This window comes from Mesorhizobium sp. IMUNJ 23232 (assembly GCF_044326205.1).
Classification (GTDB): Bacteria; Pseudomonadota; Alphaproteobacteria; order Rhizobiales; family Rhizobiaceae; genus Kumtagia.
The window spans coordinates 1-55,356 of the sequence record NZ_JBIRCY010000038.1 but is presented as its reverse complement, the minus strand read 5'-3'; the positions used below and the strand labels follow the sequence as shown (position 1 = coordinate 55,356).

60 protein-coding genes and 1 pseudogene are annotated in these 55,356 nt (G+C 60.6%); 22 read left to right on the top strand and 39 right to left on the bottom strand.

Going from position 1 to position 55,356, the window contains the following annotated elements; translation table 11 throughout:
* Positions 1–44 precede the first annotated feature (44 nt).
* From ACH196_RS24515 to ACH196_RS24485, 7 genes are all read left to right on the top strand, one after another.
* Positions 45–758, top strand: coding sequence for an SOS response-associated peptidase (locus ACH196_RS24515; RefSeq protein ID WP_349009517.1), 714 nt, complete (start codon positions 45–47; stop codon positions 756–758).
* 28 nt (positions 759–786) lie between these two features.
* On the top strand, positions 787–1,095 hold the full coding sequence (locus ACH196_RS24510) for a hypothetical protein (protein ID WP_349009516.1): 309 nt from the start codon (positions 787–789) through the stop codon (positions 1,093–1,095).
* Positions 1,092–1,370 carry a hypothetical protein gene (locus ACH196_RS24505; RefSeq protein WP_396649552.1) on the top strand — a complete coding sequence of 93 codons (279 nt, stop codon included), beginning with the start codon at positions 1,092–1,094 and terminating at the stop codon, positions 1,368–1,370. The genes ACH196_RS24510 and ACH196_RS24505 overlap by 4 nt, the downstream gene beginning before the upstream one ends.
* A 205-nt stretch (positions 1,371–1,575) precedes the next feature.
* Positions 1,576–2,061 (top strand): Hsp20 family protein, encoded by a 486-nt coding sequence (locus ACH196_RS24500; RefSeq protein ID WP_349009514.1) that lies wholly within the window; start codon positions 1,576–1,578, stop codon positions 2,059–2,061.
* A 75-nt stretch (positions 2,062–2,136) separates the two neighbouring features.
* Entirely contained in the window at positions 2,137–2,607 is a 471-nt protein-coding gene (locus tag ACH196_RS24495) for a hypothetical protein (RefSeq protein ID WP_396649551.1), read from the top strand.
* 72 nt (positions 2,608–2,679) lie between these two features.
* Positions 2,680–2,976, top strand: coding sequence for a DUF982 domain-containing protein (locus tag ACH196_RS24490; RefSeq protein WP_349009512.1), 297 nt, complete (start codon positions 2,680–2,682; stop codon positions 2,974–2,976).
* A 1,186-nt stretch (positions 2,977–4,162) separates the two neighbouring features.
* Positions 4,163–4,327, top strand: a complete 165-nt coding sequence (locus ACH196_RS24485) for a hypothetical protein (protein WP_396649550.1) — start codon at positions 4,163–4,165, stop codon at positions 4,325–4,327.
* 228 nt (positions 4,328–4,555) lie between these two features.
* Here ACH196_RS24485 and ACH196_RS24480 read toward each other — a convergent pair whose 3' ends face one another.
* Positions 4,556–5,353, bottom strand: coding sequence for a MipA/OmpV family protein (locus ACH196_RS24480; protein WP_349009510.1), 798 nt, complete (start codon positions 5,351–5,353; stop codon positions 4,556–4,558).
* Positions 5,354–5,932: 579 nt separating this feature from the next.
* Between ACH196_RS24480 and ACH196_RS24475 the strand changes: the two genes are divergently transcribed.
* A complete protein-coding gene (locus ACH196_RS24475) occupies positions 5,933–6,946 on the top strand; it encodes a YihY/virulence factor BrkB family protein (RefSeq protein ID WP_396649549.1) in 1,014 nt (337 codons plus the stop codon).
* On the opposite strand, the gene ACH196_RS24470 is transcribed toward ACH196_RS24475, so the two are convergent.
* The 5 genes and pseudogenes from ACH196_RS24470 to ACH196_RS24450 all read right to left on the bottom strand — a co-directional run bounded on the left by ACH196_RS24470 (position 6,912) and on the right by ACH196_RS24450 (position 9,576).
* A complete protein-coding gene (locus ACH196_RS24470) occupies positions 6,912–7,667 on the bottom strand; it encodes a DUF421 domain-containing protein (protein ID WP_396649548.1) in 756 nt (251 codons plus the stop codon). The genes ACH196_RS24475 and ACH196_RS24470 overlap by 35 nt on opposite strands.
* A 138-nt stretch (positions 7,668–7,805) precedes the next feature.
* Entirely contained in the window at positions 7,806–8,105 is a 300-nt protein-coding gene (locus tag ACH196_RS24465; RefSeq protein ID WP_396649571.1) for a phage terminase small subunit P27 family, read from the bottom strand.
* Between the two features lie 26 nt (positions 8,106–8,131).
* Positions 8,132–8,314, bottom strand: a pseudogene (locus ACH196_RS24460) (recombinase family protein); the annotation flags it as partial.
* 185 nt (positions 8,315–8,499) lie between these two features.
* Positions 8,500–8,880 carry a hypothetical protein gene (locus tag ACH196_RS24455; protein WP_396649547.1) on the bottom strand — a complete coding sequence of 127 codons (381 nt, stop codon included), beginning with the start codon at positions 8,878–8,880 and terminating at the stop codon, positions 8,500–8,502.
* A gap of 120 nt (positions 8,881–9,000) precedes the next feature.
* On the bottom strand, positions 9,001–9,576 hold the full coding sequence (locus ACH196_RS24450; RefSeq protein ID WP_396649546.1) for a hypothetical protein: 576 nt from the start codon (positions 9,574–9,576) through the stop codon (positions 9,001–9,003).
* A gap of 524 nt (positions 9,577–10,100) precedes the next feature.
* On the opposite strand from ACH196_RS24450, the gene ACH196_RS24445 reads away from it, so the two are divergent.
* A complete protein-coding gene (locus ACH196_RS24445) occupies positions 10,101–11,342 on the top strand; it encodes a glucoamylase family protein (protein WP_396649545.1) in 1,242 nt (413 codons plus the stop codon).
* On the opposite strand, the gene ACH196_RS24440 is transcribed toward ACH196_RS24445, so the two are convergent.
* The gene (locus ACH196_RS24440; RefSeq protein WP_396649544.1) at positions 11,332–12,183 is read right to left on the bottom strand and encodes a transglutaminase N-terminal domain-containing protein; all 852 of its coding nucleotides are present in this window, start codon (positions 12,181–12,183) and stop codon (positions 11,332–11,334) included. The genes ACH196_RS24445 and ACH196_RS24440 overlap by 11 nt on opposite strands.
* 281 nt (positions 12,184–12,464) lie before the next feature.
* On the opposite strand from ACH196_RS24440, the gene ACH196_RS24435 reads away from it, so the two are divergent.
* The 3 genes from ACH196_RS24435 (at position 12,465) to ACH196_RS24425 (ending at position 15,513) form a co-directional block, all read left to right on the top strand.
* Complete coding sequence (locus ACH196_RS24435; protein ID WP_396649543.1) at positions 12,465–13,352, top strand: transglutaminase N-terminal domain-containing protein; 888 nt, start codon at positions 12,465–12,467, stop codon at positions 13,350–13,352.
* A gap of 67 nt (positions 13,353–13,419) precedes the next feature.
* Positions 13,420–14,226, top strand: a complete 807-nt coding sequence (locus ACH196_RS24430; RefSeq protein WP_396649542.1) for a transglutaminase family protein — start codon at positions 13,420–13,422, stop codon at positions 14,224–14,226.
* A 216-nt stretch (positions 14,227–14,442) separates the two neighbouring features.
* Complete coding sequence (locus ACH196_RS24425; RefSeq protein ID WP_396649570.1) at positions 14,443–15,513, top strand: AI-2E family transporter; 1,071 nt, start codon at positions 14,443–14,445, stop codon at positions 15,511–15,513.
* A 98-nt stretch (positions 15,514–15,611) separates the two neighbouring features.
* On the opposite strand, the gene ACH196_RS24420 is transcribed toward ACH196_RS24425, so the two are convergent.
* The 4 genes from ACH196_RS24420 to ACH196_RS24405 all read right to left on the bottom strand — a co-directional run bounded on the left by ACH196_RS24420 (position 15,612) and on the right by ACH196_RS24405 (position 17,732).
* Positions 15,612–16,118 carry an Hsp20/alpha crystallin family protein gene (locus tag ACH196_RS24420; RefSeq protein WP_396649541.1) on the bottom strand — a complete coding sequence of 169 codons (507 nt, stop codon included), beginning with the start codon at positions 16,116–16,118 and terminating at the stop codon, positions 15,612–15,614.
* Positions 16,119–16,213: 95 nt separating this feature from the next.
* Positions 16,214–16,684, bottom strand: coding sequence for an Hsp20 family protein (locus ACH196_RS24415; protein WP_396649540.1), 471 nt, complete (start codon positions 16,682–16,684; stop codon positions 16,214–16,216).
* 403 nt (positions 16,685–17,087) lie between these two features.
* A complete protein-coding gene (locus ACH196_RS24410; RefSeq protein WP_396649539.1) occupies positions 17,088–17,366 on the bottom strand; it encodes an usg protein in 279 nt (92 codons plus the stop codon).
* A 21-nt stretch (positions 17,367–17,387) separates the two neighbouring features.
* On the bottom strand, positions 17,388–17,732 hold the full coding sequence (locus ACH196_RS24405) for a hypothetical protein (RefSeq protein ID WP_396649538.1): 345 nt from the start codon (positions 17,730–17,732) through the stop codon (positions 17,388–17,390).
* A gap of 333 nt (positions 17,733–18,065) precedes the next feature.
* Here ACH196_RS24405 and ACH196_RS24400 point away from each other — a divergent pair, with 333 nt between their 5' ends.
* The 5 genes from ACH196_RS24400 to htpG all read left to right on the top strand — a co-directional run bounded on the left by ACH196_RS24400 (position 18,066) and on the right by htpG (position 23,141).
* A complete protein-coding gene (locus ACH196_RS24400; protein WP_396649537.1) occupies positions 18,066–18,380 on the top strand; it encodes a co-chaperone GroES in 315 nt (104 codons plus the stop codon).
* A gap of 55 nt (positions 18,381–18,435) precedes the next feature.
* Positions 18,436–20,067 carry a chaperonin GroEL gene (gene groL, locus ACH196_RS24395; protein ID WP_396649536.1) on the top strand — a complete coding sequence of 544 codons (1,632 nt, stop codon included), beginning with the start codon at positions 18,436–18,438 and terminating at the stop codon, positions 20,065–20,067.
* Positions 20,068–20,135: 68 nt separating this feature from the next.
* Entirely contained in the window at positions 20,136–20,363 is a 228-nt protein-coding gene (locus tag ACH196_RS24390; RefSeq protein WP_396649535.1) for a hypothetical protein, read from the top strand.
* Positions 20,364–20,833: 470 nt separating this feature from the next.
* On the top strand, positions 20,834–21,139 hold the full coding sequence (locus ACH196_RS24385) for a DUF982 domain-containing protein (protein WP_396649534.1): 306 nt from the start codon (positions 20,834–20,836) through the stop codon (positions 21,137–21,139).
* 109 nt (positions 21,140–21,248) lie between these two features.
* A complete protein-coding gene (gene htpG / locus ACH196_RS24380; protein WP_396649533.1) occupies positions 21,249–23,141 on the top strand; it encodes a molecular chaperone HtpG in 1,893 nt (630 codons plus the stop codon).
* 116 nt (positions 23,142–23,257) lie between these two features.
* On the opposite strand, the gene ACH196_RS24375 is transcribed toward htpG, so the two are convergent.
* The 8 genes from ACH196_RS24375 to ACH196_RS24340 all read right to left on the bottom strand — a co-directional run bounded on the left by ACH196_RS24375 (position 23,258) and on the right by ACH196_RS24340 (position 29,575).
* Positions 23,258–23,725 (bottom strand): hypothetical protein, encoded by a 468-nt coding sequence (locus ACH196_RS24375; protein WP_396649532.1) that lies wholly within the window; start codon positions 23,723–23,725, stop codon positions 23,258–23,260.
* Positions 23,726–23,892: 167 nt separating this feature from the next.
* Positions 23,893–24,819, bottom strand: coding sequence for a DUF72 domain-containing protein (locus tag ACH196_RS24370; protein ID WP_396649531.1), 927 nt, complete (start codon positions 24,817–24,819; stop codon positions 23,893–23,895).
* 56 nt (positions 24,820–24,875) lie between these two features.
* Complete coding sequence (locus tag ACH196_RS24365; protein ID WP_396649530.1) at positions 24,876–25,880, bottom strand: ATP-dependent DNA ligase; 1,005 nt, start codon at positions 25,878–25,880, stop codon at positions 24,876–24,878.
* Complete coding sequence (locus ACH196_RS24360; protein ID WP_396649529.1) at positions 25,877–26,500, bottom strand: cupin domain-containing protein; 624 nt, start codon at positions 26,498–26,500, stop codon at positions 25,877–25,879. Before ACH196_RS24360 ends, ACH196_RS24365 begins: the two co-directional genes overlap by 4 nt.
* A gap of 147 nt (positions 26,501–26,647) precedes the next feature.
* Positions 26,648–27,031 (bottom strand): GFA family protein, encoded by a 384-nt coding sequence (locus ACH196_RS24355; protein ID WP_396649528.1) that lies wholly within the window; start codon positions 27,029–27,031, stop codon positions 26,648–26,650.
* Between the two features lie 46 nt (positions 27,032–27,077).
* Positions 27,078–27,374: a PRC-barrel domain-containing protein gene (locus tag ACH196_RS24350; RefSeq protein WP_292772840.1), complete on the bottom strand. Its 297-nt coding sequence runs from the start codon at positions 27,372–27,374 to the stop codon at positions 27,078–27,080.
* 135 nt (positions 27,375–27,509) lie between these two features.
* The gene (locus ACH196_RS24345; protein WP_396649527.1) at positions 27,510–29,042 is read right to left on the bottom strand and encodes an FAD-dependent oxidoreductase; all 1,533 of its coding nucleotides are present in this window, start codon (positions 29,040–29,042) and stop codon (positions 27,510–27,512) included.
* Positions 29,043–29,068: 26 nt separating this feature from the next.
* Positions 29,069–29,575 carry a ferritin-like domain-containing protein gene (locus ACH196_RS24340; RefSeq protein ID WP_396649526.1) on the bottom strand — a complete coding sequence of 169 codons (507 nt, stop codon included), beginning with the start codon at positions 29,573–29,575 and terminating at the stop codon, positions 29,069–29,071.
* Positions 29,576–29,743: 168 nt separating this feature from the next.
* On the opposite strand from ACH196_RS24340, the gene ACH196_RS24335 reads away from it, so the two are divergent.
* A complete protein-coding gene (locus ACH196_RS24335) occupies positions 29,744–30,637 on the top strand; it encodes an SDR family oxidoreductase (RefSeq protein WP_396649525.1) in 894 nt (297 codons plus the stop codon).
* 22 nt (positions 30,638–30,659) lie between these two features.
* Complete coding sequence (locus ACH196_RS24330; protein ID WP_396649524.1) at positions 30,660–31,526, top strand: alpha/beta fold hydrolase; 867 nt, start codon at positions 30,660–30,662, stop codon at positions 31,524–31,526.
* Between the two features lie 40 nt (positions 31,527–31,566).
* Here the strand turns inward: ACH196_RS24330 and ACH196_RS24325 are convergent, their stop codons facing one another.
* The 11 genes from ACH196_RS24325 to ACH196_RS24275 form a co-directional block, all read right to left on the bottom strand.
* Positions 31,567–32,433, bottom strand: coding sequence for a transglutaminase family protein (locus tag ACH196_RS24325; protein WP_396649569.1), 867 nt, complete (start codon positions 32,431–32,433; stop codon positions 31,567–31,569).
* 40 nt (positions 32,434–32,473) lie between these two features.
* A complete protein-coding gene (locus ACH196_RS24320; protein WP_396649523.1) occupies positions 32,474–32,794 on the bottom strand; it encodes a SemiSWEET family sugar transporter in 321 nt (106 codons plus the stop codon).
* Between the two features lie 16 nt (positions 32,795–32,810).
* Entirely contained in the window at positions 32,811–33,359 is a 549-nt protein-coding gene (locus ACH196_RS24315) for a hypothetical protein (RefSeq protein WP_396649522.1), read from the bottom strand.
* 151 nt (positions 33,360–33,510) lie between these two features.
* Positions 33,511–34,746, bottom strand: a complete 1,236-nt coding sequence (locus ACH196_RS24310) for a glycosyltransferase (protein WP_396649521.1) — start codon at positions 34,744–34,746, stop codon at positions 33,511–33,513.
* The gene (locus tag ACH196_RS24305; protein WP_396649520.1) at positions 34,736–37,000 is read right to left on the bottom strand and encodes a glycosyltransferase family 4 protein; all 2,265 of its coding nucleotides are present in this window, start codon (positions 36,998–37,000) and stop codon (positions 34,736–34,738) included. Before ACH196_RS24305 ends, ACH196_RS24310 begins: the two co-directional genes overlap by 11 nt.
* Positions 36,997–38,091 carry a zinc-binding dehydrogenase gene (locus tag ACH196_RS24300; protein WP_396649519.1) on the bottom strand — a complete coding sequence of 365 codons (1,095 nt, stop codon included), beginning with the start codon at positions 38,089–38,091 and terminating at the stop codon, positions 36,997–36,999. Before ACH196_RS24300 ends, ACH196_RS24305 begins: the two co-directional genes overlap by 4 nt.
* Positions 38,084–39,088, bottom strand: a complete 1,005-nt coding sequence (locus ACH196_RS24295) for a Gfo/Idh/MocA family protein (protein ID WP_396649518.1) — start codon at positions 39,086–39,088, stop codon at positions 38,084–38,086. The genes ACH196_RS24300 and ACH196_RS24295 overlap by 8 nt, the downstream gene beginning before the upstream one ends.
* Positions 39,085–40,170, bottom strand: coding sequence for a glycosyltransferase (locus tag ACH196_RS24290; RefSeq protein WP_396649517.1), 1,086 nt, complete (start codon positions 40,168–40,170; stop codon positions 39,085–39,087). Before ACH196_RS24290 ends, ACH196_RS24295 begins: the two co-directional genes overlap by 4 nt.
* Positions 40,167–42,395 carry a UDP-galactopyranose mutase gene (gene glf, locus ACH196_RS24285; RefSeq protein ID WP_396649568.1) on the bottom strand — a complete coding sequence of 743 codons (2,229 nt, stop codon included), beginning with the start codon at positions 42,393–42,395 and terminating at the stop codon, positions 40,167–40,169. The genes ACH196_RS24290 and glf overlap by 4 nt, the downstream gene beginning before the upstream one ends.
* Before the next feature lie 262 nt (positions 42,396–42,657).
* On the bottom strand, positions 42,658–43,272 hold the full coding sequence (locus ACH196_RS24280; RefSeq protein ID WP_396649516.1) for a general stress protein: 615 nt from the start codon (positions 43,270–43,272) through the stop codon (positions 42,658–42,660).
* Positions 43,273–43,296: 24 nt separating this feature from the next.
* Complete coding sequence (locus ACH196_RS24275) at positions 43,297–44,052, bottom strand: DUF4142 domain-containing protein (RefSeq protein WP_396649515.1); 756 nt, start codon at positions 44,050–44,052, stop codon at positions 43,297–43,299.
* Between the two features lie 201 nt (positions 44,053–44,253).
* On the opposite strand from ACH196_RS24275, the gene ACH196_RS24270 reads away from it, so the two are divergent.
* Genes ACH196_RS24270 through ACH196_RS24260 form a run of 3 tightly spaced genes read left to right on the top strand, consistent with a single transcriptional unit; the run spans position 44,254 to position 47,544 of the window.
* Complete coding sequence (locus ACH196_RS24270) at positions 44,254–46,365, top strand: catalase (RefSeq protein WP_396649514.1); 2,112 nt, start codon at positions 44,254–44,256, stop codon at positions 46,363–46,365.
* Positions 46,366–46,395: 30 nt separating this feature from the next.
* Positions 46,396–46,902, top strand: a complete 507-nt coding sequence (locus ACH196_RS24265) for a DUF6894 family protein (RefSeq protein WP_396649513.1) — start codon at positions 46,396–46,398, stop codon at positions 46,900–46,902.
* A gap of 3 nt (positions 46,903–46,905) precedes the next feature.
* The gene (locus ACH196_RS24260; protein ID WP_396649512.1) at positions 46,906–47,544 is read left to right on the top strand and encodes a DUF6766 family protein; all 639 of its coding nucleotides are present in this window, start codon (positions 46,906–46,908) and stop codon (positions 47,542–47,544) included.
* Positions 47,545–47,557: 13 nt separating this feature from the next.
* Here ACH196_RS24260 and ACH196_RS24255 read toward each other — a convergent pair whose 3' ends face one another.
* From ACH196_RS24255 to nadE, 9 genes are all read right to left on the bottom strand, one after another.
* Positions 47,558–47,764 (bottom strand): KTSC domain-containing protein, encoded by a 207-nt coding sequence (locus ACH196_RS24255; protein ID WP_349009727.1) that lies wholly within the window; start codon positions 47,762–47,764, stop codon positions 47,558–47,560.
* A 14-nt stretch (positions 47,765–47,778) separates the two neighbouring features.
* A complete protein-coding gene (locus ACH196_RS24250; protein WP_396649511.1) occupies positions 47,779–48,084 on the bottom strand; it encodes a hypothetical protein in 306 nt (101 codons plus the stop codon).
* A gap of 111 nt (positions 48,085–48,195) precedes the next feature.
* Positions 48,196–49,356, bottom strand: coding sequence for an alpha/beta hydrolase family esterase (locus tag ACH196_RS24245; protein ID WP_396649510.1), 1,161 nt, complete (start codon positions 49,354–49,356; stop codon positions 48,196–48,198).
* A 147-nt stretch (positions 49,357–49,503) separates the two neighbouring features.
* Complete coding sequence (locus tag ACH196_RS24240; protein WP_396649509.1) at positions 49,504–50,418, bottom strand: hypothetical protein; 915 nt, start codon at positions 50,416–50,418, stop codon at positions 49,504–49,506.
* A gap of 159 nt (positions 50,419–50,577) precedes the next feature.
* Positions 50,578–51,075, bottom strand: coding sequence for a ferritin-like domain-containing protein (locus ACH196_RS24235; RefSeq protein WP_396649508.1), 498 nt, complete (start codon positions 51,073–51,075; stop codon positions 50,578–50,580).
* 162 nt (positions 51,076–51,237) lie between these two features.
* Positions 51,238–52,128 carry an NAD(P)/FAD-dependent oxidoreductase gene (locus ACH196_RS24230; RefSeq protein ID WP_349009732.1) on the bottom strand — a complete coding sequence of 297 codons (891 nt, stop codon included), beginning with the start codon at positions 52,126–52,128 and terminating at the stop codon, positions 51,238–51,240.
* 98 nt (positions 52,129–52,226) lie between these two features.
* The gene (locus ACH196_RS24225; protein ID WP_396649507.1) at positions 52,227–53,024 is read right to left on the bottom strand and encodes an SDR family NAD(P)-dependent oxidoreductase; all 798 of its coding nucleotides are present in this window, start codon (positions 53,022–53,024) and stop codon (positions 52,227–52,229) included.
* Between the two features lie 12 nt (positions 53,025–53,036).
* Positions 53,037–54,212 carry a zinc-dependent alcohol dehydrogenase gene (locus ACH196_RS24220; RefSeq protein ID WP_396649506.1) on the bottom strand — a complete coding sequence of 392 codons (1,176 nt, stop codon included), beginning with the start codon at positions 54,210–54,212 and terminating at the stop codon, positions 53,037–53,039.
* A gap of 180 nt (positions 54,213–54,392) precedes the next feature.
* Positions 54,393–55,226 carry an ammonia-dependent NAD(+) synthetase gene (gene nadE, locus ACH196_RS24215; RefSeq protein ID WP_396649505.1) on the bottom strand — a complete coding sequence of 278 codons (834 nt, stop codon included), beginning with the start codon at positions 55,224–55,226 and terminating at the stop codon, positions 54,393–54,395.
* Between the last annotated feature and the right edge of the window lie 130 nt (positions 55,227–55,356).

Here is a 55,356-nt window from a genome sequence, read left to right as displayed (position 1 = left end):
GTGCGCGGCAACTATGCGACGACGATAGGCTGGAAATCCTTGCGATGTGCGGTCGATTTACGCGCTTTCTACCATGGTCGGAAGTTCACCGGCTTTACCGTCTCACTCTCGACGCCGAGAAGCAGCGGAATGACGAACCGCGCTACAACATCGCGCCGACACAGAACGTCTTCTTTGTCACGGCCGGCGAGGAAGGCAATCACAGCCTCAAAGAGGGCCGTTGGTGGCTCGTTCCATGGTGGGCGAAGGAGATGCCCAAGGCGGCAATGTTCAATGCCAGGATCGAGACCGTCGCGACCTCTGGCGCCTTCAAGGATGCCTTCAAGTCGAAGCGGTGCCTGATTCCGGCAGACGGCTTCTATGAATGGACGAAGAGCCCGGCCGATGGCGGCAAAGACCCATGGTTCATTTCGATGCCGGGCACGAAGCCGTTCAGCTTTGCAGCCCTGTGGGCGCGAAATGACAAGCTGGACGTCACGAGTTGCACGATCATTACCGAACCAGCGGCTAAGCCAATGTCGGAGTTGCATGACCGCCAGCCTGTGATCCTCGACCCGGCCTACTATGACGCCTGGCTTGACCCTGCGACGCCGGTGAGCGATCTGACAGACATCCTCTCTCACGACATCGACGGGAAGCTACAGTTCCACCGTGTCAGCCGGGACGTGAACGCGTCCACGAAGGAGAGGCAGCGAAACGATAGCCCGCACATGATCCAGAGGATCGAATTCATGTCTGAACCGCTTAATCCCCTATGACAGGCCCCGATCGAGGAGGAGCCTCAGCGTGAACATCGAAGAGATGCCGGGCGAAAACCATTTCCAGAACAGCTTCCTGGAATACCTTTGGGCGCTCGTCGACCAAGGCAAGTTCAATGACGACCGGCCGGAAGATGCCGTTGTCGCGAAGCTGAGAGACACGCCGCTCGACGACCTATCCTATGATGAATACCTCCTATTCGAGGAGCGCGTGAGGCCGTTGGTCGAGGAGTGGCATTACCGCTGGCAGACGTTCGAAGATGAATACCTCACGCGGCGTTCGCCCGACTATTATGACGTGAAAGACGATAGCCAAGGCGACCTATTCGGCGATTGATCGACATCCAGGGATCAGGCCACCTTCGTCTTATGGTAGCGAAGCCTCCCAAGCGCCCGCACTCATATCCTGATCGCAACATCGATTGTCAGGAGGCGCTGGAGATTGAACTGCAAGCGTTCTTCGAGCGAGCCCAATACGGCGGCTGGAATTTCCACGACATCGCCCGTGCGACGCGCACACTACTTTGGGCGCAGCGGCGGGCGATGGAAGAGAACGCCAAGTTGGAAGCCGACTTGGCGATCATGCGGGCGATGGCGCGGGTGGCGAGATAGACCTGCCCCCTATTGGTAAGCCGAATTGTTGGAGCCTATTTTTCGCGGCGTTTCTAGACGCAAAATTTATTTCGTGCTTCCTCTTGAAGCTCTTTTTGGCGGTTTCTAACTCATTTTCGTCGAGGCTACGGCTCGGCAAAAATGGCGTCGCAGGAGACGCTGCGACGCTTCTTGTAACCCATGTTGCTTTACGGAGGATATGGCTATGAGAAGCCCTGAATACGCCCCCCTTTTCCGTTCGACGGTCGGCTTCGACCGTCTTTTCGACATGCTTGAAAACAGCACGCGGACCGATTGGCCGCCCTACGATATCGAAAAGAAGAGCGAAAACGAGTACCGCATCATCATGGCGGTCGCCGGCTTCAGCCCAGATGAAGTTGAGCTGACTCAGCACGGCCCCGAACTGACGGTGACCGGTCAGAAAAAGCCGGACGAGAGTGACCGGGAGGTTCTGCACCGTGGCTTGGCTATCGGCAACTTCAAACAGGCGTTCAAGCTCGCTGATCATGTGAAGGTTGCGACAGCCTCCCTGGACAACGGCCTGCTCACGATCGACCTCGCACGCGAAATCCCCGAGGAACTGAAGCCACGCCGCATCGCGATCACGTCGGCTGCGGGCGCCGCCTCGGTTGTCACTGGCAAGACCGAGCAGATCAGTCAGGACACCAGGCAACCGCGCAAAGCGGCCTGACCCGGCCGGCCATAACTCACCTTAACGCTGCGGTCCGCCTCCCGGTGGAATCCGGGAGGCTACAGATTGCGGAGAATGGAGATGACCGACTTACACAGTTTTCCCGACACCTATCGCCAACACGAACAGCCGGCGCTCGCTTCGGACGTGTTCGGCCAGCCGGACGACGTTCTGAATAGCCGCCACCTAACTCGCGAGGAGAAACGTACAGTGCTGGCATCCTGGGCGTCCGATATGCACGCCGTTCCCCACGTGCCTTCGCTTCGCCAGCTCCCAGACGGTTCAATCATTAAAGTCGATGACATCCTTCGTGCCCTCAAGGCGCTGGATGAACGCGTCGACCTGGGATCCGCGGGCGGGAGTGGCGTCCCGCTATGGCAGCGGTCGTTCAAGCGTCGCCGGACCTGGGACTTGAGGAAGTTCTCCCGGTACGGCCGCCGGCCCGATGATGATGACGATCCACCGCCTTGTCCGGCTATCGCTGCCACCCGACCGAAAAGCGGCGGAGGCGCTGCGTTCGCCGTCCCGGAGCCAGTTTTGGCTTAAGCACTTGATCGTGCCAGCGTGGTCGTTGGGTACGGCCACGCTCTCACCGAAGGATTCCCAACGGAGGAAGTAATGCTCGAAATCAACCGATACTTCGATCGACCGGTCTACCTGGCGGATGGCCCAGGCGTCGTGCGTGAAATACGAGATGCTGCCGACGCAATTGAGTTCCTGGAGGAATGGCCACCCGAGCTGAGGGATACGGCCTCCGAAGTAGCTCTGCGCGTGTGCCGCCGCGCACACGACGGCCTCGTGCCCATCTCTGCCGCCCGAACCGCGATAGAGGGCTTCGCCAAGATGTCAGGCATCCTTGAGGATGGTGCAGCCATTCAAAAGTCCCCGGACCCGGTCACGATAACAATGGCGTGAACGACTGCAACTGCTTGCACGCTGCGTCATTCTCAGCGGTCTAAGAGGTATTCGCGATGCTCTTAAGCCCAGCAGGAAATCGGCCCGATCCAGACTTTGGGCGAAATGCAAGAATTGCGCTCGCTTACATTATGTGGGGTGCGTTGATCGCAGGGGTGATCGCTATATTGGCAACCTTGGCGCACTAGCGATGGCCGGGCACGCGCTCCTCGTACCTCAGTCGCAATGACGCGGCGTGCGGCATTCCGGCTTGCGTTCGTGGGGGCTGCCGTAGCCGCGACAGCCCATATCTTGGCCAATGGCCTCGCATATCGCGAGTACACCCTACTGGGCACGAGTCTTCTCGATGGCGGGTGGGTGACGGCAGGAGGCCTCCTGCTGATGCTCTATGGCCTCTACAAGTTCTTCGCCGGCGGGATTTCTGATTGAGCCGCCGCCCGTGGCGCTGGCCTCGCCTATGCTATCTGGCAGAGCTTCCGCGCGTTTTTCTGGCCCCGGACGCAATTCGTCAGCACTCGCCAGAATTTGCACTCCCGTCCTGGACGATGGAACACGTCGGTTGGTTTACGGCAGGTGCCAAAATGGCAGCAATGGCGATCAGAGTGAAGCAAGATGCGGAAAGCAATGTGCATCCGATTGCGGCCTGCCATTCGCCATTCCGTCCCCCGGCCAATGCTGCGCGTCCAAACACATATGCAACGTAGCCGAGTCCAATCACTACAACAGCCACCGGAACGAATATCATAGCCCTTCGCCTTGCTGTGGAGGTTCGCCTTTCGACCCATTGGCCGGTGCGCTCCGTTCGACTTTCAACTTCGGAGAAGAAGAGACGTTCCTACACAAATAGCTGCATTAGTAAGAGCCAGGCCACCCCGTGTCATCCCGGCGCTTCGTCAAGTCCGGGAAGGGGACCGGAAGTGATACAAGGTTCCCAAAATGGAAAGCCCGCCGCGCTGGGGTTTTACGCGACGGGCTCTTTGCTGTTTGCGGTGCCGCCGTCGCGGAAAGTGGCTTGAAGGACCGCGACTGCTTCTAACTACGGAAACGGCGCTGGGTTCCTCTGCGGCCCCGGATTGCGCGTTACGCGTGCTGCTGAGATTCTGCGGCTATGGTAGACAAACCGCCGAAGCGTCCGAATTCTTACCCAGACACGCATATTGATTGCCAGGAGGCTCTGGAAGAGGAGATGAAGGCGCTGATTGAGCGAGTGCAGCGGGCGGGCTGGAACTTCGACGATATCGAGCGGGCTACGCGGACGCTTCTGTGGGCGCAGCGGCGGGCGCTGGAGGAGAACGCCAAGTTGGAAGCCGACTTGGCTATTATGCGGGCGATGGCGCGGGCGGCGAGTTAGACGTGCACTCTGTGGGCAAGATTAGGTTCAATAAACGCAATAGCGAACCTAAAAAATGGCGCTAGCTGAGGCTGTAACCGGCCTTCCGATGATTCACCTTCCAGCTTTCGCGACTCCCTTTGTCAGGAGATAACAAGAGCCGTTGACGACTGCCAGCATCGTCCCCTCGTGGGCATAGTGGCCAATCAACAAGCGCCGGCGCGACCAGGCCAATATTTGAGCCGGCGGTTAGAACAGGTCCAGGGTCAATTTCTTTGAGATTCCCAGCCCGAACATAAACTGGTTCTCATCGCCGAATTTCACGATTGGAGAGTCGGCTGCGTCGCCGACCAGTTTGCTATACGAGGCCTCCGCATTGAGGAACCATGTTGGCCGGAACTCATACTTGGCGGTCCCCCTAAGACCGAAACTCTTGAAACCGCCATCCGGCTCGAATGCAGCGACCCGGAAGCCGGTATTGGCTGACTCAACCGTCGAAACGCCGAAGTAGCCATCCATATAGTCGCTCGAAGCAGCGGTTGCGAAGGGACCAATCTTCAATTCCAACTCATTAGTCGGACGCGCAACGGCGTTGACGCCAAACTCCCCGACCACGCCCTCCGCCCCACCAAAGGCATAACGGGCTTCACCCCATACTTCCGCGTTTGCCCACTCATAGCTGGCCCTTAGCCCAGCCTCAAAAGTTGCGTCGACATCGTCCAGACCGGACAGGTCTGAATCACCATCGAAGTCACGATCCGACGTGTAATTGAAGGAGGGGCCGAACGATAAGCCCCCGCGTTCGGGAGTTAGGCTTCCGATGGTAAAAAGGCCTGGAATGCTCAGGTACCCCACTCCGATGATTGGAAACGCGGAGACCTCGTAGTCGGATGACCCCTCATATTCAGGCTGCACCCTGCCACCAAACCCAAGCTCAATAATAAGATCGATATCGTTCTGTGCGCCGGAATCGTCGGCATAGTCAGCCGACCAAACTTGGGTTGCGAGCAAAGTCGCGAATGCGGCGATGGGGAGACGAAGGGTCATTGGATACCTCGGACGCTGCAAAGGCGTTTGTTAGCAGTGTGTCATTGGGAGAGCGGCCGCAACCTTTGGAGGGTTGGAAAGGCGAGGCGACCAGGACATGGGCCAGTCGCTGTGTCCTTATTATCACCGAACCCCTCGTCAGCGTCTGTCACCACATTCGAGCGCCTGGCCCGCTGACGACCGTTATTGGTGCGGGCAAGGAGAGATATCTCGGCTAAAGGCAATCCCGCACGATGAATGGGACGTCGAATGCCGCACCGAGAAGACGGTCATCAAAATCCTATTCCGGATGAGTTCGCACACAAGATATCGCCGCGCCGGCAACTGGCCAGTCAAATGTGCTTCCCTTCCGATCGCTATGAGCCGAGGCTCAGGTATGACGGAAAGAGCCTGGAGTGGCCGGGCGCCACCCTCTGACCCCCGCGCGCAGCGGCATTCCCCTCGGACCGTCGCCTTCTGACCTACTTGCCGTGGTCGTGCTCGGGGCCAAAGACGTCGAGGAACAATCTGACCGCCAGGCAACTTTCTTGGAGATCGCGATTTTGCGGTTCCGGAACGTGGTTGAGGGAAGCGCCGCATATGAAACTCGTTCTCGGTCGCGTCTGGACTCTCGTGAGAACCGCAGTCGTTGGCTTCATCAACGACAATGCGCTAACCCATGCTGCGGCCATGGCGTTCTATGCAGCCACATCGCTTGCGCCCATTCTGCTCATCGTAATTGCCGTTGCCGGCCTTGCGGTAGGGCGAGATGCTGCCCAACTAGCGGTAACTGCGCAGTTGACCGGTCTCCTGGGTCCGCAGGTTGCCGACTTGCTCAAGTCGATCATCGAGGGGGCTTCCAACAGCACCAGCGGAGTAATTGCCGCCTCAGTTGCGCTTATCACTCTTATCGCGAGCGCATCTGGCGTATTTGGGGAAATGCAGTCTTCGCTTAATCAGATTTGGAAGGTCGAGCCCACTTCCACAAGCCTGTCCGGGCTAGTGAGAGCCAGAGCCGCAAGCCTGGGACTGGTCGCGTCGCTGGGATTTCTGCTGCTGGTATCGCTCGCTGCGAGCGCTGCAATTTCGGGGCTCGGGGGCTTCATCAATTCGCGCCTGCCGTTCGGCGAAGTCATCCTTTCGTTCGTCAACACCATCGTGTCACTGTCACTCGTGGCATTGCTCTTTGCTGGGATCTACAAAGTTCTGCCTGATCGTTCGCTGGCATGGAGAGACGTCCGTTTCGGCGCGGTGACGACGGCCGTTCTCTTCACCATTGGGAAGTCCTTGATCGGATGGTATCTCGGAACGAGCGCAGTGGCCTCGTCCTACGGTGCGGCAGGCAGCTTGATTGTTTTGCTCTTGTGGGTGTTCTACTCATCCTCGATTTTTCTTCTCGGCGCAGAACTCACTCGCGCCTACGCCACGAGCTTCGGGACCAGGCCAGACCTGAAGCACATCACGACTTCGATCGCCGACGATCCAATTCCTCCCCAGCCGCCGGTCAGTGCAAACAGTAGCCCCTTTCTCACCGTTACGCTGATCGCATTTGTCTCGGCGCTGACGACGGCAATAGCCATTACGAAGCGTTTCGATCGGACCGGTCCCCAATAGCCGGACTGTTCGTTGGATGCGCCAAGTGCCAGGTCGTTCCGCCGCAGACTGGACAACCAGGTAAGACGTTGTCGCGAACCGTCGCGCTCACGTTAGCGCATCGCTCGCACGCAAACATTTCCCCGGTTGGTGCAACTGTCCCAGCTTTGACTTTTCGTGGTTCTCGCACGTCCCAGGGCGGATCGATCGACAGCCCTGGTCGGTGTTCGTGTGGCGCGAATTTAAAGGCCGACAGCGAGCCATTTGTTTCCAGATAGGCGGCTCGGACCTGCCCAAGATGCTCGACATCTTTCAAACGCAGTTGCTCAAACAGCTCGTCGTGCGCAAAATTTGAGATCTCAAGGGCTTCGCAGTTGATGATACCGTCGCGAATGATCTCGATGCTTTTGCCCTCGATCACGTCCTCCAGCCGGGGATTGCGTGCGAGGATGTAGCTGAGAGCCTTGTCGAGGAGTATCACCACAGTGATCACCACCATGCAGTGGACGAGGGGCACGTCTGGATAAAACATGGCGTCGCCGACCGCGGAGCCGAGCGCGATGACCAGCAGAAATTCGACGAGCGATAACTGAGCGATCGACCTGCTGCCAATCCAACGGATTAAAACGAGCGTGTAGCCGTAGATGATGATCGTGCGGACGGCGATCTCCGCAAGAAAAAGCGGGGGCTCGTTTCCAAACAACATTCGCGGGAGATCGAACGCCGCAACCGGATCATCCATACGTTCACCTTTCGAGCCCCGGTGCCTGGCGCCACGTGTTTTTGGCCGAGCCTAGACTTAGCTTATCCGGGATAGCGATGGATAGCGCTCCGAGGTCTACGAAACGACGTACCGCAGCCATTCCAGCCCAATCAGCGCTCAAGACCGCGGCTTCAAATACGCATCGGCGGGCCGGGTCCCGAACTCCCAAGGCTTCTGCTCGTGTGAGCGCAGCTTGGTGACGCGGCTGCGCGAGACAGGCGAGAGGCCGAGTTCGGCTGCATATTTGTGCATGATCTCCAGTTGCTTGGTGGCGATCGCCGGCCAAGGCGACTGCTGGATGTAGCCGGAGGGCAGCGTGATCAACAGCGGCGTCTCGGCAAGCTTGCGCTCGGCTTCCACCCAACGGCCATAGGCCTGGCAGTAGGCCGCAAGAACCGCGCGATCGTTGTCTCCGATGATGCCGCGCAGATGCAGGCTCGCGGCAAACCCTTGAGCAGGGCAGGGGTCTGAGCCCGGGTGTTGCTGGCGCGCTTGCGCGGGCTCTCCTGCAGGATGGAATGGACCTTGTCCCACAATGCCCGGCTGATGATTGCCTCATGTTCACCGGGATAGCTGCTGCCCTTGTGCACGGCCTCGCCGATGTACACCCGGTTGAGCAGCTTGTATGGGAATCGGCGCCGAACTTTGACCCCCGTATGCAGGCCGCATAGAGCTTTGATTTGCCTGTCTGAATCAAAAAAACGGTCGGGTTCATAATCGGCGCCGATGGTGACCCCAAAGGTAGGGCGAATTCATTAGCAAAGTCATGCACTTGTGGCCTTTCAGACTGGGGTCAAAGTTCGGTGCTGATTCACAGCCCGATCTCCTTGACAACGGCCCGTGCGGGGAAGCGGCCCGGCCGTTCAAGCAGCTCCCGAAAATACGGGTGGAGTTTGGCCGGAGTAGTGCCCGCTGGGACCCTGAGAAGATCAAACGGCTCGTTCGGTTCGTCACCTTGGGAACCAAGCTCTTCAAGGTTTTCATTTTGTATCGCATGTGCGAAGGCGTTTCGCAGACCAATAGTTGCGTATTCTTCGCTGCGCAGGCTGACTTTGAGTTTGACCGAGCGAAAGCGCCCAACGCGATCACGTGCCAGCAATTGCCAGCCATAGTCGTCATCCGTAGTGTCGCGAAAGACAAAGCCAAGAAGCTTCTCGTCCAGATCTGCCCACCACGAAAGTTCCTCTGCCATAACGCGCGCTAGGGATCTGCGCGTGCCAAGGGTATAGAGATCGAAGCGCCTTCGCGAGACGGGCTTGCTGAGAAGATGGTCCCTATCGCGTCGCGCTTTTTTGTGTTTCGCAGCGCCCATTTACCCGACTCGAAAGGGCGCCTTGGACATGAGGCGGCTAGCTGTTGCAATGGCAAAATGCGCATCTCGGGCAAGAACATCTTCGGCAAATCCTCCCTCGCCGACGGAACGCCTCACCAGGTTGTTGGGGTCGTTTACATTCCGGAAGTGAGAGAGAGGGTTGCGGAGGTCCGCCAGTCGTTTGAGATCAGCAACCTCTTCCGATGAGAGAAAACCCATAGCTAAGCACCGCCTGAGTGTCTCATGAAACCCCACCTTCGCGGGAAGGTCTTCTCCTGCCACGTGCAGAAGCCCAGCCAGATTGTTTTCTGCAAGCGACTGACAAAGTAAAATGGTCGCGGCAAAATTGCCGTAAACGAATGAGGACCGAGCTTCAGTCAGCGCCGTATGAGCTACGGTTCCTCCAAAGAGAAGTGTTCCGCCGCTCCCCAAGCAGCGCCCGTGGTCGATCAAGTAGTGATACCGGGCGAGTCGACCCGGTAGATCATCATGCAGCTCCGCCAATAGTAGCTGGAGAAGTGCAACATCTGATGCAGCTGAGAAGAGATCGGATACGTCATCGTTCGAGTCAATCACGGGTCAGCTCCGTGGCACAAATTGCCATGTTTGTGCAATATTTGATAAAGGCAGCCTACCGTTCCGTAGGGAAGCCGAACGAGCTACCTCAGCGCCGCACAAAGTGGATCGAATGTCGGACATCGCCATTGTCATCGCACTGCAAGTTTCGCATTGGAAGTGCGCCATCGGAAATGCTAGTAGCGCTTTATCCGTCGTTCTCGGTTTGTGCGTTTTTAGTCGCATAAGGTTGCAGTATGGGACCGGGACCGGGTCACCTCCGTTCACGAAATAGCGCCTAGATTGGTGTTGCGAGCGCCCGCCCCTTGATTCGCCGCTTGGGGATGGAGGAGAAGGCAATAACGACCGGTCTGGATGTTACCGGCGGTTTACAAGGCGCAACACGTTAGATGCAAAATCGCTATTTCCGTGACGTTTCCCTTGGGTGGCGAGCCCTACGCTCGGACGAGTTCACTGCTCCTCCCAGAAATCCGCGTACAAATGCCTTTGCCTGGTCTTTCTCCTCAGCCGATGTCGAGCTCGACTTGGTCCAGAGGCAGACGTTTCGATTCTTCTGGGAGGGCGCGCATCCGCTGAGCCACCTTGCACGTGACCGCCAGAAAACGACCGGCGATCCCGACAACGATCTCGTCGCTATTGGTGGTTCCGGGTTCGGCATCATGGCCATCGTGGTCGCCGTCGAGCGCGGATGGGTCTCGCGCGACGAGGCGGTCGCCCGGCTCGGCACTATGCTGTCGTGCCTGGAACAGACACCGCGATACCACGGCATGTTTCCGCATTTCATAAACGGGCGCACGGCGGAGACTATTCCCTTCAGCCGCAAGGATGAAGGCGGCGATGTGGTCGAGACGGCGTTACTGTTCCAAGGGCTTCTCTGCGCCCGTCAGTATTTTGACCGCGCTGCCCCTCAGGAGCGGAATCTCCGTCATCGTATCGACCGGCTTTGGCGTGAAGCCGAATGGGACTGGTACAGGCGCGACGGCGGCAACTATCTTTACTGGCACTGGAGTCCGAGGCACGGGTGGGCGATGAACCGAAAAGTCGCCGGCTGGAACGAGGGCCTGCTGGCGTACGTGCTCGCCGCCGGTGCGCCCGATCATGCGATCGACCCCGAGGTCTATCACCAGGGGTTCGCGTCGGGGCCGGGTTTCCGCAATGGGCGGAGCTACCATGGCATCGAGTTGCCGCTCGGCATGGATCATGGCGGCCCGCTGTTCATAGCGCATTATTCCTTCTGCGGCCTCGACCCGCGCGGGCTGACGGATCGCCATGCCGACTACTGGGAGCAGAATGTTCGCCACACCCGCATCAATTACGAGCATTGCGTTGCCAATCCACACGGCCACGCGGGATACGGGCCGGATTGCTGGGGCCTGACATCCAGTCACGGTCCGAAAGGCTATGTCGCCCATGCGCCGGGTAAGGATATCGGCGTGATCACCCCGAGTGCAGCCCTCTCAAGCTTTCCCTATGCAGCCGAAGAGGCGGTGCGCGCCTTGCGGTATTTCCTGGCCAAGCCAAAGCATCGCATCTGGGGCCGGTTCGGTTTCGTTGATGCCTTCTGCGAAAGTCGTGACTGGTACGCGCGGACCTATCTGGCGATCAACCAAGGCCCAATCGTCATTATGATAGAGAATTTCCGGACCGGCCTGCTCTGGAACCTCTTCATGAATGCGCCGGAAGTGCAGGTCGGTCTGCGCAAGCTGGGTTTTACCAGCCCGCATCTGTCGCAAGGCCGAGACGCAATGGCTATGCTTACGGAGTGACGCTGACCTCAACCTCCATGGCGACGAAGTCCTCTGGTGCACCGACATAGCCACCGACGATCGGCATGATCTGACGGTTGCTGCGGGCGACCGCGACCGGGATCAGGCTGGCTCCACCTAGCCGGCGATGCGTCGGGTCGAAGGCAATCCATCCAGCGCCGGGAAGATAGACCTCCGCCCAGGCATGTGTCGAACCGGGATCATCGATGCGGGCTTCAGCATCGAACAGATAACCCGAGACGGCGCGGGCGCCGAAGCCGAGATGGCGTACCGCCTCGATGAACAGGGCAGCGATATCGCGGCAGGAGCCGCTCGCCAGCGCCAGCGTTTCCAGCGGCGTCTGCGTGCCTTCCTCGTCGCGGACGCGATACGCCACGGAGCCGAGGACGCCCGCGTTGAGGTCCTTCAGCAGCGAAAGCGTGTCGGTCGAGGCGCCGCTGACGAAGGCACGTGCCCATGCCCCCAGCCTTCCTGTCGAATCTTCATGTTCCGGAATGTGCAACGCGCCGAGATCGGCCAGGTCATCGCGGGAATATTGAAACGGGAAGGAATGCGCCTCGGGCGCGATTCGGAATACTGGCCACGCCTCGGCCAATTGTTCGACGGTCAGATTGCTGGTGATGACCAGTTCGGAAGTCGGCTCCGCGAACGTGCCGGTGGCAATCAGATTGCCGAAGACGTCCTGCGTCCAGTCGAGTTGCGCATCAGGAGAGCAGCCAAGCGAACTCGCCAGCACGACGACGTCATGGCTGCTGCGAGGACGGAGCATCATGCGATGGGGCTGGAGCACGACAGGGCGCGCGTAGCGGTAGGTCGTCCTGTGGCGAATGGTCAGCTTCATGCGCCCCGCCGAAAAGCTTTCTGCGGCGCCGTCATCCTCGATAGAACTCTCATGCGAATGCTCCGAGGTTTGCTCACGGCGTACACGAGGGACAACGCAGTCCTAACAAGATTGTTGCTGCGCTGCACAAAAAGATCGGCAAGAGCCCGCATAGGAGTTAGGGTGTGACGTGGTTGGGCACTGATGCTTATTCATGCGACCGATCGGAGCGACCGCCGTCCTTCGTCTGTGACTTAAAATTAAGCGTGTGAAATTCCTGACCTGTGGAGTCCTCGGTTCCGATGCCGTTGTTTTCCGTGAACCATTTGACGGTCTATCGCTACCGACGACCGGTCCGCTTCGGCGAGCACCAGCTGATGTTCCGGCCGCGCGACAGTTACGATCAGCGGCTCCTCGATGTGTCGCTCAACGTCGATCCTGAGCCGCAGGCCGTTCGCTGGACACATGACGTCTTCGGCAACTGCGTGGCGCATGTAAGCATGTCCGAAATGGCGCAGGAGCTACGTTTCGAGACCAGCATTCGACTGGATCATACACCCCAGGCCGTTCCCGATTTTCGCATCGACGAGAAAGCATTGCTGTACCCCTTCCGCTATTCCCCAGACGAACTGCCGGACCTGGAAAGCACGATCCGACGACAGTTCGACGACGATGGCGGTGACGTGGATAAGTGGGCCCGCCAATTCACCAGTGGGAGCAATGCCATCGAAACCGGCGCGCTGCTGATGACGCTATGCTACGCGATCCACGAAGGCTTTACTTACCAGCGCCGCTCCCAACACGGCACGCAACCACCGCTCGTGACGCTGCGATCGAGACATGGCTCGTGTAGGGATTTTGCCTTGCTGATGATGGAGGGTGTCCGCGCGCTCGGCTTCGCCGCCCGTTTCGTCACCGGTTACATTTACGTGTCAAGCCGCGATGGAAAGCCCAATCTGGGTGGGGGCTCGACCCACGCCTGGTGCCAAGTTTATCTGCCTGGCGCCGGATGGGTCGAGTTCGATCCGACGAACGGCATCGTTGGCAACCGCGACTTGATAAGAGTGGCGGTTGCGCGCGATCCTGGACAGGCCGTTCCGCTATCCGGGAGCTATTATGGAAAGGCCTCGGACGATCTCGGAATGACAGTCCAGGTCAATGTAACAACCGAACGACATGTCGATGCCTGAACGATCACATCGTAAAGCAACTGGGCGAATTTCCAGGCGTTGATGGAGTCAGCAAACAAGGGGCATCATGAAGATCCGAGCCGGTTTCACGCTTGCCTACCAATGCCCCCAACCGACGCAGATGCTGCTCGTGCTCGACGTGCATCCTTCCCGCCGGCCGGACCTCCTCACCGATGCGACCATCCAGTTTGATCCTCGGGTCGAAGCGCGCGGCTACATTGATGGCTTCGGCAACGGCTGCACCCGCATCACGGCACCGGCAGGGACAATCCAGATCTCGTCAGAGTTTCTTATCCATGACAGCGGCCGGCCGGATGTCGTAGCGTGGGACGCTGTCCAGCACGACATCAAGGACCTGCCCGACGACGTGCTCGTCTTCCTGCTTGGCAGCCGCTATTGCGACACCGACCGGCTCGGCTATTTCGCCTGGGCCAACTTCTCAAACACTCCACCCGGCTGGGCGCGGGTACAGGCCATCTGCGATTTCGTCCACAGCCACATCGCCTTTAACTACCAGAACGCCGACGCATTGCGCACCGCCTATGGCGGCTTCACCGACAGGACAGGAGTGTGCCGCGACTTTGCCCATCTTGCGATCACGCTGTGCCGCTGCATGAACATTCCGGCGCGCTATTGCACAGGCTATTTGGGCGACATCGGCGTTCCGCCCGTCCCCGATCCGATGGATTTCAGTGCCTGGTTCCAAGCCTATCTCGGTGGCAACTGGTACACTTTTGATGCGCGCCATAACAAGCCGAGGATCGGGCGGATCCTGATGGCGACCGGTCGCGATGCCACGGACGTGGCGCTTTCGACCAGCTTTGGTCAATCGCAACTGGTAAGGTTCGAGGTTGTCACCGACGAAGTGACTTAAGCCGCGGTCGCCTTGAGCAAGCGGATCGCCGTGACGCCCGCTCTTGCCTTGGGCGAAGCCCTCTGGTCGTTGCGGCTCTAGCCTGACGCCCAGTCAGCCAGCGGTGACCGAAATAGTGGCGTGCCAACCAGCCAACCCATATGGTTTGTTGGGTTCAAGGCAGCATTTCCCGGAGGGATTTTGAGGCTGCCGAGACCTGATGGGGCTGCAAGACGCATAATGGTATTTGACCGACCAGTTGAGCAGATCTTAGGAATTGGCGCACTCGTGCTTCTAGGCGTCGGGTGCATTGTTGTTCTCTGGCCATTCCTCTCTGCCCTGATTTGGGCCGCTGTGCTCTGCTTCTCTACCTGGCCAATTTACCTCTGGTTCGAGGGACTTTTGGGAGGAAGGAGGACGCCTGCCGCGCTTCTCATGACACTCCTTGTAGCAGCCGTCGTCGTGGCTCCCTTTGCTATCTTGGTGGCAACACTGGCCGATAGTGTGGCGACTGTAGCCCAGGCGGTGAACCGCCTTCTTGAGCAAGGACCGCCCGCGCCGCCTGCCTGGGTAGCCGAACTCCCCTTAATAGGAGAGCGTCTCGCCCTCTATTGGCAGGGTCTCGCTTACAATGCACCGGCGTTCCTCGTCGAACTGACGAAGCTGATACGTCCCGCGACCGACATCGCCGTAGCCAGCGGTGCTGTTCTGGGCGTCGGACTCCTCGAACTGGTCCTAAGCGTGTTCATCGCGTTCTTCTTTTATCGGTACGGGCGCCAGATAGCGGCTTCTGCGCGCGGCAGTTCCGAGCGGATCGGTGGCACTCGCGCACGCCATCTGCTTTTGGTTGCTGGATCAACAGTCACCGGGGTCGTCTACGGTGTAATCGGGACGGCTATTGCGCAAGGACTGTTGGCCGGGCTCGGGTTTTGGATAGCAGGTGTGCCTCAGGCCCTGCTGCTCGGCTTCATCACCTTTCTTCTGTCCTTCGTGCCCGCCGCCCCTCCGCTGGTCTGGGGGTCTGTCGCGCTGTGGTTGTTCTTTCAGGGAGAGGTTGGCTGGAGCATCTTTGTCGCGGGATGGGGGCTGCTGCTGGTGAGCAGCATAGACAACCTGTTGAGGCCCTATCTCCTAACGCAAGCGAACAGCTTGCCCGTGTTACTCAGTTTCTTCGGCTTCCTCGGCGGCATTTTGGCCTTCGGCTTCATCGGGGTGTTCCTCGGCCCGGTGCTGTTAGCTGTGGGATACAGCCTGTTTCTCGAATGGCAGGCGACCGACAAGAACGAGAGGCAGCCTCCTGTTGATTGATCTACCCGCGGAAGACGTCGCGTGCCGCGCACAGCGCGGTGCCAAAAACATGTGGGAGGCGGCCGTTCTGGTCGCCTCCGCCTCCTGGATTGTTATCGTCAGCCCTTGATTGCGATCCGCTTGGCCTGCGATTGTGCCTTGGCGGTTTTGGGCAAGATCACGGTCAGCACGCCATTGCGGAAGTGTGCATCAACCTCGTCCTGCTCGACCTCGTAACCGAGCGGGATGCGGCGCTCGAACCGGCCGTAAACTCGCTCGGAGAACTGGCGGTCCTTGTCCTCAGTCTCCGAACGCTTCTCACCCTTGAGCGTCAGCACACCGTCATCGAGCAGGACCTCGACGTCCTTCTCCTCCAAGCCGGGCACCTCCGCCGTGATGCGGATTTCCTTCTCAGTGTCGGAAATCTCGACGCTTGGCCAATTGGCGCCACGCGAGGCAAAGCCCCCGAACGACGGCAGCCGCGTATCGAAGCCGCGGAAGACGTCGTCGAACAACCGGTTCATCTCGCGATGCAGTGCCATGAAGGGATCCCGGTCGTTGTCGCGATAAACGGCCGGTGTCTGGTTGGAATCCCGTCCCCACGGGATGAGATCACGAATGGTCATGTGTCTTCTCCTTGTGCTTGCAATGTGCAGAACGACCCTGGGCGCCGGCAATGCTACCGGCGCCGGGAATCGTCGCGTCTCTGGTGAGCAGCGCCTTACGCAGCCTGCTTGTTCGCCTCGACCTGCGCGACCGTCGGCGTGGCATCGCCGGCTGCTATGGCGATGCGCCGCGGCTTCATCTCCTCAGGCACCTGACGCACCAGGTCGATGATCAAAAGGCCGTTTGCCAGCGAAGCCCCGCCGACCCTCATGTGATCGGCAAGTTCGAAGCGGCGGGCGAAACGCAGCGCCGCAAGCCCGCGGTGCAGGTACTCGGCCCCTTCCTCTTCGTTCCGCTCGCCGGTGACGACCAGAAGGTTCGGCTCCAGTGTGATGTCGAGATCGCCCTCGGCAAAGCCCGCCACCGCGATGGTGATGCGATAGGATTTCTCACCGGTGCGAGCGATGTCGTAGGGCGGCCAGTTATCGACGGCCTGAAGCCGGCTCGCGTTTTCGAGCAGGTTGAAGACCCGGTCGAAGCCGATGCTCGACCGGTAGAGCGGCGAGAAGTCGAATGCGGTTCTCATAGCTATATCCTCCAATGAGCAACATAGACATGAGGAGCGCCAAGAAGCCGGCGCTCCCTGACTGTACCGGCCCCGTCTGGCGACCGGCAAATTGGATTTGAGAACTGTTTTTTGTTGCGTCAAGACCCCGAAGAGATGCTGAAAGCGAACGGGAAACTGTCAGGGCGAAACATCGCTCGGAGGCAGCGTGGCCACTGCGATGCTTTGGGCGGACGACCCGTTCTCGGGCCCGTCGACGAGACCGCAATCGCGGAGAGATTTGCGACCGGGCTTCTGTTCAGGAACTGTGAGAGGCCTCGGCTTGGCACGAATACGAGTGTTGATGGGTGAAGGCCGGCCGGTACCGGGAACCGTTGCTGCGCTGGTCGAACTGCCCGATCCGGACGAGCATCAATAGCGCCTATCAGTGTATCGCTATGAGGCCCTCGATCGCCTTCCACTCGGACGGTTTGATCAGACGATTGTGCGCGACGCGCACCGAATGTAGTGCCCCCTCCAGTTCACGCTCCCAATAGCTGAGGAAACCCTTCAACTCGGGAAACTCCGGCGCGAGGTCGTAGTCCTGCCAGACATAGAGCTGCAACAGGCTCGGGTGATCCGGAAGATGATAGTGGATCTCGGCTGTCGTGAGGCCGTAGCCTTCCATCTGCAGGCGGAACTCCCTGCTGACCCTCGTCACCATATGATTCTCCTTTGGCGAACCTCAGGCATCCAGCCTGTCGAAGCTGTGAGAGAACTCGCAGGACGCGGATTGGCGCGCCGATGCATCGCTGTCGAGCTGCCGCAGCGCATCCATGATCTGATCGAAGGAGATTGGCTGCTCAGCACCTGGCGGCTGCCGCAGCGCCGGCATCGATTCCACGGCGCAGGCGTCCGAAGCCCACGATGACAGAATGGCGCGTTTTTCCTGTAGTTCGAGCGTGGCCTCGCTGAGCACGTCGTCGGGGTGCTTGAAGTGCCTGGCCGGCGCAAGCAGGCGGTCAAGCGAAAGGTCCGACGTTTCGGGGGCGAGAGAGGGAATGATCGGCGAGAATTTCTGTCGGTTCATCGATGTCCTCCGTCTGCAAAAAACTCCTCGATTGCGTTCAGTTTCCGGCTGCACAGGGGCGGCACCGGGCTCGGATAATTTTGTTGGATCGCCGCGAAATTTCAAGCAGGAAGATTCCAGCTCGAACGAAATAGCTGCGTGATAACAGTCCGTTGGCACTTGAAAGTTGCGAGTGCTAAAATTTTTGTGCCGACCTCTTGAAACCGGAAAATTCCAAAACTAGCTCGATATTCGCGCGATGCCTGAGAGGGGTCGGCGCGCCCCGCACCGAACCGATATTGCCGGCCGGGTGCGGAGGAACCTCAAAATCTGTTTGTCCATGAGGAGAACGACATGACGTTCCGTCCATTGCATGACCGTATCCTGGTCCGCCGCATCGAGGCCGACGAAAAGACGGCCGGCGGCATCATCATCCCCGACACTGCCAAGGAAAAGCCGCAGGAAGGCGAGGTCATCGCCGTCGGCCCAGGCGCCCGCAACGAGGCCCGCCAGCTTCAGCCGCTCGACGTCAAGGCGGGCGATCGCATCCTGTTCGGCAAATGGTCCGGCACCGAGATCAAGCTCGACGGCGAGGACCTCATCATCATGAAGGAAAGCGACGTGATGGGCGTGATCGAACAGACCGCCACGCTGAAGAAGGCCGCCTGACGGCTTCTCGAACGTCAATCAGTCAACGAAGCTGCCTAATTGAAGGAGTGATCCAATGGCTGCAAAGGAAGTAAAGTTCCATACCGAAGCCCGCGAGAAGATGCTTCGCGGCGTCGATATCCTCGCCAATGCGGTGAAGGTGACGCTCGGTCCGAAGGGCCGCAATGTCGTCATCGACAAGTCGTTCGGCGCGCCACGCATCACCAAGGATGGTGTGACGGTCGCCAAGGAAATCGAGCTCGAGGACAAGTTCGAGAACATGGGGGCGCAGATGGTGCGCGAAGTGGCGTCGAAGACCAATGATCTTGCCGGCGACGGCACCACGACCGCGACCGTGCTGGCCCAGGCTATCGTCAAGGAAGGCGCCAAGGCGGTGGCCTCCGGCATGAACCCGATGGACCTGAAGCGCGGCATCGACAAGGCGGTGGATGCTGTCGTCGCGGAACTGAAGAGCAATGCCCGCAAGGTGACCAAGAACGACGAGATCGCCCAGGTCGGCACCATCTCGGCCAATGGCGATGCCGAGATCGGCCGCTTCCTTGCCGAGGCGATGGAAAAGGTCGGCAACGAAGGTGTCATCACCGTCGAGGAAGCCAAGACCGCCGAGACCGAACTTGAGGTGGTCGAGGGCATGCAGTTCGACCGCGGCTATCTCAGCCCGTACTTCATCACCAACCAGGACAAGATGCGCGTCGAGCTCGAAGAGCCCTATGTGCTGATCCACGAGAAGAAGCTCTCCAACCTGCAGGCGATGCTGCCGGTGCTGGAAGCGGTGGTTCAGTCGGGCAAGCCGCTGCTGATCATCGCCGAGGATGTCGAGGGCGAGGCGCTGGCGACGCTGGTCGTCAACAGGCTCCGTGGCGGACTCAAGGTGGCAGCCGTCAAGGCGCCGGGTTTCGGCGACCGTCGCAAGGCCATGCTGGAGGACATCGCGATCCTCACCGGCGGCACGGCGATCTCGGAAGATCTCGGCATCAAGCTGGAAAACGTGACGCTGCAGATGCTCGGCCGCGCCAAGAAGGTGGTGATCGAGAAGGAAAACACTACCATCGTTGACGGTGTCGGCCGCAAGGAGGAGATCCAGGGCCGCGTCGCCCAGATCAAGGCGCAGATCGAGGAGACGACCTCCGATTATGATCGCGAGAAACTGCAGGAGCGATTGGCGAAGCTGGCCGGTGGCGTTGCCGTCATCCGTGTCGGCGGCTCGACCGAGGTCGAGGTCAAGGAACGCAAGGATCGTGTCGACGACGCGCTGCACGCTACCCGCGCTGCGGTCGAGGAAGGTGTGCTGCCGGGAGGTGGTGTGGCGTTGCTGAGGGCCGCCAAGGCTCTTGATGCGGTGCAGGTCGATAATCCCGACCAGAAGACCGGTGTCGAGATCGTGCGCCGCGCCATCGAAACCCCGGTTCGCCAGATCGCCGAGAATGCCGGCGCCGAGGGCTCGATCATTGTGGGCAAGCTGCGCGAGAAGAGCGAGTTTGGCTGGGGCTGGAATGCCCAGACCAACGAGTTCGGCGATCTCTACAGCCAGGGTGTCATCGACCCGGCCAAGGTCGTGCGCACCGCCCTCCAGGACGCGGCATCGGTCGCCGGTCTGCTCGTCACAACCGAGGCGATGGTGGCCGAGAAGCCGAAGAAGGAAGCGCCGGTTCCTGCAATGCCGGGCGGTGGCGGAATGGACTTCTGAGATCTCGATGAAGCTGCCCGCTCCCTGATCGGGAGCGGGCGTCTGTCAGACCGACTTCGGAGGATGCCATGAATATGATGACAGGTATTGGAAGCGTTCCGTCTCCGACACATCCGGCCAAAGAGTTTCTGGCCCACGAAACGGAGTGCAGGAGCGCGCTGAAGCCGCTGCTGGACGGACTGATCGACATGGCCGAATCCGCCGGTTGGAGCCGCCGGACGGCTGCTTCCACGCTGATGTTCCTCGCCGCGCAGCACGTGTCGGCATCGGCGACATCCGTGAGCAGCGGATCGTGAAGCGCAGGCCTCGCTTCCGGGCGAGGTCTTTCCGGCATTGACGATGGTGGAAGCTCGCGCGAGCTCCACCGAACCGCAACGAAGGTCCGACATGATTCCAGGACGATTGCGTGAATGTCTGAAGACTCTGAGATGGAGCGCGGCAGACCTCGCCGAACAACTCGGCTGTCTCGAAAGCGAGGTGACTACCTGGCTTGACGGACGGGCCGTCGCGCCGATTGCGATAGCAGCCTGGCTCGAGGCACTGGTCAAGGCCCACAGGGCTCTGCCGCCACCCAGCCTAAGCAACCCGAAATCCACCCCGGTCAACGCACCGATCAAGCTGACGGATGTCGATATCGCCACACCTACAATCACGTATCCGGGGCCGGACGGCATCATCGTGCAGTCTGCCTACCGACGCCGCGCCACGCACGCGACTGCCGCACGTCCCGCGCCGCCGTCAGGACAACGGAAGGGAGTTTCGAGCCATGCAACACATCCGCTTTGAGGAACCCGTCACGGTCCTGGTCGGCATGGGATTGCCCGCAAGGATCGAGACTGTGTTGGAAGCATACGCCCTGCTGCAGGACTGGCCTGGTGCGAGCCGCAACAGCAGCCATGCCGTTGCGCTCAATGCCTGCAAGGCTGGCATTGCCGGCGAGATCGATGAGGAGACAGTGCGATCGACGTTCGTCGCCTTTGCCCGCCGCAACGACATACTCGTTCCGGACATGGACGCGCTAATGCCCGCAGTATCGACAGCATCGTCTCCCAGCGCAAATACCAGGACTTAAGCGATAGGGGTTAGGCCGCCGGCGTGGGCAAATCGGTCGGCCCATTTGCAAATCAGATGCTTTTTGCGATTGCTGGCCTTCTTGCAGATCGCGGCACAGGAATTTCGAGATGACGACAGAGACCACGGAAACGGAAACGAGAACCTTCGAGGCGGACGTCTCGCGGCTGCTCCACATGATGGTGCATTCTGTCTATTCCGACCGGGACGTCTTCCTGCGGGAGTTAATCTCCAATGCCGCCGACGCCTGCGAAAAGCTGCGCTACGAGGCGATCGGCCGTCCCGAACTGCTGGGCGACGACCCGAAGCAGCGCATTACGATCGCCGCCGATCCCGATAAGAAGCAGCTTGTCGTTGAGGACAACGGCATCGGCATGAGTCGCGATGAAATGGCGGAGGCGCTGGGCACCATTGCCCGATCGGGCACGCGTGCATTCGTGGAGCGCCTCGAAGCCGGCAAAGCAAACGAAGAGACGCAACTGATCGGCCAGTTCGGCGTCGGTTTTTACTCCGCCTTCATGGTGGCCGACAGGGTCGATGCAATCAGCCGTCAGGCGGGCAGGGGGGAAGCCTGGCGCTGGTCCTCCGATGGTAAGGGTTCCTATGATATCGGTTCGGTTGCACTTGGTGAAGCACCCAAGCGCGGCACCCGCGTCGTGCTCTATCTCATGGAGGACGCCGCCTCCTACACCGAAAGCTATCAGCTCGAACGGCTGGTGAAGTCGCAGTCTGGTCACGTGCCTGTACCCATATCTCTCATCGAGAAGCCCGGCTCAGAGGCGCGTGACATCGCGGACGGCACCGCTTTGTGGGTAAAACCGAAGAGCGAGATCAAGCCGGAGGAATACACGGATTTCTACCGCAGCGTCGCCGGCCAGTATGACGAACCGGCCGCGACGATCCATTTCCGCGCTGAAGGCCGGCAGGAATACAGCGTTCTGGCTTTCGTTCCCGGCTCACGTCCGTTCGATCTCTTCGATCAGGACCGCAAGGGGCGTATGAAGCTTTACGTGCGGCGCGTTTTCATCACCGACGATGCCGACCTCCTGCCGCGTTATTTGCGCTTCGTCCGCGGGCTGGTCGACTCGGCCGACCTGCCCCTCAACGTCTCGCGCGAGATGATCCAGGAAAGCCCATTGCTGGCCGCGATCCGGAAGGGCGTGACCAACCGTATCCTCGCCGACCTCGCCAAGCTGGCCGAAAACGATGCCGCAGCCTACGCGAAGATCTGGGAGAATTTTGGGGTCGTCCTGAAGGAAGGACTCTACGAGGACTACGAGCGGCGCGAAGAGTTACTCAAGCTGGCGCGCTTCTGGTCGACCGGCTTCGGCGAGGAACTGCGCAGCCTCGCCGATTACGTGGCGGCGATGAAGGAGGGTCAGAAGGCGATCTTTTTCATGACCGGCGAAGATCGCGCCCGGCTGGAAGCTTCGCCCCAGCTTGAAGGTTTCAAGGCACGCGGCATTGAAGTCCTGCTGTTGACGGATCCGGTCGACAGCTTCTGGGTGACGATCGCGCCGGAGTTTGAGGGAAAGCCGTTCAAATCGGTAACGCAGGGCGCGGCTGACCTTTCGGAGATCCCGCTTCTCGACAAGGCGGCAAAGTCCGACACCGAAACGTCATCGGAAATCGCCACGTTTCTGGCCTTCGTCAAGACAGTGCTCGGCGACTCTGTATCCGACGTTAAGCCCTCCGACCGCCTGACGGAAAGCGCGGTCTGCCTGGTCGCGCCGGAGCATGGTCCCGATCGGCAATTCGAGCGACTGCTCAATGCGGCAGGCCGTCTCGACAAGGCTGCGAAACCTGTTCTGGAAATCAATCCACGGCATGAGCGCATCGCAGAACTTGCAAAGCTTGGAAAGGATGAACGGGCCTTCAAGGAGGACATCGCACATCTTCTCTACGACGAGGCCCGTGTCCTCGACGGCGACAAGCCGGCGGATGCCAAAGCATTCTCGGAACGACTTTCTCGTCTCGTTGCCCGAGGGATGCATAGAAGTTGATCGAGGCAGGTTGGCTAAGCAGCGAGTCGCGATGGATCGCTGCGCGCTAACACGAGAGCGCGCTGCGCGTCGCTATTCCTCCCTGTCCCATACAAATAGCCATTGAAGACGGGCCGCTAAGGATCGCGCAACAACCCATCCTTATCGAAGGCGTCCCATCCGTTCAGACCGTTTCCTGTTTCATTGTGCCCCCTCTTCGTCCCCACAGGAACGACTTGCGGGGCCCCGCTTGAACGCGTCCGCGCCGCCTTGCCCGCGCCCCGCCGTCTGTTCTCGGCGACCTCTAGCGCGTCCTCCTCTCGCCACAGGGTCGGGAGGTCGCGATCAAGCGCATCTTCGACTTCGCGAGGATCGAAAATGTGGAAGGTAACCTTCCTGGCCCGGCCTCGCATCTTGACTGTCCGCGTCCCGATACTCTTGAGCCGGCCATCCCTCAGCCATCTCCGTCGCTCCCGAGAAGAAATGGAAAGGATGTCCTCCGCCTCGCGGGGAAGGACGGGTAGCGCCTCGACCCGCTCAAGCACCTGATCGATTTTCGCCGAGGCCGCCTCGAACTGATCGCGCTCATGCTCCTCCATTTGCATCGCTACGTTCCCGGCCTCGACCACAACGCATTTTCGCGCTGCCAAAGGCAACCGGGTCCGAATCTCGCGCTCGACGCGCTTGGTTCGAACCGAGGAGCCCAGTGTGGCTGACGCCGGCAGCGGCCAGCTCGCAGTTAGGAAATGAGACGTTGTCCTAGTCCGCATGCTCATCGGAAACGAACCAGCGATTTTGGGCGGTTGAACCCCGCTTCCTCCAGCAAGCCGCGCATCATCAGCGCATTCCTTGGGGCAAATCCTTCATAGTCATTGTTGAAATAGACCCAGGCTCTGCGCGCACCACTAGCGCGAATCTTATCGGCCCACTCAGCCAGTTCGCTGTCGGAATAGTCATGGCGGTACCAGCGCTGCGGACCGTGCAGCCGCACGTAGACATCATCGGCGGTGCGGACCAGCGCGTCCGAAAGTCGAGGCCCGCTGCAAGAGCAGAATATCGTGCCCGTCCCGCGGAAGGCGGCATAAACGGTGTCGTTCCACCAACTGGCATGGCGAAACTCCACCACGTTGCGTCGACTATGGTCAAGCTGACTCAGAATGGCGCCTAGCCGGGCCTCGGTGAAGTGATAGCTGGGCGGCAGTTGGAAGAGGAAGCAGCCCATCCGCTCACCGAGAATGTCGGCGATCAGTCCAAAGTCGTTCACAAGGGCCTGGGTGTCTTCGAACTTCTGGACGTGGGTAATCAGTTCACAAACCTTGACCGTGTATATGAATGTTTGCGATCCAGCTTGGCGCAGCCAACCTTTCACATTCGCGACGGTCGGCCACGAATAGAACGATGCGTTGATTTCAACGGTGTCGAAGCGCGCGGCGTAGTGGCCGAACCATTCGCTTGTTGGAAGCTCTTCTGGGTAAAACGGTCCGCGCCATTTCCAATAGAACCAGCCGGAACAGCCGACAAAGGCCGATGCCGCCAAAGCGGTAGACTGGCCTTCCGGAGACGTCGCCGCCAGCCGGGCCAGGTGCATCTTTTCAGCCCGTCCGATGTTAGCCGCGCGCTGCTTCTCTCGTCGCAGTCTCCGCCTTTCCCGGCGTTCCTCGGGTCCGATTTTTCGCTTTATGACGGCAGTTTCGTTCATGGCAGACCTCCAACCCTCAACGGCGGAAGCGGCCATATGGCTCCGGGCCAGCACCTCTACCTCAATTGATCAAACGTGCATTGGCGAGGAGTCTTATCCGGTCGCCATCGCAACAGTTTCGTGCCGTGCCGGAACCGGTTGTTCGTCACATGGTCAAAGCGCACTTCAACGACCAGTTCAGGTCGAAGCGGTTCCCAGGCAGCACTTCGTTCCGTGCTCCAGCGGCTCGGTCCTCCGGGTGCATTGCCGGTGAAACCGGGAGATTCTCGAAGTCCTTCCAGACGGCGCGTCAATTCCGGACGGGCGGCGTTGGAGATCGTGGAGGTGAAGCCGACATGGTCGAGCCTGCCCTCCGGGTCATAGAGGCCAAGCAGCAATGACCCAACCTGCTGCCTGTCAGCAAGATAGCGGAATCCGCCGACCACGCAGTCGGCGGTCCGCATCGGCTTGATCTTTACCATGGCACGCTCACCGGGCAGGTAGGGATCGTCCAGACGCTTCGCGACGATGCCATCTGTCCTGCCGCCCGCGCTCTTCAGCCATTTCTTTGCCTGCTTGGCGTCCACCGTGGCGGGAGAGAGCTCGATACCTGCGGCGTCCGATGATTTGACGAACGCCTCCAGGGCGGAACGTCGCGCGGCGAGCGGCCGGTCGAGCAGAGTTTTCCCGTCGGTGTCGGCCAGCATGTCGAACAACATCAGCTTGGCGGGCGTTTCCGCTGACAGCCTGCGGATGCGGCTTTCAGCAGGGTGCAAGCGCATTTGCAAAGCATCGAAGGAGTATTCGCCGGAACGCTCCATCAGGATCTCGCCATCGACGACGAACTGCCGCAACGACATCCTGAGCAGGCGCTCGACAAGCTCGGGAAAATACCGCGCCAGCGGCTTTCCGGACTTGGCGCGAATGTCCACTGCATCTTCGGCTTTGAAGGCCAGGCAACGAAAGCCATCCCACTTCGGCTCATATTGCCAGACGCCTGTTTCAACGGGGATGGTAGTCGCGAGTTTCGCCTCCATGGGCGCCGTGTCGACTGACAGAAGGAATTTGGCCGCAGCACTCATCGCATGGTCCGCGCACGGCGTGAGCCGGTCCACAGTTCGAGTAATGGTCCCCCACCGCCATAGACCGGATCCTTTCGGGGCTTGGCAACGCTGGGAATGTCCTGAGCCGCGCCGGTATGATCCTCGCCGCTGGTGCATTCGTCGTAGCTCCCATCCGGTGGATAGGCGCCGACGACCAGAAAATCCTCGCTTGCGCCAAGACACTGATGCCCGGTACCGGCAGGCAGCACAGCAACGTCCCCAGCCTTTATTGTCAGTGTATGACCGCGCTTGCCGCCGAATTGTACCTTGGCCGATCCGCTAGCGATGCCGAGCACCTCATGGATGCGCGAGTGGTAGTGAACGTAGTCGTAAATCCCGTTCCGCCAGGAACTCGTCCAATCATTGCGCTGGAAGAGATCTTCGAAGATGGCGGCAGGATCAAACTCTGGCGGCAAAGCGGCGGCGCTTCGATAGACGATCAGCGGCCAGTATGGGTGATTGGGAACAATGCCATCGTCCTTGAAATAAAATGTATGGGCTTTGCGCGGGCGGCGGAGGCGTTCCAGATCGTTCTGCGACGGCCTCTGCCAGCCGGTCACCTTCTCGACGAGTTTCTTTCCATTTTCGAGAATAGGCATGTGTACTTTCCCACGCCTCGCATCGCAGATGCAAACGCGGCCTCTGCACAGCAGTTCCGTGATGAAGGGCCGCACCGCGGCGCTCGGTCAAGTTACGGGAATGATTGAGCGAGTTCCGGGTCTACGGAGCTACATCATGTTATTGGGTCAATTTCGATCATGCTCGAACTGCTCGGCCCACGGAAGCGGATGCATCCAGACCTCACGCCGGCCGACCCAAAGCTCGTAATCCGGGATGATTGCGGTCGGCGCGTCGTCGAGAGATCCAAGCATGATCTCTGCCTCGTCATCGCGAAGCCACGCGATACGAGCACCGCAGGCGGGGCAAAAACTGCGCTCGGCAAAGACTTTCATCTCGCCGGAACATTCAAACGCTGAAGCTGGCCACACCCCGAAAGGGGTAAAATGGCTGCCGCTGGCCTTGCGGCAATCCAGGCAATGGCAGATGCCGGAACGAAGCGGCTCACCGCTCAGAGTGTAGCGTACTGCCCCACATAAACACCCACCGGTCCGTTTGACCTCTCCGGACATCACAAGCACCTCGGTCCGAGAGAGGTGTGAAAGACGAAACCCGGTGTCAATCTCTGTGCTCCGGCATGTCCTTCAACTGGTCTTTTGTCCAGGAAGTCACGGCGTGAATGTCGCCGTCCTCGTCGCGCATGAAATCGAGTTCGCTGGCTGGCACAGCGACGGGCTTGGCGCCTATTCCGAGAAAGCCGCCGACATCGATGACGACCTGCGCCGTTCCGCCAGCGCCGTGAACGTGAGACACGGAGCCGAGATTCTCGTCGTCTGGCCCGTAGATCGTGGCCCCTTCAAGGTTGGCTGGATTCAATTCCGCTTCGCTCAGACGAACATGATTGCTGTGATCCATGGCAGGGCTCTCCGTTTGAGTTCGGAGATAAATTCACAGGCTGGCGAACCGTTCCGACTCTGGAAGGTGCGGAGATCGACGAGGTTGCCTGCCAACATTAAGGAGGGTGCTCGGCCCGTTCCGTGTCTTTGCCGATCAAGCTGCCATCAAAGGAGAGACTGCCGGCCCGTTCAAGACCGTGCCATCGGGAGCAAAATGCGAGCCATGGCATGAGCAGTCCCAGCATTGCTCGGTAGAATTCCAGGCGACTTCGCATCCAGAGTGCGTGCAGGTGGCGGAGTGCTGATGGAGTTTTCCGTCGAGATCGCGACAAGCGGCGATTTTTCGCAGGCCGTCGCGAAAGATCGCGCCTTGCCCAAGCCGGAGCTCGCCCACGGACTTCAGCTCGCCCGGCATCAAATATCCGGCGAGATTTGTGACCACGGACAGATTTTCTCGAACGTAGTTGGCCACGCCCGAGGGCGTCTTGCGCGACGGCTTATAGACCGCCGCCCAGGGGTTGTCCTTACCCGTAATCAGATCCTTCAGAATCAGACCAGCGAGGGCGCCATGCGTCATGCCCTGGCCGGAGTCACCGGTGACAACATAGACGGACTGGCTGCCGGCATTGAGACCGATGAAGGCGCAGTAATCGATCGTGTCCAGGACCTGCCCGGACCAGCGCGTGACCTCCTTGCCCAAGCTCGGCACGAGCGCGCGTATCCAGGCTTCAATCGCCTCGAAACGGATGTCGCCGTCGTCGGCCTCGCCGGATTTGTGGTCGGCGCCACCAGCGATCAGATAGTCGACCGATCCCGGCCCAAGGTTCATTCGGACGTAGTGATAGGGATCGCCGGTGTCCCAGAACAGCGCGTCGGGCAGGGTGCCGCGCGGCAGAGTGAAGGCCATCGCATAGGTGCGATAAGGCGACATTTTGGTGTGGAGTTGGAAACGATCGTTGATCTGGGAATTCGTCGCCACGACCGCCGACGCTGCTTCGATCACGCCGCCACTCTCGGTGGAAACGCGCACGCCGCCCTCAGGCAATTCCTCGACGGAGAGCACGGGGCTGTTGGCGAAGATGCGGCCGCCTTTGTCAAGGATGGCTGAGGCTAGACCGCGAAGATATCGCAGTGGATGGAAGGTGGCCTGGTTGGGATAACGCAGGACGGGCGCATTCTCGAATCCTTTGAGCGGCACTCCGGTCACGAGTTCGGCAGCCGCCCCGACCTTGCGTGCCGCATCGAATTCCTGCTGGCGCTGATCGCGGGCTTCCTTTGGCTCGACGCCCATCGCGGGGAACAGGAAGGCGTCCAGACGGCGGAACTTGCAGTCAATGCCAAGCTGAGCGACGTTCTCCTCGATGCGCGCGACGGCCGCCTCCTGGCTTTCCTGGAAGAGCCGCGCGGTTTCTTCGCCGCGCAGATTGATGAGCGTACTCAGGCCGTCATCGCAAATTGGCGCCAGGTGTGCTGTCGTTCGCGAAGTCATGCCGCCGGCAATCGGCCCGCGGTCGATGACGATCACTTTCTGTCCGATGCTGGCGAGTTCGTAGGCGACCGACAGCCCGGCGATACCGGAGCCGATGATCACGGTATCGCAGCTCTTCTTTCCCGAGAATTTCGGCGCGCGGGGATAGACCTCGACGTTCATCCAGAGCGATCGGGTCTGTTCACCGCGCGCGTTCATGCCGAGGACCTCTGGACGGCGGCCAGTCAACTCGACGCCTTTTCGTTGACTTTCCGGTCGGCGATCGCGGTCAGCTTCTTGTCGGCCGCCTTTTCCTCGTTGAGCGTCGTGGTCAAGAGCGTGGCGACAGCCTCGTTGCCACTCTCCTCCGCCCAAGCGATCAACGTTCCGTAGCGTGTGATCTCGTAGTGTTCGACGGCCTGCGCAGCGGCGATCAGAGCTGCGTCGAGCACCTTTTTCTCGGCCACCTCGCCGGCGATATCGTTCGCTTCCTTGATAATGCCGTCGATCGCTGGGCAGGTTGTTCCCTCTGGCTTTTCGCCGATAAGCTCGAAGGCTTGTTCAAGCCGCTGAACATGTTTTTCCGTTTCGGCTAGGTGCGCCTTGAAGGCAGCCGTCAGGTCGCGGTTCGTCGCCTTTTCGACCATGTCGGGCAGCGCCTTCAGGATCTGCTTTTCGGCATAGTAGATGTCCTGCAGTACGTGCAGGAACAGATCGTCCATCGTCTTGATGTCTTTCGTAAACAGACCCACGGCGCGCTCCTGGATTTGGATTTGGACAGGGTTTGTTGAGAACGCGCGGCGCGAGCGCCCGTTCCGGCCACTAACCGCGGGCGCGTCGCAGGAACGATTGCCTTCGTCCGTCGTTGCGACGTGTCGGACAAATGTCCGGCCAATCTCCCAAATTAATGGAATATCGTCATGACCGATTGCCCGCCGCTTCAGGATCCTCGCAAGCAATATCCGGCGCCGCCGTTTCCCGAGCAACCACAACCCATGCCGGGCCTTGCCCGAAAAATGGACCCCGTCCCCGACCATGGCGAGGAGAGCTATCGTGGTTCCGGCCGGCTGCAGGGGCGCAAGGCGCTGGTGACCGGTGGGGATTCGGGAAAAGGGCGCGCGGCGGCGATCGCTTTTGCCCGCGAAGGCGCGGATGTCGCGATATCCTACCTGCCGGAGGAAGAGGCGGACGCCAAGGAAGTCATCGCTGTCATCGAGAAGGAAGGGCGTACATCCATCGCACTGCCGGGCGACATCAAGGATGAGGCGTGGTGCCGGGAGCTGGTGGAAAAGACCGTCACCGGCCTGGGCGGTCTCGATATCCTGGTCATCAATGCCGGCCGACAGCAGTACCGGGAGAAGATCGAGGATCTGTCGACCGACGACTTCGACAAGACGATGAAGACCAATCTCTACGCGCTCCATTGGATCGCCCAGGCGGCTGTCCCTCATATGCCGGCCGGCGGTTCGGTGATCACCACAGCTTCCATCCAGGCCTATCAGCCTTCACCGATCCTGCTTGACTATGCTACGACGAAGGCCGGCATCGTCGCTTACACCAAGGCGCTCGCGAAGCAGCTTATCGAGCGGGGTATCCGCGCCAACGTCGTCGCGCCCGGCCCGGTCTGGACGGCGCTACAGCCGAGCGGCGGGCAGCCGGACGAAAAGGTCAAAAAGTTCGGACAGGACAGCGACTTCGGCCGGCCAGGCCAACCGGTGGAACTGGCGCCGGTTTTTGTGCTGCTCGCTTCGGCGGAGGCGAGCTTCATCAATGGGGAGGTCTACGGTGTGACCGGCGGCAAAGGAGTCGCCTGAGGGGTTCCGCGAGCACACCGGCATGTTCGAAGGCTTCAAGCTGGAATTCATCGATGTGGGCGAGGCGGTACTGCGCGTCCGTCATGGCGGCTCCGGCCCTCCGGTTCTCCTCCTCCACGGTCATCCGCGCACGCATACGACCTGGCACCGCGTTGCACCGCTTCTGGGCGCTGATCACACCGTCGTCTGTCCGGATCTGCGCGGCTTTGGACAGTCATCGAAGCCGGCTGACACACCGGATCACGCGAGCTCGTCAAAGCGCGCAAAGGGCGCCGATTGTGTCGCCTTGATGCAGAAGCTCGGATTCGAGCGTTTCGCGATCGTGGGACATGACCGCGGCAGCTATACGGCCTTCCGCGCGGCGATGGATCATCCCAAGGCGATTACCCATCTCGCGGCACTGGACGGTGTGCCGATCATCGAAGCGCTGGAGCGGTGCGACGTCGGCTTCGCCTCGGCTTGGTGGCACTGGTTCTTTTTTGCGCAAGCCGAGAAGCCGGAACGCGCCATATTAGCAAATCCCGAGCTTTGGTATCCAGGCACACCGGAGCAGATGGGAGAGGAGGCCTACGCCGACTTCCTCGCCGCCACCCGCGATCCTGAAACGATCCATGGAATGCTGGAAGATTATCGTGCAGGCCTCGGCATCGACCGGCAGCACGACGAAGCGGATCGGCGCGCCGGGCGGAAAGTGCAGTGCCCGACGCTGGCGCTTTGGTCGCTGCGTGATGATCTCGAACAGCTGTACGGCGATGTTCTCGGCGTCTGGCGACCATGGACCACACGGCTAGAAGGACGCGGACTGGACTGCGGTCACCACATGGCGGAGGAAGCGCCGGATGAACTGGCAACCGAACTGCGCCGGTTTCTAAACGAGGCCGGAGAATAGTCGGCTTCCCAACCCCTCTCACTGACGAAGGTAATTTCGTTCAATTTGCGCCAGCGTTCGGCGCGGGCTCCTCGGTCGAGATTGCGTCGGTCGTTCGACCCGGTAATTCGGGAGATCCATCGGCATGGTCGATGGTGATCTTGACCGGACCGGCCTCGATCTCGCCAAAGGGTGAGGCGAAGGCAATCTCCGCGGCGTCCCGGCCAACGCCGATCCGGACCAGCCCGTCGAGATTGGCTTGCCGCGTTCCATCGAAGAGCCACCAGCGGCCGTCAAGATATGCCTCGAATACCGCATGGAAGTCGCGCGGCTCCAGCCCGTAGGCATAGCAGCTCACGAAGCGCGCCGGAATATTGAGCGCGCGGCAGAATGCGATGCCGAGATGTGCGAAGTCGCGACAAACTCCTGCCCTGAGTAGGAGGCTTTCGTCGGCAGTGGTTTGTTCGTTCGACGAGCCACGACGGTAGTCGATATTGTCGTAGAGCCAGTTGCAGATCGCGGTGACGCGGCTGTGACCCTTTGGCAAATCGCCAAACTCGCGACAAGCAAATGCAGATAGCCTGTCCGAGGGGACGAACCGCGACGGCAGAAGAAAAGGCATGATGTCGAGCGGGATCGCGTCGAGCGGAGTTTCACCGATCGTCGCCGGGTCGGCGCGAAAAACATCGAGGGTGACATCGGCCTCGTAGACGATCTTCAACGGGCCGGGCTGCGCCGAAACGCTCACATAGCGATTCTGTATGTCGGGAACCGTGTAAGTCCGACGCGGAAGGTCTGGTGTGACAGTCAGCCGCTCAACCAGATCGTGATGCCTGAGCAGCCTCGCCACTTCAAGGTTGAAGATGAAGACGGTGGGCGCTTTCACCTCATAAGAGAGATCACACCCCAGGCGATAGCGTACGGTCACGACAGATCCCCAGTCATTGAGATCGGCACTGCCGACCACATCACCGCTCACGATCACCAGTGCGTTTCGTGGTGGGATCGATAGCGTCGGCGACGGCTGCCTTCTTGCCCCGTGGTAGCACGGTCATCAGCAGGATGAACGCGGAAAGGATGAGACAGACAGCGTTGGTGATGATGATGGGCCACTCGTCTTTCATCAACCCGAATGTCAGCCAGAGCGCGAAACCAGAAACTGTGAGCGCGTACATTGGTGCCGAGATGCTGCCAGTGTCACGTGTCTTGATGATTTTCCACGCCTGCGGGGTGAAGCTGGTCATCGAACAGAAGGCTGCGAGGTATCCGATGATGGTGACCGTTTCCATGAATGCCGAGCCCGCGTTAGGAGCGAGCGGGCATATCCGCCCGTTTGAGATCCGATACCCGGACGACGCCGTGCTGACCGATGAAGGTCAGCGTCGAATCCGTGCTCTGCGCTTGCGACACGCCGGAGATCCGATGGTCGCCGGTCTCGTAGGCCGTAATCTGGCCACGATCGTCGATGACGAGGCGACGCATCTCGGGAAACACTGCATAGCGCATATCATTTTGCGATCCGACGGAAGAAGGAACACCAAGCTCTTGGGGCCACCATGAACCGGCGTTGCGAGTGCAGTCAGAATGATAACTGACAGTGCGACCATCACCCCGGTCCTCAGGGTGGTCGCGCAGGTATCTCGACAACTCACCGGCAATGGCATTGAGCTTTGCTTTAAGGCTGTCGTTGAACATGTCGCCGATCATGGTCATGCCGGCAGACCATTGCGACATCCCGCCGAAGTCGGCATGGCTGAACTGAGCCATGGTTCCGCCACCGCGGCGCAAGGCATTGAAGACCGCCCTCACTGCGTCCTCGGAAACGCCGTGCTCACGCGCAAGCCTCGCAGTCACTTCAGCTTCTCCCCGTGCACTCGCCATAAATGCTTCCTCATAGTTTTGTTACGACAGACTACCCGCAGACAGGAACTGCCATCTCGCCAAGGGGTAGCACTGTCGAGAATTTTGCTTCAGTATGATTGGTATCCTGGGAAACTGCAGTTCCTTAGTGTTCGCGTTGGCAATTTGGGCCAACCATGACGCCAGTTCGGTCTGCTGCAAGGGCGGCCTTGTGCTTTTGCGCGTCTTCCACCACCGTCGCGAAACGTTTGGCTGAGTGTGGCCAGGACCAGTTGCGCAGAACTGTCTCGCGCGGACGGAAATCGTCGAGGTTTGCCAGCATCGCCTGCAGAACAGCCGAAAACTGATCTTGCCCCGCCGACCGGCCAGTTGGCGGCATGATGAACTGCAGGCCGCAGGTGAGGCGGGAATTGGCGAGCACGGGTAGGCCGGCCAGCATGTACTCCGTAAGAATAGCAGGCGCGCCGTCTTCCTCGCCGCAGACGACGCCGACACGGGCAAGGTTCATCAGACGGTTGACTTCAGCAAACCCCACACCCGGCGGCCCCACGAAGTCGACGGAAATGCCGAGTTCGCGGACGCGTGCGCGCAGAGCGTCGCCGAGTTCACCATAGCCGCAAACGCAGAGTGCCCGCGTCGAGAAGGGCATCTGCGCCAAGGCGTCGAATAGCACCTCATGCTTCTTATAGGCCTGCGCGGCAGCGACGTAGACGACGTCGTAAATCTTTTCGAGGCGAAGCGGGAAGAAGGTTTCCGGCGACGCGAATTCCGGGCCGATGGGCATGATCGCCGTCAGCATGCCGGGATGACGGCGCTCGACTTCCTCGGACTGCCATTCGGCGCCGGTAAGCACGATGTCGAAATGCCGGCCGACATCGTCGGACACGCGCAGCGCCGGCGCGTCGATCGAATTGTAGATCCTGACGCTGGTGGAACAGGCTTCCAGAATTGACGCGTCAACGCCCAGCCCCCAGACGCAGAGAATGTCCGGCGGTCCGAAGGCCGCTATATGGCCAAGCATGTCCGTGGAGGAAAACGGGCGGCTGCCGGGATCGTCGGGCCGGAAGGAGTGTCTGGTCAGCCCCGGCGGCTCGACTGACCATGGCGGGAGCGTGGGCTGGGCCGAGAAAGACCATATTTCGGCCGTGTCGCACAGTCCTTGCCGCACGGCGGCAAGCGGCAGGCGTTCGAGATAGCCTCCGACCACGGCGGGTTTTTCTGAAATGTCCAGACCGTATGCCGTTCCCGGCGCGGGGCCGCGCTCGCCCGAACGCCATGAAGCGGCTGCCTCTTCGAGCGATGGGACTTGGGTCGGCATCATCCAGCCGTCGCAGAAATCGCTGATCACGACGATGCGCCTCGGGTGCCTGTCATGCGGCATCGGCCGCTCCGGGACAACTGCTCTCGTTGTCCTGCCGCCAGCGTTCGATGGCGGCGGCGAGCGGCGCATGCACCTCGCGCCGGCCCTTCGACAGGCGGCTGGAGAAGAGCCCGCTCGGGCAGTCGCGATCGTCCTCCCAGCCGACATGGTCGATGATCGGATAGAGGCAGATGCCTTCGACCGGCACGCCGACGGCATGCGCGGCCTCGACCTCTTCGATGATCATGGAGAACCAGGCGGCACGGCCATCGCCCTCGGTCCCGGTTTCGGCGACGAGCAGCGGACGACCGTAGCGGGCGTAGGCCTCGGTGAGAAAGTAGCGAAAGGGCTTGGACTGCGGATGGCCGGCGGCGACAGGCGGCCCGCCGAACAGCCACTGATTGTCGTGGTAGTAGTTGAGGCCGACGATATCGAGCAGCTTCGCCTCGCCTCCGAGCTGGGGCCAGAGGCGCCCGGAAATCAGGTCGAAGGCCTGGAACTGTGCCAGCCGCGCACCCTCAGCCTCGCCACGCTGAAGCGGTCGGGACGGGTCGGCTGCGATGTTGATCGCTGGTTCGCAATGCACGAAGCGCGCGCGTGGATCGATGGCCAGGATTTCGTGCATCGCCGCGATGGCCGCGCGCGCGAGCTGGATCTTCAGTTCGAAGCCGCGCCCGCGTGCCCAGGGATTGAGATAGGCCGCATCGCCGCCGCCCCAAGCGTGGAACGATATCTCATTGATCGCGCAGTAGAACGGGATTTCGCCCGTCTCGTCACGAACGGTTTTCGCGGCGGCTGCCGCGAAGCGTGCGAAGCGGTCCACGAAAGCTGGCGACCAGATGTCGAGGTCGTCCGGCCAGCCATAGTGCATCAGGTCCCAGACCACCTGGCTGCGCTGTCCCTTCGCGGCTCGCAGCATCGGCAGGAAGCTAGACCAGTCATAATTGCCGGGCTGCCGTTCGATCAGATGCCAGCGCAGGCCGTCGCGGACCGTGCGGATCCCATGTCCGGAAAGCTGCGCATAGTCGGCAGCGGCGTGGCGGTCATGGCCCGTCGCCGCAAGCAGGTCGAGGCGGTGCCCGTCGCGACGCTTGTGGGTGGAGCATTCGAAACCGCCCTGGAGGAAGCTGGCAAGCAGCGACGGGGATGGCGCGGGCTTGCGCTCCCTCAGCACGTCCTCGAACAGGGTCTGCCATTGCGGCACCACGACCTCGGCGGCGTAAGTGGCCTGCACCTTGTCGCACAGCGCGCGGCCGAGACGCGCGCGCAGCATCGGATCGCCGGCCAGCCGCTCGATCGCCGCGGCCGCGTCAGCAGGAGATTCATGCGGCATGAAGAGGCCGGAAACGCCGTGCTCGATCTGCTGCATCGAACCGTTGTCGGCGGTCGCTATCACTGGCAGACCCGCCGCCCCTGCCTCCGCGATGACATGCGGCATACCTTCGCCGCGGGAGAGCCAGACGAAGGCGTCCATCGCAACAAGCAGCGCCGGCACGTCGTCGCGGTCCCCGAGAAATGTCAGCGCACCGGAAAGACCGCGCGCGACGGCAAGCTGCCGCAATTTCTCGGCGTACTCGGGCATGAAGGCGTCCGGTCCGCCGATGACGACGAAACGCACAAGGGGTAGCCGAGCGTGGACGAGCGCGGCGGCCTCGACAAAATCCTCGACGCGCTTCTTGGCGTCTAGTCTGCCGACCCATCCGACCAGCAGCGCATCGTCGGACACGCCGAGGCTTGCTCGCATGCGGACGCGATCAAACGGCGCGAATTCAGACAGGTCGACCATGGAGGGAATTTCGAGCGCGTGGCGTTCGCGGCCCGGCATTCGTGAAGCCGCGGCGTCGCGGATCGAGCGGCAGACGCCGACATAGCGGCTGGTGAAGTGCTTGGGGCCGGCCAGTGCCTCGGAAACCAGGCCGCCATGCTCAACTAGCGGCGGACGCCAATGAAGCTTTTCGAGGGCGGGGTAGATGTCGGCGACGTTCTGGCAGGAAACGACGATGTCGTAGGCGGGGATTCTGTTGGCCAGATAGTCGACCGTGTCCTCGAAGGATAGGTCATAAGGCGTGCAATCGACATCGACGCCGAGCGCTTCCAGCTGACGGTGGGTCTGGTCCGGCATGCCGGTCTTGCGGAAGCACGCCACGACATCGATGCGGTAGCGCCGAGGATCGAGCGCGCGGGCAAGCAGCCGCACTTCCGTCTCCTCGCCACCGACCACCAGCCAGGCGAAGACGAACAGGATGCGGACTGGCTCGGGGGTCCCGCCCGTCATTCGAAGCTGAACACGATCTGGAGGAATTCAGGACGGTCGGACACCAGGCGCGTCAGGAAAGTGGGCGCCTCATCGATTGGCACGACATGTGTGATCATCTCGCGACGGATCCCCTCGCCATGTCGTTCCAGGAGCATGAGCGTCTCGGCCGATAGCCGGGGTCGGTCCCATAGATGCGCGAGCCCGCGCGGCACCCGGCCGATCTGGGCGCAGCGAAGCGACAGGCCGTTATGGTGGAACTCTTCGCCGAGCCGCGTTCGGTCCGCGCCACCCTGGTAGAAGGCGAGGTCGATGACCGTGCCCTGTGGTCGCAACGCCCGCAGCGCGTCGTGCAGGCTTTCGGATCGCGCGCGCGTCTGGAACACGAAGTCGGCACCGCGATCCCGCCCTCCCTTATGCCAGCGCGCTTTGGCATGCTGCCATGCTTGATCCTCCGTCATCGCCCTCACACCAAGCGCTTCGGCCTTCTCGCGCCGCCAGGCGGACGGTTCGGCGAGGATGATCTCTGCGCCGGCATCCTGCGCGAACAGCGCGGTGAGCAGGCCGACCGTCCCTCCGCCGACAACGACGACCGGACGCCCATCGAGGCTTTCCCCCAGATGCCGCACGTCCGGCCCGAAGATTTCCGCATCCGCATGCAGGATGCCATTGGCGGCGATCGGCCCCATCTGCGCGACGAAGATGCCGAGCATCGGGTCGATGCCATCCGGCATCGCGACCAGCAACTCGTGGAAGGGGTCGGCGGTGTGGCCCGATTTGTGGCCATAGCTTGCGGCGACGACGTCGCCGGCGCGGAAGCCATCCGCGCGGCTCTCGGTGATGCGCCCGACCTCCATGTAGCCGAGGAACGGCACGGGAAACCGCGCGCTCGGCTCGCCCTCGACGAACACACCGCGCTCGCCATCCCAGCGCGACCGCAGATAGGGATTGGTGTCCTTCAGGAAAGTCAGCTCCGTGCCGGCGGAAAAGCCGCTGTAGAGCGCGTCGAGCCGAATCTGCCCGTCCGATGGCGGTCCTTCCTCATAAGAGAAGAAATAGGGCCTTCCCGGTGTCTCGACGCCGAGCGAACGAATGGTGCGATGGTCAGGCATTGGCTATCCCCATGACCGGCTTGATTAGGACCGGCTGGCCGGACACGGCGGATTGTGCGATCGCCAGCGCGACATGGTGCGTCTTCAACGCTTCGCCATAGCGGCAGCGTATGCGGTTCGGCAGCCCGCACACGGCGTCGAGGAAATCGCGGTCCTCGCGCTCAACCGGGTCGCCTTCTGCATGCCGAATGGGGCGACCGCGCCCGACATCGACCATGATCTCGTGATCCGACAATTCGATTGCCATGCGGTCGGAAAAAAGATGAATTCCGGTGCGATGCGGCCAGCCCAGCAGGCAGGTCGCGGACAGCGTGCCGACCGCGCCTGATGCGACGCGCAGCGAGACTGCAGTGGCTGTCGCAATGTCGAGACCCGGAAAATCGTGGCGTTCAGCCGTACGGGCACCCAGCGCATAGACCTCGGTCACCTCGCCGACGAGATGACGGACAAGATCGATGACGTGGGTCGCCTGCTCGACGATCTGGCCGCCGGACCGGTCCTGCCGCCACCACCATTGCGGGGGCGGCGTCTGGTCAAGCCAGTAACCGTTGATCAGCGCGGCGGGATTTCCTGCCAACAGGCCCCGCGCTTCCTCGACCGTGTCGAGATAGCGCCAGTGGTAGCCGACACCAGTGACAATGCCATGGTCTTCAACCTTTCTGGCAATGTTTTGAGCAGATGCGAGGTCAAGTGAGACGGGCTTTTCGACGAAAAACGGCAGGCCGGCGTCGATGACAGCCACTTCAATGTCGCCGTGAGCGAACGGCGGCACGCAAATATAGACCGCGTCCAGACTTTCCCTGTCGAGGAGATCTGCATGGGAATTGTAAGCATTGGCTCCGAGCTTTCCAGCGAGTTCCCTCGCCCGGCCGAAGTCGGCATCAGCCACACCGACAATCGCGACATCGTTCATCTGAGACAGCACGCCGACATGTCGCGCAGCAATACCTCCGGCGCCGATGAAGCCTATCTTCAACCCTTCGCGCTCGACGTTCATGCTACGCACATCCTTTCGCTCGCCGCGCGGTATAGCGATGCCGTTTCCTGGCCCATACGCGTTGCGGTAAACCGTTCCTCAAAGCGTTTGCGTTCTGTGTAACCAACGGCCTGGCTTGTGGCTCCACTGGCGAGAGCCGCGACGATTGCGGCGGCAAGCGGCGACGGCTCGCCGGCAGATACCAGAAAGGGATGGTCGCTACCCAAGGCCTCGATGGTGCCGCCGATGCGGGTTGCGACGACCGGCAAGGCAAGCGCCATCGCCTCCAACACCGCAAGGGGAAGCCCTTCAAACAGCGACGGCAGCACGAACAAGTCGGCCGCTGCGAGCAGATCCGGCACGTCCGTGCGTTTGCCGAGGAACGCAACGTTGGATAACTCCAAGGACGTGGCCAATATCTTCATGGCCTCCCGATCAGGCCCGTCGCCAACCAAGAGAAAAACAACATGCTGCAGTTCGCGCGTCACTTCCTCAGCCGCGCGCAACAGGCAAGCATGACCTTTTTGCGCAGTGAAGCGCGCAACAGTGATTACAATCTGCGATTCGTCGGCGATGGCCAACGCTGCGCGGGTTTGGCTGCGTGTTCTACGCGCCACCGGCGTGTCGATGCCGTTGCGGATGGTCAAGGTATGGGCGAAACCCTCGGCCAGGTAGCTCTCTGCCGCGGCATCTGAAACGACGACGAGCGTGTCCGCTAGGTTCGCCGCTATGCGATGACGGGATTTTTGATCTGGATCTGTGAGCAGGTATGGGAGGTGCTCAGTGCGTACGACAGGAATGCCTACGTTCCAACCTGCTTCCACCAAATCATGGCCTTCCCAGCCGATGCCGGCATGGACGTGAAGGATTGCTGGACGCAGCGTTTTGAGCCATCCGGCAAAGGCGTCGTCCAGCCTAACGGTTTCAAAGCCTGCCTCGCTGCCACGGCTTATGAAGCGAGCCGCGTCGTCATTGGGAGGGAAGACGAGCGCGATATCATGCGTGGGTGAGAGCGCTCTTGCGAGCGTAAGCATGTGCTCGCCCACGCCGGAAGGCACCGCGCTGTCCGTGGCCAGCGCGATCAGGGGCCGATCGCTGGTCATTCTGCTGCCGCAGTCCAATTTTCGGCCGCCATGGCCTCGGCCTTCTCCAGTCGCCGGAACGTGGCAAGGGCCTGCCCGACGACCTGGTCCATGTTGTAATATTTATAGGTGCCGAGACGTCCGACAAAGATGACATCGTCCTGCGTGCGTGCCAGCGCCTCGTATTGCTTGTAGAGCGACTGGTTCTCTGGCCGCGGGATCGGGTAATAGGGGTCACCGTCGGCGCGAGCGTATTCGTATGAAATGCTGGTTTTTGCGTGGCTCTGGCCAGTGAGGTGCTTGTATTCGGTGACGCGGGTGTACGGCACGTCCTCGGATGGGTAGTTGACGACCGCGACGGGCTGAAACTGCTCCTGATCCAGCGTTTCGTGGCGAAATTCAAGACTGCGATAGGGCAGCGGCCCTAACCGATGGAGAAAAAAGGCGTCGATCGGCCCTGTGAAGATGGTGCGGCGCGCAAGTTTTTCGCCGTCCAGATCTCGGTGATCAACCCCAGTCTCGACGCGAATGTTGTCGTGGTAGAGCATATTCTCGAAGAGACGCGTAAAGCCGTCTGCCGGCATTGCCTGATAGGTGTCGAGGAAATAGCGGTCGTCGGTCGATGTGCGAGTCGGGATGCGAGCCGTCACGGATTTGTCAAGCTGCGAGGGATCGAGTCCCCATTGCTTGCGCGTGTAGCCCTCGAAGAAAGTTCGGTAAAGGTCAGTGCCCACTTGGCTGATGACCACATCTCGCGATGTACGGATGTCTGCTACCGGCTCGGCCCGGCTTGCAAGGAAGTCGGCAGCGGCAGCCTCATCCTTCAGATCGAGTCCATAAAGTCCATTCAGCGTCGTGCGGTTGATAGGAATCGGTATGAGCCTTCTGCCTACGTCGGCAAGTACGCGATGTTCGTAGGGACGCCAGCGCGTAAATCGGGAGAGATAGGCAAAGATTTCCTCACTGTTGGTATGGAAGATGTGCGGTCCGTACTTGTGAATGAGAATGCCGGCTTCATTGCGCATATCGAATGTGTTGCCCGCGATATGCGGGCGACGGTCGCAGAGGAAGACCCGCTTGCCGGACGTAGCTAACCGCTCGGCTAGTACCGAACCGGCGAAGCCTGCACCGACGACGAGATAATCGTAGGGTGCTGCGCCGGTCGGCCGAAAGATAACCGGCTTCGCTGGGGTGCTAACCATCTCGCTTTTCTTCGCGATGGCTTCGTCGACCAGCGCTGACATGTTCAGGAAAGTCTGGTCCCAGGAGGTGCGGGCCAGAAGCCTGTCGACCGCCGGAAGCCAGGCATTGCGATTTCTCGACAACGCAAGTGCCTGCTCGCAGGCTGCAATGAAGGCATCGGTGTCGCCGGCAATCAGGACGCCCTCAACATCGCCATAGTGGCGTACGACGTCTGGAACGGGTGTTGAAACCACGGGTCTGCCTGCCGCCAGATATTCCGGCGTCTTGGTCGGGCTGATGAAACGCGTCGCCTCGTTGATCGCAAAGGGCATCAATGCCACGTCCCAACCGGCCAGGCATGCGGGAAGTTCGGCATAATCCTTGCGACCGGGATAGTGGATATTTTTCGCCTGAGGCAGCGACAGTGGGTCGATCTTGGCGATCGGCCCAACCATGACCATCGACCAGTCTGGCCGCGCCACGGCCAGCTTTGCGATAAGGTCGAGGTCGATACGCTCGTCGATAACGCCGTAATAGCCGAGAACAGCCCGTGATTTGGCTGAGTTGGCGGAAGCGGCGGCACTCGAGCGCGCGGCGACGAAATGCGCAAAGTCGACGCTCGAGGGGAAGGCATGGATGTTGCCATGCTGATACCGCTTTGCTTCATAGATACTATGGCCTCCGGTGAAGACGACGTCGGCGTGCTGCATCAAAAGCTTTTCGCGCGCGCGCAGATCGGGAGGCGCGAAGCGGAAAGCCGACAGTTCGTCCATGCAGTCGTATACCACTGCTGCGGCATCGATATGCTGTGCAATCGGATACATGACCGGTGTGTAGAACCACAGGATCGGCCGCTCGGCACCGGTCAGCGCAAGTAGTTGGTCAAGCAGGCGCGACAGCGCGGCTTGAAGCCGTTCACTCTGCCATGCATGTGGGATACGTGGCCGCACGGCAACGACTTCCGTACCGTCGAAAGCGTGGAATTCGAGATAGGGCAGGTGATGGTCTGTCGGGATGTGCTCTTCCCAAAAGAACACCCGGCGGTGATTCGAAAATCGCTGCATGAGATGCTGCGGCCGCTGAAGAACGAAATCCCAGCGCAGGTGCGAAAAGCAGATCAGGGGGTAATCCCCGAAAGTGCGTTCTAGTTCGGAAGATGAGAGCGAGACTGTGACGTTCAAGGCAGCATTCTCTTGGATACTAAGGCCGAAACGAGCGGCGAACGGAAACACCCATCGGGCTCGTGCCCGATGTTGGAGCTGGTTGCGGGCACATCCCAGCGGGTCACGAAAAATCCGCTGTTCTAAGAACAGCGGATTTGGGTGATCATGGCCTGTTGACGGTTCTTGCTCGGTCGCCGATCTTGTCGACGGTATAGTCTTCGGCGTGAGGATCGAAGGCAGTCCAACCACTCTCATTGTACGAGGTGCGGCGCTCTTCCAGATTAACGGAATTGGCCTGGCCGAGAATTGCTTCCGCGTCAGCGATAAGGTTGTCGGCAACCCTGGCTGTCACTAAAGTCCCGCCCCGACGAACACCTTCCGCATAGACATGGGCATCGTCTTCGGGAATTCCAGAATCGGTGAGAGCCCCGACAATGCCACCGGCGGCTCCGCCTACCACCGCACCGCCGAAGGCACCGACGGCCGTGGCGGCGAGCCATCCGGCGGCCACGACCGGGCCGACCCCTGGAATCGCCATAAGACCAAGCCCCGTCAACAATCCGCCAGCGCCCCCAACGACTGCACCGATGCCGGCACCGCCAGCTGCACCTTCCGCAGCGTCGGTGCTATCATCGCGGATGTTGTCGTCGTCGTACCAACCGGTCGAGTTGCTCGCGACAATGCTGATGTCGGAATTCGGAACGCCGTTCGCCTCTAGGTCCCTGACCGCGGCGGAGGCATCTTCATAGTTGTCGAACAGTCCGGTAATAGTCTTCATAGTCTTGAACTCCTAAATTTGTGCTCAGTTGGCGCCGGCAACGACGTTGCCTTGGAAGTCGAGGGCAACAGCGGTGCTTTTGCCGTCTTTGACGGCCTGACCGCGCCAGATGCCCTGATCATCCTTGGTCAGCGCGGTGACGTCAGTGAACCCGGCTTCCTGGATACGGTCCCTGGCTTGGTCTTCGGTGAAGCTGTTCGCGCCCGGCACGGGGGCCGCCGGATTCGTGGTGTCCGGCGTGTTAACGGCCGTCGTGGAGGTTGAAGATCCGGACTGACCGTCAGGCGTCCCGGATGCCATCGCTTCCACCATCTCTCGGTGCATTTTAAGGGTGGGCAGCGTTTCCGCGGCAAAGCTCTTCAAAGGCGCGTTGTCGCCGTCCTGGGCGTAGGTTTCGAACAGAGTGACCGCCTCGGCATGCGCATCTCGCTGCATCTGGATGTAGGGGGCGTCGACCGGGTCGACCGCATTGTTCAAGGTATCGAGATCGGCCTTGTGCTTGGCGTCGAGCGCCGTAGGCACCTCCAGCTTCTGCTCGCCGGCGATCGTCGCGAGTTTGGCGTTGGCGGCGCCATGATCGTCGATCATCTTTTGCGCGAAATCCTCCACGCTCTGGTCCTGAACTTTGCCGGCGGCAACCTTGCTCGATTCCACCTCGAACATTCCGCCGATCGCAGCCTTGTTGACGAATTCTTGGGCGGTGTCCGCCGCGAGCGCGGGGAGCGCAACATAGAGGGCTGCGGCGGTGGCCGCCGAGGCCAGAAGTAAGCGGGTTTTCATGAGAGGTCCTTGTGAGGCACTTCGTGTGCTGAGACAGAAACAAACCGGTATCGCGTTTGTTCCTTTCGATTGTCGATGACGAAGTTATTTGTGCTTCCGCTGGCAATTTTCGGTTTTTTGCCAACCCTCCTGTTCGGAACACAATGCTGACGATCGCATTAAGGGTGGGGCGCAAATGCGCAATTCCTTGAAGGAACAACAATGACGAAGAGCGCTAGACAGTCGTCGGGCAAGCCCGCGACGATCCATGATCAAAAGCTGACGCGAGGGAACGGGGGAGAACTTCACCAGATCGCCGAGGGGGACATCCCGGTCCTGACGACGGCTCAGGGCGGCCCGGTTGCGGACGACCAGAACACTTTGAAGGTCGGCGAGCGGGGGCCAACGCTGATCGAGGACTTTCACTTCCGAGAGAAGATTTTCCACTTCGATCACGAGCGCATCCCCGAACGCGTTGTGCATGCGCGCGGTTATGGCGCACACGGCTTTTTCGAGACCTACGAGTCGCTCGCGGCCTATACGCGTGCCGACATCTTCCAGCGCGCCGGCGAAAAGACGCCGGTCTTTGTGCGCTTCTCGACTGTCGCCGGATCGAAAGGTTCGTTCGACTTGGCGCGAGATGTGCGAGGGTTTGCGGTAAAATTCTATACGCAGGAAGGCAACTGGGATCTCGTCGGCAACAACATCCCCGTGTTCTTCATCCAGGACGCCATCAAATTCCCCGACATTATTCACTCCGTGAAGCCCGAGCCCGACCGCGCCTTTCCGCAGGCCGCGTCCGCCCATGACAATTTCTGGGACTTTATAAGCCTCACACCGGAATCGATGCACATGATCATGTGGGTCATGTCCGACCGCGCCATCCCGCGCTCCTTTCGCTTCATGCAGGGCTTTGGCGTACACACGTTCCGCTTGGTCAATGCCAAGGATGAATCCACCTTTGTCAAATTCATCTGGAAGCCCAAGCTCGGCATGCAGTCGGTGGTCTGGAACGAAGCTGTCAAGATCAACGGCGCCGACCCCGATTTCCACCGGCGCGACCTGTGGAATGCCATTCAGGCAGGCGACTTCCCGGAATGGGAGCTCAACCTGCAGCTTTTCGACCAAGCGTTCGCGGACAGTTTCGACTTCGACGTTCTCGACCCGACCAAGATCATCCCCGAAGAAATTCTTCCACCGGTGCCGGTCGGCCGACTGGTCCTAGACCGTATGCCCGACAATTTCTTCGCCGAGACCGAGCAGGTCGCGTTCATGACGCAGAACGTGCCGCCGGGGATCGACTTCTCCAACGACCCGCTGCTGCAGGGCCGCAACTTTTCCTATCTCGACACCCAGTTGAAACGTCTCGGTAGCCCCAACTTCACGCATATCCCAATCAATGCCCCGAAGTGCCCATTCCACCACTTCCAGCAGGACGGGCATATGGCGATGCGCAACCCTGTCGGGCGCGTGAACTACCAGCCGAATTCCTTTGGCGAAGGCCCTCGGGAATCGCCACAGCGGGGTTTCCGGTCTTTCGCGGATGCGGAGGAAGGGCAGAAGGTCCGGCTACGCGCTGAAAGCTTCGCCGACCACTACAGCCAGGCGCGCCAGTTCTTTAACAGCCAGACTGCACCAGAGCAGCGCCATATCGCGATGGCATTGACGTTTGAGCTGAGCAAGGTCGAGACGGTTGCCATCCGTGAGCGCATGGTCGCGCATCTACTCAACATTGACGAGGGACTTGCCGAAACAGTCGCCGACAAACTCGGCATGAAGGAACTGCCCAAGCCGGCGGATGCCGCTGTTGCGCCCCGCGACGATCTCGAACCGTCGCCAGCGCTCAGTATCATCGAAAACGGCCCGGAAAGCTTTGCCGGCCGCAAGGTTGGCGTGCTTGTCAGTCCCGGCGCCGATGCGGCATTGCTGAAGAAGTTGCAAACAGCGATCGAGAAAGAAGGCGCCGTCATGGAGGTCGTCGCGCCGAAGGTCGGCGGCGTCGAGGCCGCTGACGGCAGCTGGATCGCGGCGAAGCACATGATCGACGGCGGGCCATCGGTTCTGTTCGACGCCGTGGCACTGATCCTCTCTAAAGAGGGAGCTGATCGCTTGACCGGCGAGGCGGCGGCTCGAGATTTCGTCGCCGACGCCTTCGCCCACTGCAAGTTCATCGCGTTCACGCCGGGTAGCATCCCGCTATTGCAGAAGGCCGGTGTCGATCCTGAAGCTGACGAAGGCCTGATCGAGCTCGAGGATCCGAAGGCGGTCGCCAGATTCATCGAGTCATGCCGGAAGCTCCGTCTTTGGAGCCGGGAAATGGCCGTCAAGCTGTGACCGTTGCGAGTGCTTTAGGAGGAGTGCCGAATGGAAATTGTTCGAACTGATGTCTCCCGTGCGACGGCGTTGACCGGAGAGCCTGTCCTGCGGGTTCTCTTCTGCGGAGAAGGCGGGGATTGCGTGACCGTGGACATGGCCAGAATCGAAGCTGGAAATGACGACGCAGCTCTTGATCGGGCACGCGCAATCCTGGTGCAAACCGCTACTTTCGGTCTCGCCGCCAACGATTACGACGCACGAAGTAACGGCAATTTCGACGAAGTCGCCGTCACGGCGGCCGATGGGAACGAGGGCGTTTACATATTCGAGTATCGTGACGGTGAAGGCAGCCGACAGGTCCCGCCGTCGAGGATGCCGAGCTTCGACGCGGCGCGTGAGGAGGCTATGCGCTGCGCAATCGATCTTTTGGTCGACCTGGAGCCGGGTACCGACGCCTTGACAGGCTGGCTCGTACGCGTGCGGGACGAAAGGGGCGAGCTGCTGTGCGCCATCGACGTTCAAGAGGCTGAAGCTGCCCGCCAATCGAGGCAGTGATCCGTGAAAACCTTCTTTCGGGACAATGGCCTCACGATTGCGCTGGTGGCTCTGTTCCTGTTCAGCGGGCTGGGAATGATCTGGTCCGGTCATTCCGCCTACAATCAAGAGCTTCAGCACCACGGCTCTCCAGCAATCGGCCTGCTGGCGTATCTGATGAGCGGCGATTTCCTATCGGCCCTTTTCGAAAACTGGGAAAGCGAATTCCTGCAGATGTCGGCCTACGTCATGCTTACCGCGATGCTGTTTCAGCGCGGCTCGGCTGAATCTCGCGATCCTGACGATCCCGACCGGCCCGACGACGAATTACCGACTACTACCCTGAGGCGGAACCCGGTTCTGTCATGGCTTTATTCTTACTCGCTGGGGATAGCGCTGGCCGTGTTGTTTTTCATCTCCTTTGCGCTGCATTGGTGGGCGAGCCTTGCGGCCGCCAACGCGGAGACGCTTCGGCACGGAGGAGAGGCACAGTCGCTTGCCAGTTACCTCATGGATGCCCACCTCTGGTTCGAATCCTTCCAGAACTGGCAGTCCGAATTCATGTCGACCGCAGTGCTGGTCCTCTTATCGATTTTTCTGAGACACAAGGGCTCTCCAGAATCAAAGCCTGCTGGGGCGGCGAATTCCGAGACGGGCGCTTAGTGCCGGGCGTCCTCTACTCCTCCGGGTTCAGGCGGTAACGAAAGCGTTCCCGGATGTGCTCATTGAAGAAGCGGCCTTTTGCGAAGGCGGCTCTGAATGCAGCATAGACCTCCGCAGGAACACCTTCGTAGTCATAGCGCTTGCCGCTCGCAACGAACCACACAGACAGAACCTCGCTCTCGGGATCGTATTCGCTCTTGCGGATCGAGGTCGAAGGCATGGAGTCGCCCTAGACTAGACGAGCGCCATGGGCATGTAGCGGATGATAACCTTGTCTTGCCGGAACCGGCGTTCGAGCTCGGTACGTCGGCACCGCCAATCGTGCAGATCGATTTCTTCCGCCATCACTTCAAAGATAACTATGTCGTCATTGTCGGTTTGACCGCCTTCCCGCCAAAGACCTTCTGCCGGCGCCTGCAAATAGGCGGTAACGCCCTCGAAATCAGCCGCCAGTTCCTCCTTGACCCGATCGAAATCTTCCCGCGCGAAAGGCTGGCCGGCGTTGTCGGCTCGGGGGAGAAGGATCTGGAACAGGTGCATGCTGGATACTCGCTGACAGCAGTCAACGATTGCAAAGCCTACCGCGTTCCTTGGTTGAAGACCTCTGCCGCGCTTATCCGTGCGACTGAGCCTCGAGGGCTTGCGCGCTCCCTACCGCATCAGGCCCGCGGCGCGCAGAGCGCCCTCGATGACCTTTTTTACCGCTCCAGCTTGCGATCCCTGCAGTTCAATTCGAGCCGGTTCTGCTGGCCTGGCCTTCGCCGGCTCCCCGGACGCAGCCCGAAGGTGAAATGTTGATGGTGTCGTCTCGCCCCTTGGGGTGGCGGACCTCGACCTCGCTGACACGCTCGAGTACTCGGCATCGCCGAGACCCCAAAACCGCGCAATCTCCCGGGTCGAAGAGATGCCTACATCGAGCATGTAAGGTCCGGCCGTGCCGAGGCCGTTGCCGATGGGAGTACCGTGGCCCATACCTGCAATCATATTGATCTCGATTTTCGCCTCGCCTGCTTCGTCAGCCCACACCTGCCGGCTTCGTCCGCGCTCGCTCGTCGAATGCGTCGGCGCCGTGTCGAGTTTGTGCACGCCGCGCCACTGAGCCGCGATGGACCCTGCGTTGCCAGAGGCCACAGTGTGATCGGCGGAGCCCTGCCAGATCGAAATCCTGGGCCACGGCCCATTGTGCTTGGAAGCTTTTCGCACCAGCCGCTGCAACTCCTGCTCAGAGGGGCTGCCGTGGCCGCGCATCCGATCGAACGCTTCCGGAATGGTTGTCGCACAGCCGAAGGCCAGCCCGGCAATGATGCCGCCGCCGGCGAACAGCTCAGGATAAGTAGCCAGCATCGCTGCCGCCATTGCGCCGCCGGCTGAAAGACCGGTGACGAATATTTGCTTTCGGTCCAGGCCGTGGGCAATGACCATCGTCTCGATCATCTGCCGGATCGAAGAGACTTCGCCGCGTTCGCGGGCAGTGTCTGCCGGCAGGAACCAGTTGAAGCAGAGGTTGGGGTTGTTGGCGCGTTGCTGCTCGGGGTAGAGCAGCGCGAAACCGCCCTCGTCAGCGAGTTGAGACCATCCAGAGTGGTGGTCGTAGCTGTCGGCGTTCTGGGTGCAACCGTGCAGTACGACAACGAGCGGCGCCCCGTCCGGGAGGTCAGCGGGCAGATAGTATCGTGCCTGAAGCGCGCCGGGATTGGTGCCGAAATTTCCGAGGGTGGAGAGGCGGTCGGCGGATGTGAAAGAGCTTGGATGTGTGTTTTGTAGCCCGCGCAGTGCTGCAAGGCGCGCGATCGTGTCGGAGATGTTTCGCAATTGAGCCGTCCTTGTTTTTGACGCCCTTGATCGGACGGCGTGTGTGCAACGCACTCGCAGCAATATCGTTGCTGCGCTGCACAATAACAAGGGAGACTGACATGAGGGGGAGATCGGCCGGCCCCTGCGGACCGGCCGATCTGCAACTCAGCGTCGATCGGTGAGGTAGAGCGTCTCTTCGTCGTCGCGCTGCCTGCCGCCCAGTGCCGCAGCGGCACTGGCGATGAAAGCACCGACGATAAGAGACAGCGCACCCAATAGGGCAAAGGTTGCGCCGGCTTTTCGTGCTGTGTCGGCAGCCTCCTGCGCGGTAACCTTTGCCTGCTCCACTTGGGCGAGGACCGCATCGACCCGTGCCGTCGCATCCGCCTGGGACAGGCCTGTGCGTGCCGCGACGAGTTGGCCAAGGTAAGTTTTGTCGTCCGCGGAAACCTCGCCGACAGCCGCACTTGCAACAAGAATGCGTGAGGCCTGGGCAGCAGCCGCCGCGTCACCCTCGGCGCCTGGCGCCGCCAGCCTCGCGGGATCGCTAGGCCGGAACAACGCGTCCACAAAATAGGGGGTCGCATTAGCACCTTCTCCAGCATTCGCAGTTGCACCTGCGGAGGCTCCCATGGCGGCTCCCGAGGCAACGGTCGAAGCCGCTTGTACGCCGGTGCCGATCGCCGACGACAGCGCGGAGCCGAGCACGAAAACGACCAGCATTGTTGCAAGCGCCCAGGCCATGAAGCCATGCGCGGTATCCCGGAAAAAGGTCTCGTCCGTGTGGATACCGACCCACTTGGTGCGAAGGCGTCCGGTAAGATAACCGCCCAGGCCTGACGACAGCCACTGCACGATAACGAGCCAAATCGCGGTGGAGACCGCGAAGGTCGTCGCGCTGGCGCTTTCGCCGGACCACGGAGAGACCATGGTCAGCCCGAGACCCGAGCCCAGCAACATCAGGATAAAGGTGAGGGTTGCGGCAGCGAATGCACCCGCAACGATGGGGCCCCAGCTGACTGCCGAGGAGGACGATTCCACTGGTGCGGCGACATCTGTCGCCGTGATGGTTGATGCCATGATGTCCTCCTATCGCATGAACAGAGCGAGGAGGATGATGATCGGTATTGGAACGCCGAGAAGCCAGAGCAGAATGCCGCGACCCATGGTGGTCTCCTGTCGGTAGTAGGGATCATAAATTGCAACAGCCACCCGATGGTGGCGGGTGGCTGTGTTTGATCAGGCGGCCTTGGCCATTTCGTTGACGGATGCATCCGCCAAGCCGGTTAGGGCCTCGTCGGTCATGGACTCCTCGCCAAGCGTTTGCTCGAGCAACGCGGCGGCATCGTTCATACCGAGCACTTCCGCCCAGCGCTTGAGCGTGCCGTAACGTGTGATCTCGTAGTGCTCGACCGCCTGGGCCGCGGAAATCAGGCCAGCGTCGAGGGCCGGCGTGCCCTTGAATTCCTCGGCGATTTCGTCGCCCTCTTCGAGGATCCCGTCGATCGCCGGGCAGGCCTTGCCTTGAGCACGCTTGCCCATCAGTTGGAACACCTGCTGCAGGCGCTCGACTTGACCTTCGGTCTCGTCCTTATGCTTTTCGAAGGCCGCCTTGAGCTCCGGTGAGGAAGCGGCTCGCGCCATTTTGGGAAGAGCCTTGAGGATCTTCCTTTCCGCGTAATAAATGTCTTTCAATGTGTCGTGGAAGAGATCTTCCAGCGTCTTTTCTTTTGCCATGGGAGTTTTCCGTTGGTGCGCATGCGCTACGCTGCCATTCACGGGGGTCGTGAAGGCGCATGCTCAACAAGCGCGCAGCGGATCAAAGGTTCCCCTGCCGGCGAGCCGAAGACGACGTCGCGTCCACCGCAACGGTCTTCGGCGTGCAAGCGGGCCGCGTTTTTAATCGGTCGTCGCAAGATAGCTGTGCATGTCGACGGCGGCGATCGCCGCATGCCCAAAGGCCACTGCGATCTGGTTGATTTCGTCGACGACGTCGCCTGCGACATAGAGGCCGGCTATGCCCGTGCGCTGGTGCGAGTCTGCAACGAGATTGCCGGCTTCATCGCATGCCGCGCCGAGATCGATGGCGAGCTTTGAGCGCATGGTGCAACCCATGGCGGGGTAGATCGTGTCGAAAGAAAGCATTCTTCCGTCAGGAAGGCTTACAAGAGCTCCAGCGCCCTCCGCGCGCACCGAATCCGGGAGGCATTCTTCCACCGCAACGCCAGCACCGTTGAGCAATTCGCTCGCGGTGGGGTCAAGTTCAGATATTGGCTCGGTCACGAGCAAAGTGACGTCGTTCGAATAGGTCCGCAAGAATACGGCCTTCTTTGCCGCCTGGTCTGCCGGGCCGATTACTGCCACACGTTTGTCGACGATTTCGTAGGCATCGCAAATCGGGCAGAGGCGCAGCGAGCCGCCCGCGATCATGTCGCTCACATCCGCAGTTTGTGGAAGCGTATCCACAATGCCGGTGGCGATAAGCACCGCGCGAGCCCGAATGGGAAAGGATGCGGTGGCGACGAAGTCAGTTCCTTCGCGCCGGAGAGCGGTCACCGTATCGTCGACGAGGTCAACATTACCCATCAGCGCCTGCTGGCGCAGGCGTTCGAGCAAATCGACCCCGGCGATACCGTCGGGAAAACCAGGACAGTTGTGACTGACGGGAATCCACTTCGCGCGGCTTTCGCCCGCGTCGACGACGATGACCCGACGGCGAAACCGCCCGAGATAGGTCGCTGCGGTCAGTCCAGCTGGGCCGCCGCCAATTACGAGGCAGTCGCACGCCATGTCGTGGATCGGATTGTCGCTACCACGAGAATACGCGAGACTTGAAGCTTTGGAGACGGCCGCCCGGGGTATGCCTAGGTTTGGAGGATTGCGCTCCCTCACTTTTCGTCAGCCGAAGCGGGCTCAGCCATCTTCCGATGCTGCTCGGCGAGCAGGCCCGCCGGTGTAACGTTGGCAATCGCGGACTGAATCTTGTTTTTGAGGCCGCTGACAATGTCGCCATCGCCACGTAACATCGCATCCCAGCCCGTCTTTGCGACATCGGCTGGGTCGTCCTTTTCCTGCTGCCCTACATTTGTATCGAGCATGCCGGCACGTTCGAAAAACCGCGTCTCGGTGGCGCCGGGCATCAGACAGGTGACGGTGACGTCGGTGTCTTTGAGTTCGTTGCGCAGCGCGAAAGCAAAGCTGTTCACGAAGGCTTTCGTACCGTTGTAGACGGCTTGGAACGAGCCCGGCATGAAACCGGCGATCGAGCCGGTTAGGAGTATTTTGCCTCGGTTTGCTTCGCGCATGTCACGTCCGACCTTTTGCACAAGGTAGATGGTGCCGACGATGTTGGTGTCGACCACGCGTCTGGCCTCCTCAAAATCCTGGTCGAGGAATGCGTGGCCGAGGCCGCGTCCGGCATTCGCAATTAGGATTTCGACCGGACGTCCAAGCTCGCGCGCAACGTCGTAGAGACGGTCGACACCCTCTGTGGTGGCGAGATCAGCCTGAACGGCACTAACTACAGCGCCGTCCGCTTCAAGTGCGAAGGTCATGTCGTGGATCTCCGGCTCGTCGGCCGCGATGATCAGGTCGTATCCCTGATCAAGGGCGAGCTTGGCGAGTTCGAAGCCAATGCCGCTGGAAGCGCCGGTGACGATGGCAAGGGGTCGGGAGGTCTCAGACATATGGTGCCGGCGTCATGGCTTGAGGACGACTTTGATGCAGCCGTCCTTCTTGTCGTTGAACATCTTGTAGAGGTCGGGGCCTTCTTCGAGGCTCGCCGTGTGGGTGATCACGAAGGACGGGTCTATGTCGCCGTTCTCGATGTGAGCCAGCAGCTTGGGCAGATATCCTTGCACAGGTGTCTGCCCCATCCGCATCGTCAAACCCCGGTTGATGGCGGATCCGAACGGGATCTTGTCGAGAAATCCGCCGTAGACGCCGACAATTGAGACCGTGCCGAAATTGCGCGTGCAGTGGATTGCCTGACGCAGGACATGCGGCCGGTCGGTGCCCATGAAGGTCGCGACCTTTACCCGATCGACCATCGCGTAGAAGCTGGAATTGGCGAGCGGTTCCGTACCGACGGCATCGATACAGGCGTCTGCTCCGCGCCCTTTGGTCAGCTCCTGGATACGGTCGTAGACATCTTCATCGAGGAAATCGATCGTGACGGCGCCGGCGGCCCGCGCCAGTTCCAGGCGCTCTGGGACCGTGTCGATGGCAATAACGCGCTCTGCGCCGAGCAGGAAGGCGCTCCGGATCGCCATCTGTCCCACTGGGCCGCAGCCCCAGATGGCAATCGTGTCACCCTGTTGGATGTCGCAGAAATCCGCGGCCATGTAGCCAGTCGGAAAAATGTCGGAGAGGAACAGCACCTGTTCGTCGGCCAGACCTGCCGGCACCTTGATCGGCCCGACATCGGCGTAGGGCACGCGAAGATATTCTGCCTGGCCGCCGGGGAAACCGCCGAGAAGGTGCGAGTAACCGAACAGGCCAGCAGGTGAATGGCCCCAGAGGGTCTCGGCCTTTTCCTTGCTTTGCTGGGGATTGGACCGCTCGCAGCCCGAGAAGGCGCCACGCTTGCAAAAGAAGCACTCGCCACAGGCGATGACGAACGGCACCACTACCCGATCGCCGACTTTCAGGTTGGAGACGCCTGACCCGACTTCGACAACCTCGCCCATGTTCTCGTGGCCGAGCACATCGCCGCTGTGCATGTCGGGGATAACGCCATTGTAGAGGTGTAGATCGGAGCCGCAGATGGCGCAGGAGGTGACCTTGATAATCGCGTCCGTAGGGGCTTCGATCGTGGGGTCGGGCACGCTCTCGCAACGAATGTCATGTTTGCCGTGCCAGGTGAGTGCGCGCATCGAAACCTCTCGCTGAATTCAAAGCCTAAGCTCTAGCGCGCCTTGTTGTTCCGAAATGCTCTCCCCGGAGTGACATTTGCCCGCTGCAGGAAATGCCTCGGTCGCCTAATTGCGGGCGGCTTCCTTCGTCCATTACTTGGATCACGGTATGCGGGGGTTCGCGGTAAATCCCGGCTTTGATCAGGCGGAAGAGTGCAGGTCGATAGGCGCAACCGGAAGCGCGCGCTTGTGTGCGGTGCTCGAATGCATGTGAAGTATCCGCCTGTAAGCCGCGTCGTCGACCTCTCGGCCTTCCAGGAAGTCGTCGATCTGTTCGTACGTAACACCATAAGCATCTTCGTCCGGGCGAAGCGGAGCCAGGTTTTCCAGGTCGGCAGTCGGAACCTTAGCAACCAGTTCGTTCGGCGCACCCAGATGCGCAGCCAAAGTGCGAATCCGGCGTTTGTTCAACCCCGAAAGAGGAAGGACGTCGGCTGCACCGTCACCGAACTTGGTGAAAGAGCCCATCAGTGCCTCGGCCGCATGATCTGTACCTATGACGAGACCTCGGGTGGCGACAGCCAGCGCGAATTGGGCGATCATGCGCTGACGCGCCTTGATGTTGCCGAGCAAGAAATCCTGGCGGCTGGCATCGCCGAGATCGGCGCCGGCGAGCCTGATCGACTCCAGCATCGCGTCGGCAGCCGGCCGGATGTCGATGCGGAGGACTTCGTCCGCCTGTATCGTATCCAAGGCTCGCTGCGCGTCGCTCTCGTCAGCCTGGGTTCCATAAGGAAGCCGAACGGCCAGAAACTTTGCCGCGTATCCGGTCGATCGCAATTCATCGACCGCGCATTGCGCCAGGAGCGCAGCAGCCAACGAATCAACTCCGCCGCTGATCCCGAGCACATAAGTGCCGAGACCCGATGCCCGCAGATAGGTGGCGAGGAAGTCAATACGCTGCCGGGCTTCCTGAGCGACATCGAAACGGGACGACACTCCTAACATCTCGATGATGCGCTGCTGCTTTATCATTAGCGCTCACTCGTCCTCAAAGCATTCCATCGATGCGCGCCGCCACGAGATTGGCAGTGGTGACCGTCTCCACTTGCATGCCGAAGCGGCTCTCGTAGATGGCCAGCATGGCGTCGTGCGTGGAGTCCGC

What these genes read in the sequence shown, in the direction of transcription:
- ACH196_RS24320 (WP_396649523.1), bottom strand. Translation starts at nt 32,794, where the DNA reads ATGGAAACGGTCACCATCATCGGATACCTCGCAGCCTTCTGTTCGATG.
- htpG (WP_396649533.1), top strand. Translation starts at nt 21,249, where the DNA reads ATGACGACAGAGACCACGGAAACGGAAACGAGAACCTTCGAGGCGGAC.
- ACH196_RS24420 (WP_396649541.1), bottom strand. Translation starts at nt 16,118, where the DNA reads ATGACCATTCGTGATCTCATCCCGTGGGGACGGGATTCCAACCAGACA.
- ACH196_RS24400 (WP_396649537.1), top strand. Translation starts at nt 18,066, where the DNA reads ATGACGTTCCGTCCATTGCATGACCGTATCCTGGTCCGCCGCATCGAG.
- ACH196_RS24300 (WP_396649519.1), bottom strand. Translation starts at nt 38,091, where the DNA reads ATGCCTGACCATCGCACCATTCGTTCGCTCGGCGTCGAGACACCGGGA.
- ACH196_RS24470 (WP_396649548.1), bottom strand. Translation starts at nt 7,667, where the DNA reads ATGGATGATCCGGTTGCGGCGTTCGATCTCCCGCGAATGTTGTTTGGA.
- ACH196_RS24230 (WP_349009732.1), bottom strand. Translation starts at nt 52,128, where the DNA reads ATGGCGTGCGACTGCCTCGTAATTGGCGGCGGCCCAGCTGGACTGACC.
- ACH196_RS24500 (WP_349009514.1), top strand. Translation starts at nt 1,576, where the DNA reads ATGAGAAGCCCTGAATACGCCCCCCTTTTCCGTTCGACGGTCGGCTTC.
- ACH196_RS24265 (WP_396649513.1), top strand. Translation starts at nt 46,396, where the DNA reads ATGGAAATTGTTCGAACTGATGTCTCCCGTGCGACGGCGTTGACCGGA.
- ACH196_RS24415 (WP_396649540.1), bottom strand. Translation starts at nt 16,684, where the DNA reads ATGAGAACCGCATTCGACTTCTCGCCGCTCTACCGGTCGAGCATCGGC.
- ACH196_RS24485 (WP_396649550.1), top strand. Translation starts at nt 4,163, where the DNA reads ATGAAGGCGCTGATTGAGCGAGTGCAGCGGGCGGGCTGGAACTTCGAC.
- ACH196_RS24385 (WP_396649534.1), top strand. Translation starts at nt 20,834, where the DNA reads ATGCAACACATCCGCTTTGAGGAACCCGTCACGGTCCTGGTCGGCATG.
- ACH196_RS24250 (WP_396649511.1), bottom strand. Translation starts at nt 48,084, where the DNA reads ATGCACCTGTTCCAGATCCTTCTCCCCCGAGCCGACAACGCCGGCCAG.
- nadE (WP_396649505.1), bottom strand. Translation starts at nt 55,226, where the DNA reads ATGATAAAGCAGCAGCGCATCATCGAGATGTTAGGAGTGTCGTCCCGT.
- ACH196_RS24240 (WP_396649509.1), bottom strand. Translation starts at nt 50,418, where the DNA reads ATGGCATCAACCATCACGGCGACAGATGTCGCCGCACCAGTGGAATCG.
- ACH196_RS24390 (WP_396649535.1), top strand. Translation starts at nt 20,136, where the DNA reads ATGAATATGATGACAGGTATTGGAAGCGTTCCGTCTCCGACACATCCG.
- ACH196_RS24225 (WP_396649507.1), bottom strand. Translation starts at nt 53,024, where the DNA reads ATGTCTGAGACCTCCCGACCCCTTGCCATCGTCACCGGCGCTTCCAGC.
- ACH196_RS24355 (WP_396649528.1), bottom strand. Translation starts at nt 27,031, where the DNA reads ATGTCCGGAGAGGTCAAACGGACCGGTGGGTGTTTATGTGGGGCAGTA.
- ACH196_RS24410 (WP_396649539.1), bottom strand. Translation starts at nt 17,366, where the DNA reads ATGGTGACGAGGGTCAGCAGGGAGTTCCGCCTGCAGATGGAAGGCTAC.
- ACH196_RS24235 (WP_396649508.1), bottom strand. Translation starts at nt 51,075, where the DNA reads ATGGCAAAAGAAAAGACGCTGGAAGATCTCTTCCACGACACATTGAAA.
- ACH196_RS24475 (WP_396649549.1), top strand. Translation starts at nt 5,933, where the DNA reads ATGAAACTCGTTCTCGGTCGCGTCTGGACTCTCGTGAGAACCGCAGTC.
- ACH196_RS24330 (WP_396649524.1), top strand. Translation starts at nt 30,660, where the DNA reads ATGTTCGAAGGCTTCAAGCTGGAATTCATCGATGTGGGCGAGGCGGTA.
- ACH196_RS24405 (WP_396649538.1), bottom strand. Translation starts at nt 17,732, where the DNA reads ATGAACCGACAGAAATTCTCGCCGATCATTCCCTCTCTCGCCCCCGAA.
- ACH196_RS24440 (WP_396649544.1), bottom strand. Translation starts at nt 12,183, where the DNA reads ATGAAGCTGACCATTCGCCACAGGACGACCTACCGCTACGCGCGCCCT.
- ACH196_RS24305 (WP_396649520.1), bottom strand. Translation starts at nt 37,000, where the DNA reads ATGACGGGCGGGACCCCCGAGCCAGTCCGCATCCTGTTCGTCTTCGCC.
- ACH196_RS24290 (WP_396649517.1), bottom strand. Translation starts at nt 40,170, where the DNA reads ATGACCAGCGATCGGCCCCTGATCGCGCTGGCCACGGACAGCGCGGTG.
- ACH196_RS24280 (WP_396649516.1), bottom strand. Translation starts at nt 43,272, where the DNA reads ATGAAGACTATTACCGGACTGTTCGACAACTATGAAGATGCCTCCGCC.
- ACH196_RS24430 (WP_396649542.1), top strand. Translation starts at nt 13,420, where the DNA reads ATGAAGATCCGAGCCGGTTTCACGCTTGCCTACCAATGCCCCCAACCG.
- ACH196_RS24350 (WP_292772840.1), bottom strand. Translation starts at nt 27,374, where the DNA reads ATGGATCACAGCAATCATGTTCGTCTGAGCGAAGCGGAATTGAATCCA.
- ACH196_RS24490 (WP_349009512.1), top strand. Translation starts at nt 2,680, where the DNA reads ATGCTCGAAATCAACCGATACTTCGATCGACCGGTCTACCTGGCGGAT.
- ACH196_RS24255 (WP_349009727.1), bottom strand. Translation starts at nt 47,764, where the DNA reads ATGCCTTCGACCTCGATCCGCAAGAGCGAATACGATCCCGAGAGCGAG.
- ACH196_RS24455 (WP_396649547.1), bottom strand. Translation starts at nt 8,880, where the DNA reads ATGGCAGAGGAACTTTCGTGGTGGGCAGATCTGGACGAGAAGCTTCTT.
- ACH196_RS24480 (WP_349009510.1), bottom strand. Translation starts at nt 5,353, where the DNA reads ATGACCCTTCGTCTCCCCATCGCCGCATTCGCGACTTTGCTCGCAACC.
- glf (WP_396649568.1), bottom strand. Translation starts at nt 42,395, where the DNA reads ATGCAGCGATTTTCGAATCACCGCCGGGTGTTCTTTTGGGAAGAGCAC.
- ACH196_RS24295 (WP_396649518.1), bottom strand. Translation starts at nt 39,088, where the DNA reads ATGAACGTCGAGCGCGAAGGGTTGAAGATAGGCTTCATCGGCGCCGGA.
- ACH196_RS24310 (WP_396649521.1), bottom strand. Translation starts at nt 34,746, where the DNA reads ATGCCGCATGACAGGCACCCGAGGCGCATCGTCGTGATCAGCGATTTC.
- ACH196_RS24515 (WP_349009517.1), top strand. Translation starts at nt 45, where the DNA reads ATGTGCGGTCGATTTACGCGCTTTCTACCATGGTCGGAAGTTCACCGG.
- ACH196_RS24220 (WP_396649506.1), bottom strand. Translation starts at nt 54,212, where the DNA reads ATGCGCGCACTCACCTGGCACGGCAAACATGACATTCGTTGCGAGAGC.
- ACH196_RS24360 (WP_396649529.1), bottom strand. Translation starts at nt 26,500, where the DNA reads ATGCCTATTCTCGAAAATGGAAAGAAACTCGTCGAGAAGGTGACCGGC.
- ACH196_RS24365 (WP_396649530.1), bottom strand. Translation starts at nt 25,880, where the DNA reads ATGAGTGCTGCGGCCAAATTCCTTCTGTCAGTCGACACGGCGCCCATG.
- ACH196_RS24335 (WP_396649525.1), top strand. Translation starts at nt 29,744, where the DNA reads ATGACCGATTGCCCGCCGCTTCAGGATCCTCGCAAGCAATATCCGGCG.
- ACH196_RS24375 (WP_396649532.1), bottom strand. Translation starts at nt 23,725, where the DNA reads ATGCAAATGGAGGAGCATGAGCGCGATCAGTTCGAGGCGGCCTCGGCG.
- ACH196_RS24345 (WP_396649527.1), bottom strand. Translation starts at nt 29,042, where the DNA reads ATGAACGCGCGCGGTGAACAGACCCGATCGCTCTGGATGAACGTCGAG.
- ACH196_RS24275 (WP_396649515.1), bottom strand. Translation starts at nt 44,052, where the DNA reads ATGAAAACCCGCTTACTTCTGGCCTCGGCGGCCACCGCCGCAGCCCTC.
- ACH196_RS24495 (WP_396649551.1), top strand. Translation starts at nt 2,137, where the DNA reads ATGGAGATGACCGACTTACACAGTTTTCCCGACACCTATCGCCAACAC.
- ACH196_RS24435 (WP_396649543.1), top strand. Translation starts at nt 12,465, where the DNA reads ATGCCGTTGTTTTCCGTGAACCATTTGACGGTCTATCGCTACCGACGA.
- ACH196_RS24370 (WP_396649531.1), bottom strand. Translation starts at nt 24,819, where the DNA reads ATGAACGAAACTGCCGTCATAAAGCGAAAAATCGGACCCGAGGAACGC.
- ACH196_RS24270 (WP_396649514.1), top strand. Translation starts at nt 44,254, where the DNA reads ATGACGAAGAGCGCTAGACAGTCGTCGGGCAAGCCCGCGACGATCCAT.
- groL (WP_396649536.1), top strand. Translation starts at nt 18,436, where the DNA reads ATGGCTGCAAAGGAAGTAAAGTTCCATACCGAAGCCCGCGAGAAGATG.